Annotated in this window: 45 protein-coding genes and 2 pseudogenes (1 of these 47 only partly in view); 32 read left to right on the forward strand and 15 right to left on the reverse strand. The window is 61.8% G+C overall.

What is annotated here, in order from left to right:
- The 6 genes from ACTWJ5_RS10420 to ACTWJ5_RS10445 all read right to left on the reverse strand — a co-directional run.
- A protein-coding gene (locus tag ACTWJ5_RS10420; protein ID WP_043317323.1) for a DUF932 domain-containing protein crosses the window boundary here: on the reverse strand, nt 1-620 show its 5' portion. The gene continues 349 nt to the left of window position 1, outside the view; only the first 620 of its 969 coding nucleotides appear in the window; the start codon lies at nt 618-620; its stop codon lies beyond the left edge, outside the window.
- A gap of 97 nt (nt 621-717) precedes the next feature.
- Nucleotides 718-990: a hypothetical protein gene (locus ACTWJ5_RS10425; protein WP_003150493.1), complete on the reverse strand. Its 273-nt coding sequence runs from the start codon at nt 988-990 to the stop codon at nt 718-720.
- Nucleotides 991-1249: 259 nt separating this feature from the next.
- On the reverse strand, nt 1250-1621 hold the full coding sequence (locus ACTWJ5_RS10430) for an AAA family ATPase (RefSeq protein WP_043317328.1): 372 nt from the start codon (nt 1619-1621) through the stop codon (nt 1250-1252).
- Between the two features lie 517 nt (nt 1622-2138).
- The gene (locus ACTWJ5_RS10435) at nt 2139-4151 is read right to left on the reverse strand and encodes a DUF3732 domain-containing protein (protein WP_255314681.1); all 2013 of its coding nucleotides are present in this window, start codon (nt 4149-4151) and stop codon (nt 2139-2141) included.
- An 8-nt stretch (nt 4152-4159) separates the two neighbouring features.
- Entirely contained in the window at nt 4160-4624 is a 465-nt protein-coding gene (locus ACTWJ5_RS10440) for a three component ABC system middle component (RefSeq protein WP_052267817.1), read from the reverse strand.
- Nucleotides 4624-5775, reverse strand: a complete 1152-nt coding sequence (locus ACTWJ5_RS10445; protein WP_052267819.1) for a hypothetical protein — start codon at nt 5773-5775, stop codon at nt 4624-4626. The genes ACTWJ5_RS10440 and ACTWJ5_RS10445 overlap by 1 nt, the downstream gene beginning before the upstream one ends.
- Nucleotides 5776-6510: 735 nt before the next feature.
- Here ACTWJ5_RS10445 and ACTWJ5_RS10450 point away from each other — a divergent pair.
- The 7 genes and pseudogenes from ACTWJ5_RS10450 to ACTWJ5_RS10480 all read left to right on the forward strand — a co-directional run.
- Nucleotides 6511-7740 (forward strand): Druantia anti-phage system protein DruA, encoded by a 1230-nt coding sequence (locus ACTWJ5_RS10450; protein ID WP_043317331.1) that lies wholly within the window; start codon nt 6511-6513, stop codon nt 7738-7740.
- A gap of 18 nt (nt 7741-7758) precedes the next feature.
- Nucleotides 7759-7869, forward strand: a pseudogene (locus ACTWJ5_RS10455) (hypothetical protein); the annotation flags it as partial.
- 1380 nt (nt 7870-9249) lie between these two features.
- Entirely contained in the window at nt 9250-9429 is a 180-nt protein-coding gene (locus tag ACTWJ5_RS10460) for a hypothetical protein (RefSeq protein ID WP_135499837.1), read from the forward strand.
- A complete protein-coding gene (locus ACTWJ5_RS10465; protein ID WP_043317336.1) occupies nt 9426-11303 on the forward strand; it encodes a hypothetical protein in 1878 nt (625 codons plus the stop codon). The genes ACTWJ5_RS10460 and ACTWJ5_RS10465 overlap by 4 nt, the downstream gene beginning before the upstream one ends.
- Before the next feature lie 1071 nt (nt 11304-12374).
- The gene (locus ACTWJ5_RS10470) at nt 12375-17909 is read left to right on the forward strand and encodes a DEAD/DEAH box helicase (protein WP_043317340.1); all 5535 of its coding nucleotides are present in this window, start codon (nt 12375-12377) and stop codon (nt 17907-17909) included.
- Nucleotides 17910-18102: 193 nt separating this feature from the next.
- Nucleotides 18103-20040, forward strand: a complete 1938-nt coding sequence (locus ACTWJ5_RS10475; RefSeq protein ID WP_082033876.1) for an AAA family ATPase — start codon at nt 18103-18105, stop codon at nt 20038-20040.
- A 418-nt stretch (nt 20041-20458) separates the two neighbouring features.
- Nucleotides 20459-20684 (forward strand): annotated as a pseudogene (locus ACTWJ5_RS10480) (IS5/IS1182 family transposase); the annotation flags it as partial.
- Nucleotides 20685-20798: 114 nt separating this feature from the next.
- On the opposite strand, the gene ACTWJ5_RS10485 reads toward ACTWJ5_RS10480, so the two are convergent.
- From ACTWJ5_RS10485 to ACTWJ5_RS10495, 3 genes are all read right to left on the reverse strand, one after another.
- Nucleotides 20799-22196, reverse strand: a complete 1398-nt coding sequence (locus ACTWJ5_RS10485; protein WP_043317342.1) for a tyrosine-type recombinase/integrase — start codon at nt 22194-22196, stop codon at nt 20799-20801.
- A gap of 486 nt (nt 22197-22682) precedes the next feature.
- Nucleotides 22683-23777 (reverse strand): polyamine ABC transporter substrate-binding protein, encoded by a 1095-nt coding sequence (locus ACTWJ5_RS10490; protein WP_444438419.1) that lies wholly within the window; start codon nt 23775-23777, stop codon nt 22683-22685.
- Between the two features lie 89 nt (nt 23778-23866).
- On the reverse strand, nt 23867-24682 hold the full coding sequence (locus tag ACTWJ5_RS10495; protein ID WP_444438420.1) for a carbon-nitrogen hydrolase family protein: 816 nt from the start codon (nt 24680-24682) through the stop codon (nt 23867-23869).
- 129 nt (nt 24683-24811) lie between these two features.
- Here ACTWJ5_RS10495 and ACTWJ5_RS10500 point away from each other — a divergent pair, with 129 nt between their 5' ends.
- Nucleotides 24812-25603, forward strand: a complete 792-nt coding sequence (locus tag ACTWJ5_RS10500; RefSeq protein ID WP_074985816.1) for a helix-turn-helix domain-containing protein — start codon at nt 24812-24814, stop codon at nt 25601-25603.
- 6 nt (nt 25604-25609) lie between these two features.
- Here ACTWJ5_RS10500 and ACTWJ5_RS10505 read toward each other — a convergent pair whose 3' ends face one another.
- Nucleotides 25610-26398, reverse strand: coding sequence for an IclR family transcriptional regulator (locus ACTWJ5_RS10505; RefSeq protein WP_074985818.1), 789 nt, complete (start codon nt 26396-26398; stop codon nt 25610-25612).
- Nucleotides 26399-26501: 103 nt separating this feature from the next.
- Complete coding sequence (locus ACTWJ5_RS10510) at nt 26502-28157, reverse strand: electron transfer flavoprotein-ubiquinone oxidoreductase (protein WP_444438423.1); 1656 nt, start codon at nt 28155-28157, stop codon at nt 26502-26504.
- Between the two features lie 386 nt (nt 28158-28543).
- On the opposite strand from ACTWJ5_RS10510, the gene ACTWJ5_RS10515 reads away from it, so the two are divergent.
- The 24 genes from ACTWJ5_RS10515 to ACTWJ5_RS10630 all read left to right on the forward strand — a co-directional run bounded on the left by ACTWJ5_RS10515 (nt 28544) and on the right by ACTWJ5_RS10630 (nt 53939).
- Nucleotides 28544-29404: a MaoC family dehydratase gene (locus ACTWJ5_RS10515; protein WP_074985824.1), complete on the forward strand. Its 861-nt coding sequence runs from the start codon at nt 28544-28546 to the stop codon at nt 29402-29404.
- A gap of 202 nt (nt 29405-29606) precedes the next feature.
- The gene (locus ACTWJ5_RS10520; RefSeq protein ID WP_444438425.1) at nt 29607-30800 is read left to right on the forward strand and encodes an ABC transporter substrate-binding protein; all 1194 of its coding nucleotides are present in this window, start codon (nt 29607-29609) and stop codon (nt 30798-30800) included.
- 29 nt (nt 30801-30829) lie between these two features.
- Nucleotides 30830-31705, forward strand: coding sequence for a branched-chain amino acid ABC transporter permease (locus ACTWJ5_RS10525; RefSeq protein WP_074985829.1), 876 nt, complete (start codon nt 30830-30832; stop codon nt 31703-31705).
- The gene (locus ACTWJ5_RS10530) at nt 31698-32648 is read left to right on the forward strand and encodes a branched-chain amino acid ABC transporter permease (RefSeq protein ID WP_074985831.1); all 951 of its coding nucleotides are present in this window, start codon (nt 31698-31700) and stop codon (nt 32646-32648) included. The genes ACTWJ5_RS10525 and ACTWJ5_RS10530 overlap by 8 nt, the downstream gene beginning before the upstream one ends.
- Nucleotides 32648-33388 (forward strand): ABC transporter ATP-binding protein, encoded by a 741-nt coding sequence (locus tag ACTWJ5_RS10535; RefSeq protein WP_261746541.1) that lies wholly within the window; start codon nt 32648-32650, stop codon nt 33386-33388. The genes ACTWJ5_RS10530 and ACTWJ5_RS10535 overlap by 1 nt, the downstream gene beginning before the upstream one ends.
- On the forward strand, nt 33385-34110 hold the full coding sequence (locus tag ACTWJ5_RS10540) for an ABC transporter ATP-binding protein (RefSeq protein ID WP_074985833.1): 726 nt from the start codon (nt 33385-33387) through the stop codon (nt 34108-34110). Before ACTWJ5_RS10535 ends, ACTWJ5_RS10540 begins: the two co-directional genes overlap by 4 nt.
- A gap of 52 nt (nt 34111-34162) precedes the next feature.
- Nucleotides 34163-36103: an AMP-binding protein gene (locus ACTWJ5_RS10545; protein ID WP_074985835.1), complete on the forward strand. Its 1941-nt coding sequence runs from the start codon at nt 34163-34165 to the stop codon at nt 36101-36103.
- A gap of 19 nt (nt 36104-36122) precedes the next feature.
- Nucleotides 36123-36902: an SDR family oxidoreductase gene (locus tag ACTWJ5_RS10550; protein ID WP_444438428.1), complete on the forward strand. Its 780-nt coding sequence runs from the start codon at nt 36123-36125 to the stop codon at nt 36900-36902.
- A gap of 20 nt (nt 36903-36922) precedes the next feature.
- Nucleotides 36923-37741 carry an enoyl-CoA hydratase/isomerase family protein gene (locus tag ACTWJ5_RS10555; protein WP_074985841.1) on the forward strand — a complete coding sequence of 273 codons (819 nt, stop codon included), beginning with the start codon at nt 36923-36925 and terminating at the stop codon, nt 37739-37741.
- A 9-nt stretch (nt 37742-37750) separates the two neighbouring features.
- Complete coding sequence (locus ACTWJ5_RS10560; RefSeq protein ID WP_261746538.1) at nt 37751-38623, forward strand: IclR family transcriptional regulator; 873 nt, start codon at nt 37751-37753, stop codon at nt 38621-38623.
- A complete protein-coding gene (locus ACTWJ5_RS10565; RefSeq protein WP_444438431.1) occupies nt 38613-39398 on the forward strand; it encodes an IclR family transcriptional regulator in 786 nt (261 codons plus the stop codon). The genes ACTWJ5_RS10560 and ACTWJ5_RS10565 overlap by 11 nt, the downstream gene beginning before the upstream one ends.
- 41 nt (nt 39399-39439) lie before the next feature.
- Nucleotides 39440-40624: a CaiB/BaiF CoA transferase family protein gene (locus ACTWJ5_RS10570; protein WP_444438433.1), complete on the forward strand. Its 1185-nt coding sequence runs from the start codon at nt 39440-39442 to the stop codon at nt 40622-40624.
- Between the two features lie 183 nt (nt 40625-40807).
- On the forward strand, nt 40808-42058 hold the full coding sequence (locus ACTWJ5_RS10575; RefSeq protein ID WP_198340158.1) for an OprD family porin: 1251 nt from the start codon (nt 40808-40810) through the stop codon (nt 42056-42058).
- 274 nt (nt 42059-42332) lie between these two features.
- A complete protein-coding gene (locus tag ACTWJ5_RS10580) occupies nt 42333-43430 on the forward strand; it encodes an ABC transporter substrate-binding protein (protein ID WP_444438435.1) in 1098 nt (365 codons plus the stop codon).
- A 108-nt stretch (nt 43431-43538) separates the two neighbouring features.
- Nucleotides 43539-45194 carry a flavin-containing monooxygenase gene (locus ACTWJ5_RS10585; protein WP_444438437.1) on the forward strand — a complete coding sequence of 552 codons (1656 nt, stop codon included), beginning with the start codon at nt 43539-43541 and terminating at the stop codon, nt 45192-45194.
- A gap of 57 nt (nt 45195-45251) precedes the next feature.
- On the forward strand, nt 45252-45824 hold the full coding sequence (locus ACTWJ5_RS10590) for a nuclear transport factor 2 family protein (RefSeq protein ID WP_301503026.1): 573 nt from the start codon (nt 45252-45254) through the stop codon (nt 45822-45824).
- 60 nt (nt 45825-45884) lie between these two features.
- Nucleotides 45885-46637, forward strand: a complete 753-nt coding sequence (locus ACTWJ5_RS10595) for an SDR family NAD(P)-dependent oxidoreductase (RefSeq protein ID WP_301503027.1) — start codon at nt 45885-45887, stop codon at nt 46635-46637.
- 81 nt (nt 46638-46718) lie between these two features.
- Nucleotides 46719-47621, forward strand: coding sequence for an NAD(P)-dependent oxidoreductase (locus ACTWJ5_RS10600; RefSeq protein WP_444438439.1), 903 nt, complete (start codon nt 46719-46721; stop codon nt 47619-47621).
- Between the two features lie 114 nt (nt 47622-47735).
- Entirely contained in the window at nt 47736-48071 is a 336-nt protein-coding gene (locus tag ACTWJ5_RS10605) for a hypothetical protein (RefSeq protein ID WP_444438441.1), read from the forward strand.
- Between the two features lie 206 nt (nt 48072-48277).
- A complete protein-coding gene (locus ACTWJ5_RS10610) occupies nt 48278-48403 on the forward strand; it encodes a hypothetical protein (RefSeq protein ID WP_256514807.1) in 126 nt (41 codons plus the stop codon).
- An 86-nt stretch (nt 48404-48489) separates the two neighbouring features.
- Nucleotides 48490-50025: a flavin-containing monooxygenase gene (locus ACTWJ5_RS10615; protein WP_444438443.1), complete on the forward strand. Its 1536-nt coding sequence runs from the start codon at nt 48490-48492 to the stop codon at nt 50023-50025.
- Between the two features lie 53 nt (nt 50026-50078).
- Nucleotides 50079-52085 (forward strand): oxidoreductase, encoded by a 2007-nt coding sequence (locus ACTWJ5_RS10620; RefSeq protein ID WP_249919505.1) that lies wholly within the window; start codon nt 50079-50081, stop codon nt 52083-52085.
- Between the two features lie 97 nt (nt 52086-52182).
- A complete protein-coding gene (locus tag ACTWJ5_RS10625; protein ID WP_444438445.1) occupies nt 52183-53091 on the forward strand; it encodes an alpha/beta hydrolase in 909 nt (302 codons plus the stop codon).
- A 95-nt stretch (nt 53092-53186) separates the two neighbouring features.
- On the forward strand, nt 53187-53939 hold the full coding sequence (locus tag ACTWJ5_RS10630) for an SDR family NAD(P)-dependent oxidoreductase (RefSeq protein ID WP_256514811.1): 753 nt from the start codon (nt 53187-53189) through the stop codon (nt 53937-53939).
- 46 nt (nt 53940-53985) lie between these two features.
- Here ACTWJ5_RS10630 and ACTWJ5_RS10635 read toward each other — a convergent pair whose 3' ends face one another.
- The 4 genes from ACTWJ5_RS10635 to ACTWJ5_RS10650 all read right to left on the reverse strand — a co-directional run bounded on the left by ACTWJ5_RS10635 (nt 53986) and on the right by ACTWJ5_RS10650 (nt 57549).
- Complete coding sequence (locus ACTWJ5_RS10635) at nt 53986-54726, reverse strand: carboxymuconolactone decarboxylase family protein (RefSeq protein WP_444438447.1); 741 nt, start codon at nt 54724-54726, stop codon at nt 53986-53988.
- A 61-nt stretch (nt 54727-54787) separates the two neighbouring features.
- Nucleotides 54788-55540 carry an SDR family NAD(P)-dependent oxidoreductase gene (locus ACTWJ5_RS10640; protein WP_444438449.1) on the reverse strand — a complete coding sequence of 251 codons (753 nt, stop codon included), beginning with the start codon at nt 55538-55540 and terminating at the stop codon, nt 54788-54790.
- Nucleotides 55541-55635: 95 nt separating this feature from the next.
- Entirely contained in the window at nt 55636-56568 is a 933-nt protein-coding gene (locus ACTWJ5_RS10645) for an alpha/beta hydrolase (RefSeq protein ID WP_444438451.1), read from the reverse strand.
- Between the two features lie 177 nt (nt 56569-56745).
- Nucleotides 56746-57549: an IclR family transcriptional regulator domain-containing protein gene (locus ACTWJ5_RS10650; protein WP_444438453.1), complete on the reverse strand. Its 804-nt coding sequence runs from the start codon at nt 57547-57549 to the stop codon at nt 56746-56748.
- Between the last annotated feature and the right edge of the window lie 122 nt (nt 57550-57671).

Below are 57671 nucleotides of genomic sequence, written 5' to 3' on the forward strand. Positions count from 1 at the left end.
AACTCGTCCCATTGCGAGACGGCGATACCGAGTTGCTTCTTCACCGCCTGAGCATCGAAGCGGGTGCTGTGCGGCACCTTGATCGCCCGGGTAGCGCCATCGACGGCGATGGTCAGGGTGTTGTTGCACACCACCCGCACCGTGGTCGGTGTTGCCGTGGTGGCCAGGGTGCCGTCGCAGGAGGTGGCCAACAGCAGGTAACCGTTGACCAGGTCGTTGCCCTTTAGCGAGGTGTTCTGCCCGGTGCGTGCCAGCGCCCAGAACTTGCGACCGCCCTTGAGCACGCCGGCGGTTTCCAGCTCGTAACCGGAGACCTGGGTGAGGTCACGGTAGAACTCCAGCACTTCCTTCGGCTGCACCACCTGGTAGCGCTGGGAGACCACCGAAAGCGGTGCCTTGGTGTCGGAGCGGTAGAGCACCTTCTGTTCGGGGAAGGAGTGAATACTGCCCAGATGTCCGACTGCGTCCGCTTTGAAGTGGACGGGGCTTTCCTGGATTTGCCAGTCCATGCCAGCTTCCCGCTGCCAGACTTCCAGCGGTTGTTTCGGGGAGAGACGACTGCCCAGGCCATGCCAGGGAGCTTCGCCGACATAGGCCATACGTTCGATGAGATGAGCCATGATGAGTTTCCTGTGAGCAATAGCCGGCATAAAGCGCTGCGCGAAGCGCAGCACCGGCGGAAGGAATGAAAGGGGAGGGAGCGAAGAACGAAGCCGATCAGGTCGGCAGGTTGAAGCGATGCCCGCAAATCAGGCAGAGGTTGTTGGCGAGCACGTGGCGATCCAACTGGTCGCCGAGTTGGGCGCCGAGCGCACAGCCGCCGACACCGCCTGCCAGGCCGCCAAGAATGGCGCCGGACAACGAGCCGAGGGTAATGCCCAGCGGGCCGGCAATGGCGCCGACTGCTGCGCCGGCCTGACCACCAGCAAGAGCGGCGGAAGCGCCACGCGCTGCGCCACCGACCGTGCCGACCAGGGCGCCGATCTTCATGGCGGGATGCAGAGATGCGATTTTGGGGGAGTTACAGCGAGGACACTGCAATGACATGGCTGGAGAGCCTCCATGATGGGTATGTCAAAGCAGTGATGTAGAGCTGTATTTTTTTTGAATCGAATTGTTGTGTCGCGCGAAGGGATCTACGGGGGCTGTCGATCCCAAACAGCCGTGAGCTTTGTACCGAAGGCACCTCGCGGCCCGATTAGTCCGCGCGATATACGACATCTGTTAGTTAAGTTCGTGCTACTGCTCTCTACTGGGCCTCTGGTAGCCCCATCTTCAAACGGTAGTGCTCTGGATGGCCTACCGCCTGAAAAACAGCCTCCAGCTTGGAAAGGTAATAGGTGATGTTGAACTGGCCCCAGCCGATATGGGCGATGTTCGTCTCGTCCCAGTGGGCCCCTCGGTTCAAAAAACGCTCCAAGGGCCGGAATGTCCCATCTTCCGCTGACAGTTGTTGCAGGATGTCTTCAAACCGTTGGGCATTGCCAGTGAAGGCAAAGAAGTTCTCTAGGATGTATCGCATGGGGTTGGGTACCACCTGGATGCGCACCAATCCTTCCTTGGCGTCCCGCATGACACGCCAGAGGGCATCGTAGTCATTGGCAATATCACGGGCGTCCATCGGCACTACTTCTTCAATGGAAAGGAGATACGTCGAGACGTCTACAAGGCTCAGCAGCTCGGTGAGCTGTGGGAGCGGATCACTCGGGACATGGCAACTACAACAGTTGCAATCATGATAAGGGGCGGTACGAGGGCGAGTGTGGTATCGGCATCGTTTACCGGAGCGACCTGGAGGTCCGACCCCATGTCCACAAGGCGATGCGTTACCTGGTCAAGGATGTTCAGCCACTCCGGTTGAGCCCCGAAGGGGCTCGATGCATCCGGATGGGTATATGTCGATAGTCAAGAGCTGGATAGCACCTAATTAGCGACCTGCTAGTTGAGGAGTGGCCTTTGTACTTCGGGAAAATTTTGAGGGCGGTTGGTAACGGATCATGCTCATCCTCGAAGGATGAGCATGATCACCGCTGATTAGAGGCTTTGGAATATTCGAAGGTGGTAGCACGAGAAAAATCACCTTCGGTTCAATTAGGTCCTGAGTACCAAGAGTCTGATTTTGGTTGCAGCGTGGCCTATTATGAACCTGAGGGCTCTGGAGTCACTCGGTCACCAATGAATCCTGTATCCCGCCAAGTAGCCCTAACAAAGTCATGGAACTCAACGTTGTTGGCTAGCTCTAGGTCGTCTACATGATCAGTGATAATCAGTTGCGGCCGAATACCGGTGGCTTGATAAGTATTCTCGCAAAACTCTACAAACTTATTAAACATGTTGGTCACCGCGCTCATATCGTGATCTACACTATTTTCTCTTCCTGCAGTCGCGGCTAGCTCTTTCGGTTTAAAAGATTTGCCATGATCGATTGTTGAGGGGAAATATACCTGTGTAGGTTGATCGAGGAAAAGAATAGGCGGAATCTTACACCCATTCTCATGCATCAATGCGAATACGGAATGAAGCGCCAAAAATAGTGTTAAATGGGTATACAGCCAGTTTGCACCACTGCCCATGGAGCGTAAATAAACGTTACCCATATCGGGGCTTTCATGCCAGAGATCGAAGCTTTCAAGGTCGAACTTAAGATTAATTGGTTTATAGGCGGCTTCGAAATCGAATTCCGCCCCGATACGAGCCATTTCACTATCAATGAGGTAGCTCAAATCTCTCATTTTCGACTCAACTTGGTATGCGTCAAGCTGCGGTCGAAGTTCTTCGAGCTTTTCCTTTATTGTCTTCCTGGTGCCTTCGAACTCAGTTTGCGGCTTATCCAAGTAGTTCTCAATTAGAAGCTCAAGGCGATGCTTGATGCGAAGAGCTACCTCGTCAACCGTCTTCTTATTCTTGAGCTGATCTATCTGGCTAGTAATTCCCTTGATTCGCTTTTGGATCTCTGAAAGATTTTCCTTTTCTTCATCTAGCTTTTTATTAAGCTTGGTTTCTTCCTCTTTAAAACTTTCTCGCACATATGAAGATACTCTCAGCTCGCTATTCATCCAGCCGATAGCGTGCGATAGCTTATTGGCCTCCAACTCTAGAATTTCACTTGGTGCGTCACAGAATGGACAGTGAGATTCGCTTACCTCGGCGTACTCAGGTACAGGGATGGATCCAATGGTGCTTTGATAGGTTTCAGTAAAGCCAATTGATGATCGGACAGCAAAGATCTTGTCCTGAAGCTCACGCACCACTGCTGTTTGTGCTGCACGTTTATCGTCCAATAATCTTTTTTGCTCAGCATATGTGTCTGCTGCGCTATCAATTCGAACATTCGCGTCCTTGATTTTTTTCAGCGCAGATTGTGCATTTGCTACAATTTGGGCGGCCGTTAAGCTAATTAGGTCCGTCCCGCTCACGATCCTATATTCTATTAAGAGTCCTTCAACTGCATTTTGGAGTCGGATCTTTTCTTCTTGCCGCTTAGGGATCTGAGCTTCTATTTTTTTTAGCTCAAGCTTCAGCTCATTGTAGTTTTGGGCGAGCCAGAAATAATCTTGATCTACTACTCCAAGAAAAATCTTGAAATGATCAATTACTTGTTCTCGCTTTGCCTTTTCATCGAATCTGTAAAATAAAGCGTGTTTATTGGCTACTAGGTTCTGGTGTTGTAGCATGTATGAGGCAAAGCTTCGAATAGAGGGAGTTCCACTCTTCTTTACTCCATAGGTCCTGGGGCCCGTATCCTCGTCCACGTCTACCAATGTTATAGCGAAGAATCTTCCTAATTCCTTCTTAAAATCTCTCAGCGGAAAGTAACAGCTTGGCCGATAGAAGTCCTTTTTCTTCATCCCCTCGAGAATATCTTTTAGGGAAGCCTCATAGAACTCTCTGAGAAATAATCGATCACTAGTACGCTCCCTGCAAAGCACTAGCAAGCAGGCTTCCATTTCAAGGATAGTAAAGAAGATTTTTCCTCGACTGGTTATTATGCCCTTAGGAATTGTGTCATCACTGTTGCCAAGACAGAAATCAAATATTTCAATTATGGCGCTCTTCCCCATCGAGGACTTTCCAGTAATTATGTTTAGTCCGGGAAAGAACTCGACGTGATGAGCTTGGTTGTCATGATCGATAACACCAATGGCTTTCACAATGCATTTCATAACTGCGTCATCCCTAACAACTTGTATATTTGAGGTGCGTCACTATCTTCAAAGAGCCGAGCTAGATTGCGTGCAGACACCAGTTGGGGCCTGATGCCATCCGGGCAATAGATATTTTTCCTGACTGGCTGCACAGTCAACTCGTCATCAATCCGTAGATGTTCGGAGTTTATAAGGCTAAATAATGCCTGGTTAGTAGCTTGACGGAGCAAAATAATTCGCTTGTGAATGCCGGCTACACGCGACTTTTCCGAGCACATAGTTCGGAGGGAGTTGCGATCAGTAATTCGGTAAAGGTAAGCGGATGTAGGTTGATGTAGCACGAATGGCAAAACCAGATAGCTCAGAAGAATATTTCTAGGGGCTTCGTGTACATTTAAATAGAATGAATGTAGGATGGGCGCAAGAATCAATGGGCTACGATGAAGTGTATGGATATGATCTGTGGTTGTAAGATCCATTACCAAAGTCTCCAATGTAACTTATCCTCGCCTTTCTCATCCACTTCCTCTGCCAGTATATGCAAAATCCCGTTGCGAAATTCGACTGATGTGCTGTCGAAGCCTGGAAATGGATCTGCACTATCGCCACATCGTGTATCAAAGAAACTTTGGGACGCTTCGCACCAGTCTTCTTGAGCCAGTTTACTACACCGACGAACCTCGGCGCGACGTAAGCTAGCATGCCGATCCATCTGGTCTTTTTTGTAATTATCTACATCTTCCTTGTCGACGGTAAACCGTTTGAACTCATCAAGGATTGTATGGGTTGCCACTATATGATGCAGAATGGCGGTGGACACCATTGAGCCATACTCAATTTCGTGAAGCTTTTTTACGAAAATTCTTTCAGTGTAAGATGGGTCTTCAGCTATTTTAATGAGGTCACGAGAGTTGATCACTGGAAATTTTCGCGAATTGCGAGAATAGCGCGCTCGCAACGTTGCAATCTTCATGTCAAAATCTTCGTACGAAATCTTCCAACCTTTCTCTATCATTCCAGGTTCTATTAAATAACCAAGTAATGCCTGAAAATAGTCATCTCGCTTGGTTGGATCTAGGCCTATCCCAAATTTCGACTTGGCCGCATTGGCTCGATCTACCAAGCATGGTTCGTTAGATATAATGGAAATTTTTTCCAATATATCCATGAGCTGATTGCGCCTCTCGTCAGCCATCACAAATCGCTGTGCAGAAACTGTTTTCGACGGCTTCTTTTCTCCTGTTTTTTCGAGCCGTAACTCGCAGGATTCATGAACCGATTTTAGAAGAGCTATCCGCTTCGAAAGATTTAGCTCGTTCCAGTGTTTTATCTCGGAATTTACTCCAAACTTCTGAGTTGTCAGAAGTATTAGCTCTGAATAGTAATCAGCCTTAAACCTTGGCGCCAACCAGTTCTTCAGCGTATTCCAGAAGTTTATATGGCCGTCCGTTAGAGCATCGGCGAAGTCTTTCACTTCAACTTGGGATTTACCCTCGGTACTCACATCCCCGAATCGCTCCAGCCATAAACTTTGACCTTCAACAAGAGAGTGGCAGTATTCGAGTGTTACGGTCAATTGATAGGAGATCGCCTCAATTAATCTGGTAGCATCGTTCCGCTGCTTTTCCACGAGTTCCTTCCCTACCTCACCTTTCAGTAGCTACGTATCAACAGTTTTTGCGAACACTCAATATGCTGCTGACTAGAGATTATTTTCTGTATGTATATACAGGTCGTCAGGTCGAGGGTTCGGATGGCCTTGGAGATATCTGTATATTTGTACAGTTGCATCTTCTACATGTCGGATTGTAGCGTGCCATCATATCAACATCAAAAGGCTATGCCTCTGTCGCGCCTGAGGTAATGAGCTGCGGAACTGGTGATGAACTCGTCTTTCGTGATTGGAGGTGGCACTTGTCACATCCTCGATCAATGCCAGTGGTCATCTGGCTTGGTCCAGGGGAGGACGGCGAGACCTATCATTCAGCGCCTCACAGCTCTAGGAGTGAAGAGCGTCGAGTGGGCGTTACTGAGGAAGCTAGTCGAGAAGTTGTGCAGTCCATTCACGCAGCAAGCAGTTGCGGAACTGGCGGTGACGGTGCCTACTATCTGTCTGCAAAGATGCCTCGCTCTGATTCTGGCAGGCCTAGGCGGCGCGAGGCGACGGTTACGCTATATCAGCGTGTAAGACCGAAAATTCGGTCCCCGGAAATGTGCCGCCCAAACTAGGGCCGTAGGGGCTGGTCGGTCCGCAACCTGATCGCTGTCGTCGTCCTTTTGGAAGCTGTCAACCGGCGACTCTAATGGCGCATGCTTCGAGAAACGTTCAAAATGGGCAAATTTTGACTGGGATGCAAAGCAAAAAATGCCAAATGGCGATACAACAAGTATTGATGTCGACTCTCGTGAGGAGGATCTAAAGGAAAAGTTACGGGAGCACCTGCACTCTCTTGGCTTTACTAAAGCTGAAAAGGGAGTATTGCAAGCTCCGGGAAACACTAAGGAGGCGATCCGCTCTCTCCACAGTGCGCAGCGAGAGGAGAAGCTCTCAGCTAATGAGAAATTTGTCTCACTAACTGGCCGAAAACTGATGAAATTCTTTGCGTCCGGGGCGGACATTGACCCGGAAAAAATTTCACCGGTCCTTGAGCGTGTTTCATCGGGAACGCAACAAGGTGAGCTCTTTCGGCTTGCATCTTTGTTGTGGTCTGTTCCCGTTTCAAACGGGTTTGGTAGGCGTCTCCGTTACCTTGTCTGGGATGAAAATAATGGGAAGCTAATAGGGCTAATTGCCATCGGTGACCCTGTGTTTAATCTTGCTGTGCGGGATAGGTTTATTGATTGGAATATTCATGATAGAAGTGCGCGGCTCGTAAATCTAATGGACGCCTACGTGTTAGGGGCCCTCCCCCCGTACAATATTCTCCTGGGTGGTAAGCTTATAGCATGCTTATTGCGTAGTCGTGAACTTTATGATGATTTTTCCACTGTATATGGTGGTATGACAGGTATCATCTCCGGGGAGGTAAAGAAAGCTAGGCTTCTTGCGATAACGACGTCGTCGTCAATGGGGAGGTCATCAGTTTACAATCGTCTTAAGCTTGATGGAATAAAGTACTTAGAGTCTATTGGGTATACCGATGGTTGGGGGCATTTTCATATCCCCGATCAATTGTTTTCGGAGCTTCGTAGTTACTTGCGTGATATTGACCATACTTACGCGGATCAGCATGCCTTCGGGCAAGGACCAAACTGGCGTTTGCGAACTATGAAAGCAGCGTTGTCTGCGCTTGGCTTCAAACAAAATCTAATGCGGCACGGTATCCGGCGCGAGGTCTTTATATGCCAGCTGGCCAATAACGCGACAGAAATTCTGCGGACCGGAAGAGGTCAGCCCGACTTGACATCGCTCCTGTCTGCAAAGGATGTTGCCGAGCAAGCAGTGAGTCGCTGGATGATACCTCGTTCAAGGCGTAGACCTGAGTATCGAGACTGGATGCCTGGGAATCTTATTGACATGTTTGGAAATCAGGCGCGAAATCTACGTGCCCAGATAGAGGAAATAGAAAAGCATAGGAATATTGACTGGCTGTAGGGATACAGGGAGGGGAGAGTGGAGTATGCTTTCAATAAAATAACTGGCAGATTGGAGTCGGCGGCGAAAGTATCGTTTTCCTGGGTTTATATATGCCCAGTCTGTAAGGCGAGGGTTTCTCACCGCTCCGGTGTGAGAAGGAAACCTCATTTCGCCCATTGGCCTGGAATGGGATCGCCTGAGTGTGAGATGTTTGTTCCGGGCCTTCACGGGCAGTATATCCACGGACAAGCCTCTGCCACTATGGAGAAGCAGAGGATGGAGCTCCGCTTGGTGATCCCTCCAATAGGGGCCGATCGTGCTGGCTGGTCGCTCGAACTGGTGCTGCCCCCATGTCGCGAATGTCCGGCTATGCTCTCGCTGGACGTGGGGGGAAGAGTCCAGACGCTGAATATGCGTGGTATGCAGGAGCGCCGCCGTGTGACTGTTGAGCTTTCTACTGCCCCTTACTCTATAGTCGAATTCAGCGGCAAACCCGACCCTTCGTTCGTCCTCAGTGTGGATAGAGAGTGCCGAGGGTTACCCGCCGTAGGAGCTGCGGCCTTCACCGCGTCGGGCCGAAGCGAACCTCGAGGATTCCCACGAACACAGGAGCTAAGAGCTTCGGAAGCCTTTGCTCTGCTGTGGAGGGAGCCTGCTAAGCCAGATTTTCCCGATGAGTTAGTGATCGATAGATTTCCTGGGCGACAAGGATGGAATCTAGCTCTAGCCACATTTCCTGATGAATTATCCCCAAGATGCGCCGATTGGTTGCATTCATTCACAGGGCTGCCAATTGCACCGCCCGTGCCCGCAATCACCGCTGTTTGGCCATTCTTTACTAGGAACGCAAGTGTCAATGTGGTTGAGAGTGTCAGGACAAGCGTACTCTTGCTAGCAGCGAAGATGATGCCGTTGGAACAGTCGGATCAAGGTCCGACAATGCAAGTCCAAAGTGGGTCCTCAAAGTATTCCGTTCTAGGAAAGGAGCGATCGCCAGCGTTTTTTGCCCTTAAGACTGACGGCGCGCAGACTGTAAAAGTTTCAGATGCGAACAATCCAGGGATTGAAGAGTTCGTATCCTTCACCCTTAATCCAGTGCGCTCTCAGTGGCTCCCCTCTGTCGAACTGGCGTTCACGACACCAATGGGAGTTCACCATGTTGTTCCTCTGCATCAACGCAGGTGTACAGATATGGTGGCTGAGGCCCGGACACATGGGAGGGGGCCAGACTATCTATCGATGCCTCCTGGCGCGACGGGAGTTCTCCGCATAGATGGACCAATTGGGCGATTTGTGACAGCGCTTTCCTCTGGGAGTGACTCTTCTCCTCATAGCCGTCATATGCGTCTCCCACCGCCTGACGTACTGACGAAGATAACTTCCGCCTTGGCCGACCCTGCATGTCACGTAGAGATTGAATTCGGTGGTTTTGGGCGATTGCGCGTCGCCGGCACTTGGACATGTTCTTCAGTAGGACTCCGTAGTAAGGAACTCACTCCGGCCCTGCGATCGAGGTTGCTTAGTTTCATGTTCCAGTTGCAAATTGCTTCGCCAACAACAGTGTGTTCTGACGACAACTCGCTAGTTGGAGTCTTCGCTGCTGTGAGGCCCGAAGCGTCGCTCATCCCGCATTATCGTTCGCTGGTAAAGGAGATCCTTGCCTGCGGCTTTGAAATTAAACGTTTGGGAGAAGGTGCCTCATCATGAGTTACCAATACAGCCAGGAGGCAAAACAGCGAATTTCTGCATTGGGACAAACCGTGGTCGCCGAATTCATTGAGGAAATTCCTCATGGATTGCGCAAGACAATCTATAACCGTTTGCCGCGCATTCAAGGATTCAGACCAGGCACACCTCCCGAGTTCAAGGAGAGACAGAAACGTCTAATAGGACATCTGATCCATCCGCAAACAAGCCTCAAAGATGCATTTGACTGGAGTATCTTCACCCAGCTTTGGGAGGCTTGGGGTATGGGCCGGCTGGGAGGTTCCATTCCACAAGGCGACAACTCCGAGCTTACTTCCGACGCCGGTCCTTCCTTCTTGAGGGAGCTCGCTGAGCGTTTTCCGCGTGCCGCTAAAGAGGACGTAGAGCGATTATTCATTTTCAGTTGTTTTCCAGACCATCCTGATGTCGCAATAGCACTTGCTTGTTTCCGCTCGGCTTCAACTCTGGCACGCGATCAGATGATCGACGGCCTGCCGACCCGTATTGAAGACATGGAGCAACGCTTTGCAGTTGCTGAGGTTGCTGCTGCGGATCAGGCCAACCGCATTGGGCAACTTGAAGTCACAGCGGCTTCTCTTGTCAGAGGTATTGAGGACTTCGCCAAGAACGTTAGTCAGAGTTCCAATGCAGTGTCCGACTTGCGGATGTCACTGGATGCGGAATTCGCACGTTCCGAAAAGACTGAAAAAGTTATTGATTCGCTAAGCGTTGCCGCTAAGCAGAACGCTGACGCTATCGCCGCCGTCAGCATCAAAGCCGATGTCCTTGAGGAAGGCGTGCGGGCGCTTGTGGTCCGTGGAGAGAGGTGGGATGAGGTCGCAACTGACATAGCAGCGCTGAGGGTGGCTGTCGAAAGTCTTTCAGCAGGCGAAGCTGATCAGGCAGAGACGGCTGAGACCGTTGGCATACTTTTGGGAAGAGTCGCTGCCCTTGAAAGCATCTTGGTGGGAAGTGGTGCGGAGTCAGGAACAAAGCAACGGGTTAGATTGCTTGAGAACAAGCCGGAGGGAGCGTTTGTCGCCATTCTTTCTATCCAAAACGCCTGTGACCTAGTCGCTTCGAATCTTCAGGCGACCGGCGTTGCGAGAGGGGCAACAATCGCCGCTGCTCGCCAGATAGTTGCAGCTCTTGCCGCAGGCCAAATGGTGCAGTTCTCTGGGTCGCTCGCTGACTTGGTGGCTGACTCTGTGGCCGCAGCTATCGGCGGGCCGATTTTCCATGAATGGCGAGTGCCGGTCGGACTTATATCTGATGAGGCTGCGTCCGACTGTGTCGAGATTGTTGCAGGCTCGTCAGGTTGCCTGCTTCTGAAGGGGGCGAACCTCTCAGCTTTTGAGGTCTACGGTGCTGCTGTTCGAGATATTGTCGTACGACGGCAGTTCACCGGGTCTAGCTACGGAGGCTTTGCTCTAATCGCCTCTTGGGCGCAGGGCCCGGCCGCGTTCCCTGATGGAGGCACGCTTGCTGAACTGGGGCCCGTATTCGATACGGATGCTCTTCCGATGCGCGGAATTTCCGCCAAGCTACCCCAGTTGAAGTACGGCCGACTCGCGAAAGAAGCCTGGCCACAGGTCGATGGCCTTGAAACTAGCGAGACGACTCCAGTTACGAGCCAGTTGGGTGAGCTTCTGAAGGAAGCAGGCTTTGAAGGCGGCAGTTTATGGCGGCGCGTGTCTAGCCGTGCATACGCGGCTCTCAGGGCGATACCAGGCGGAAAAGCGGAGGATGATCTCAATTCGCTGCTTGTCTCATGGGCCGCTCCATGGGCTAGAGCCAACGGAGGTCCTGTTAAGGAGATCATTCAAATCGCTGAACGCGAGTTGGCCAACGGGCGAGCAGACATGACAGTTTGAGGGCGTGGCGATGGAGTGGCAGGCGGTTTCCTTAGAGGGCGCGCGTAGGGGCGTCGCGGCGGGGATAGGCTGTAGGCGAGGAGGGGAATGCCTTCGGATATCCGCAGTGTCGGAATGCTTGCGAGCGGTATCGCATCTTTGCTCCGCCCCTAAAGGTAGTCAGGGAGAGTGGGAGCCTGCTGCCTCGGTTCGTCTCTCCGGTATGGTACGACGTAAGTTGGTTTCGTTGTGGCCAGATCTTGCTGCCGATGGAGTGGATACTCAACCTGGAGTAATAGGAATACTTAATAGTCTTGCCGATCTGGGAGACATGGTCAGACTCGAGGGCGGCAGGTGGCTTGCGGCGCCAGCTCACACTGTTCGAGCAGGAGACGGGTTAGCTGTGCTGCTAGGTGGGGGGCCAAAGGAAATACTCCCACAAGCGGTGAGGGCATCGGCAAAGACTGAGGGTAGGGTTCGGCTGGTGGAGACCGCTGCTTGCGAAGGCTGGGCAGATATGTGGGAGGCAGAAGAATGGATCGGAGCCCCCGCCGAAGGGCTTGAAGCATGGTCAGCGCGGCTGCTGGCTGAGGCTACGACTCGACTGACGGACGCTCCTGACGACATGGGTGAGGTCTCCGTTTACTTGACGCGTGAATGGGTCAGACTTACGGATCTGCCGGCCGGCGAGGGACCGATTTTACTCTGCAGAGTGCGCAGTTCGGGAGCGGCCGGGCCGATGTTTTCCTATTTCATTGGTGAATTTGTAAGGAGTCGCCTGCGGAGGCTTAGTGGCATAGATTCCCAGGATGCCAGACGCTTTCGCTTTCATCTGGATGCACGGGCAGGGCGCTCTATCCGCATCGTCGCTTCAGTGTCTCAGGGCTCGGTGAAACTCAGACTAGGGCGCCGCTTGCCAGAGCGTGAGGCAAGGGTGCTCCTGCTTGGCTGGCAGGTCCCCGCGCCTGATGGGGGACATCCTGGTGTAACGCATCACATGTTTCCCGTAGAGACTTTACCGATCTTGCGTAAGGCATTTGAGGGGCTTCGGATCGTACTGGACGAGCGTTTGGGCGCAGGGAGAGAAAACTGATGACCGTTATGTCGAAAACTGTCGAAGCAACAGGCGTCCATGAGGCAGCGAGGAGTCTGGCAGAGAGTCTCAGGCAATACATTGAGGCTCAATATCACATCCGTGATGAGGGGCTTATTAAAGAGCGCCATGCGCTTCTTCGAAGGGATGCAACCGTCGCCCAAGTCCCTTATGTGGAAGCCACTCCAGTCTATAAGGTGGGTGATCCCTACGACAGCCTGCCGATCCCTAATGCTGCCGTCGACGCACTGACCCAACTGGCGGGGATGGGCGTCGGCCTTTACCCCCATCCCTACGAGCACCAGTCGGAAGCACTCGTGTCTTTCCTCGGCAATGAAGCAGCCGACCTAGTAGTGGCTACTGGTACCGGTTCTGGTAAGACCGAAAGCTTCCTTATGCCTGTTATTGGTAAGTTGGCAATCGAAGGGGAAGAAAGGCCAGCGTCTGCTGAGCTTCCAGGCTGCAGGGCGATGTTGTTGTATCCGATGAATGCCTTGGTCAATGACCAGCTTGCACGTATCCGGCGAATGCTCGGCAACCCCGAGGCTGCAAAGGTCCTCTCAAAGGGACGAGCGAGGCCCATACGTTTCGGCAGCTATACGGGACGCACCCCCTATCCAGGACGCCGATCCTCCGTGCGGGATGAACGATTTATCAAACCTCTTTTCGAAGAGTTTTATCGCAAGGTCGCAGAGAAATCGGCAGTCCGGATGGAGCTGGAGCGCATCGGCCGCTGGCCCAGTAAAGATCTGGATGCCTTCTATGGGCGAGAGCTGGCTCAGACCAAAACCTACGTGTCGGGTAAGAAGGCTGGCAAGCAATATATTGCCAATAACTGGGGCCATCGGCTTGTTACGCAGCCCGGTGACCGTGAGCTCATGACCCGGAACGAGATGCAGCAGCGCTGCCCGGAACTGCTCATCACCAACTACTCCATGCTTGAATATATGCTCATGCGCCCCATCGAGCGGGGCATTTTCGAGCAGACTAGGGATTGGCTCAAAGCTGATCCCCGGAACGAATTCATCCTCGTTCTCGACGAGGCGCATATGTACAGGGGGGCTGGTGGCGCCGAGGTCGCTCTTCTCATCCGGCGCCTCTGCGCCCGCCTGGAGATACCCCGTGAACGCATGCGTTGCATTCTAACCAGCGCGAGCCTTGGTTCAGGCCCGACTGCAGTCGAGGACGGTGAGCGCTTCGCCCGGGATCTAACTGGCTTGCCAGACGGTTCCTCTCGACGCATCAGAGTGATCCAAGGAACCCCTGAGCCGCGTTCTCTCCCTCGTCCCGCCACGCGCGAAGAGGCCGAGGCGTTGGCGGAATTCGATCTTGGGGCCTTTCAGAATGCCGCCAACGACCTCGGCGCCGCACAGATGGCCGCGATGGAACTCGCCGCACGTCTGAACTGGCAGGTGCCAACCGCAGGGGATCATGCATCATTCCGTGACTGGCTCTTCGAGAATATGACCGACTTCGGTCCCCTTGAGACACTGATCGCGACGGTGTCGGGCAAGGCGGTTAGGCTCGACACTCTCAGCGAGGCGCTCTTCGGCGAATCTCCACCTGACACCGCAGCGCGGGCGGCTGACGCCTTGCTTGCTTTGGGTAGTTATGCCCGGCGGCGCTCAGATGGTCGCGTATTGATACCGACCCGCTTGCATCTTTTCCATAGAGGGCTGCCTGGGCTTCACGCTTGTGTGGACCCTGAATGTTCGCAAAGACTCGGCGGCCACGCCGGCCCCACTATCCTAGGGCGCCTTCATACGAAGCCGTTGGACCGGTGCTATTGCACGTCGAAGGGAAGGGTCTACGAATTGCTCACCCACCGCGATTGCGGTGCCGCTTTCGTCCGCGGCTACGTGAGTTCCGATATGGATTTTGTATGGCATCAGCCGAGTGGCCCATTGTCCGAAGGCGGTACTATCGAACTCATTCCGATTGAGATATTGGTCGAGGAGAACGTTCATCCACGCAGCCGCCACAAAGACATGTGGCTTCACGTTCCAACCGGAAAACTCTTCCCAATCTGCCCCTCTGATACCTCGGGCTACCGCAAGGTAAAAGTACCCGACAAGGTCGCCGCAGGCCAGGTCGAGATCGCCTTCGACGAATGCCCTGTATGCATGCGCAGGACCCGAAGCTCTAAGAGCGAGCCCTCCAAGGTGATGGACCATGTGACGAAGGGCGAGGCTCCATTCACTGCGTTGGTCCGCACGCAGATGGCTCGCCAGCCGGCAAGTCGCACTATCGATGCAAAGCATCCCAATGGCGGTCGAAAGGTACTCATCTTCTCCGACGGCCGCCAGAAGGCTGCCCGGTTGGCCCGCGACATCCCCCGCGACATCGAACTCGACGTGTTCCGACAGGCAGTTGCGCTCGCATGCGCGCGACTGGAGGCAATTTCCCAGGAGCCGCGACCTAACCGTAATTTCTATCTCGCTTTCTTATCCATCCTCTCTGAGCATGACCTTCTCATTTTCGATGGGCAGGATGCGAAGAAGATCGCTGCCGCTCGTGCCGAATTCGAGCGCGACTGTGAGGGAGACCTGAGGCAAGCTCTCGACGATGATTTCGAACCATCGGAAACGCCACCCGCACGGTATCGGATAGCGCTGCTGAAGCTTTTTTGCAGCAACTACTACTCGCTGTCGGGAACAACCGTCGGCTTCGTCGAGCCCGCACGAGCAAAACTCAGGAAGCTCAAAGACGATATCAAGGCGGCAGGGATCGCTCTTGGGGACGAGGACGTCCGGGCACTCGCAGTTGCCTGGATAGATGCACTGCTCAGGGAGTTCGCATTCGACCCGTCGCTGGACTCGGTACTCCGCTGTAAGGCGGCCGGTTACTTCAAGCCGGATTGGGGAAGCAAAGGGCAGTTCGACCGGGCCTTCGCGGAGGCCCTTGCCCGTCGCCCCGGTTGGGGGAAGCTCGCCGTCGAGGCTATCGAGGCAGCGTTCCGCAGCCAGTTGGCGTCCGAGAAAGACAAAGTCTGGTTCCTTACTCCGAACACACTCCGCCTACGAGTCGACCTTTCCCACGTTTGGGCTCAGTGTCCAGATTGCACAGCCCTCATGCCTCTCGCTTTAGGTGGGACGATCTGCCTCGCTTGCGGAGGCGAAGGAGTCAGACTAGTTGATCCCCTGGTGAGCAATTACGTGGCCGCCCGTAAGGGCTTCTGGCGCCTGCCGGTGCAAGAAGCTCTCGCTTCTGGCGCTCGGCTCTCCAACTTGAGCGTCGAAGAGCACACAGCCCAACTCTCAAATCGGGACCGCAGCAGCGTCCACGCTACCACCGAGCTTTATGAGCTTAGATTTCAAGACGTCCTTATCGAGGATTCCGACAGGCCGATTGACGTGCTCAGTTGTACCACCACCATGGAAGTTGGCGTCGACATCGGTTCTCTGGTCGCGGTAGCACTGAGGAACGTTCCCCCCCAACGTGAGAATTACCAGCAACGTGCCGGTCGTGCTGGCCGTCGCGGTGCTTCGGTCTCGACTGTCGTGACGTATTCCCAGACCGGGCCTCACGACAGCCACTATTTCCTGAACCCCGAGCACATCGTGGCTGGGTCGCCGCGTACACCCGAGGTTAAGGTGGATAACCCCAAGATCGCTCGACGTCACGTGCACGCTTATTTGGTCCAGACCTTCTTTCACGAACTTATGGGGCAAAGGGGCTATGGTCCTGATGAAAAAACGTCAATGCTTGAAAAGTCGCTCGGGCCGACACGACAGTTTTTCCATGGGGCACGGGACACTGGTCTAAACCTAGAAGGATTTGGCGATTGGGTGTCACATCGCGTCCTAGCCGCCGAGGGTGATCTGAGGGCATCTATCGCAGCATGGCTTCCACCGTCCCTAGATACCGGCGGTCGACCGATCGAGGAGTGGCTCGCGGAGGTGGCAGAGGAGCTCCTGACGACTTTGCGTCGGCTCAGCGCAGATGTTCCATCACCTGCTGTTTCGGAGGACGACGGAGAGAATAAGGAAGTTGAGGACAACGAAAACGCGGGACCGAATCTAGAGCAGGAAGAACTCCTGGAGTTTCTTTTCTTCCATGGCCTCCTACCGAGCTACGCGTTTCCCACAAGCCTCTGCAGTTTCTTGGTGGAAAAGCGCGAGAAGAATCTCAAAGGCATTTGGGAAGTTCGCACGGTTCAGCGGCCACAGCAGTCGATTTCTCAGGCATTAAGCGAGTATGCCCCCGGGCGGCTGATCGTTATCGATAAGAAGACTTACCGTTCCGGAGGCGTGTTCGCTGACCTTCCAACTGGGGAGGTGAGTCGGGCCAGACCGCTTTTCGCAACTGCGAAAAAGCTCGTCCATTGCGAAGCATGCTCCTTTGTACGTGATCCCCATACGGCCCAGGGAAATGATAGTACTTGTCCTGTTTGTGGCGGAGCGTTGAAAGAGGAGACGATGATTCAGCCAGAAGTCTTTGGTCCCGAATGCGCCAAAGAACTTCCCGAGGACGACCGCGAGCAAGATATCACGTTCGCAACGATGGCGCAGTTCCCGCAGCCCGTTGATCCGGAGGTATTCACCTTTAGGCCGTGTGGGCCAAATGCTAGTTTCACTCACGCGACCGACCGCAGGCTAGTAACCGTCAACCGAGGCAAAGAGGGTGGTCAGGCCAACGGGTTCTCGGTATGCGTCGAATGCGGAGCTGCCTCCGTCTTCGACCAGTTCTCGCCGGCTGGTGGGCCTCACGAACGCCCCTACCGCTACCTCGGCCCGCAGGGGACTCCACAGCTATGCTCTGGTGAGTTCCGACGTGTGCTTCTTGGTCATGACTTCACAACTGATTTATTGCTGGTAAGGCTGAAAGTCGCCGCTCCGCTAGTGACCGACACCAGTGACATAGTGACACTACGAATGCTGGAGGATGCGCTTCACACGATCGCAGAAGCCCTCCGGCTCGCTGCGAGCCGCCATAGGCAATTGGACCTTGATCCTGCTGAGTTTGGTTCCGGTTTCCGTGTTGTCCCCGTTCTTCAAAACGAGGCTCGGATGTTGGACATATTCCTATACGATACACTCTCGGGGGGCGCAGGTTATGCTGAAGTGGCGGCGAGAAATCTTCCAGAGATCTTGGTGGATACTCTTATTCTGTTGGAGAGTTGCACCTGCGACACTTCATGCACTGAATGCCTAGACCACTTCCACAACCAGCACATCCAAGATCGACTCGACAGGAAGCTCGGCGCGGCGCTTTTACGCTACGGAATATTCGGTGAGGAGCCGCGTTGCTCCCCTCCAAATGTACAGGAGGTCACTCTGTCCCAGTTGTGCGCCAGTCTTGAGTTGGACGGCTTCCGGTGCTTGCCAGGTGGTATGCCTGAAGCCCCCATGCTTGTAGAGCATGGAGGGCATCGAATGGCCTTGGGGTCCTTCCCTGGACTAATCGGTCGGCCGGAATTCGTTCATGCGGTCAATAACGCACAGAATGTCCATGGCTACTTAGCATTGAACGAGTACCTGCTCAGATCCAACCTGCCGGATGCCCATCAGCGGGTTCGGAGCTTTTTCCGTTAGTCACCGGAGTCCGTGTCTTTGGGATATGTTCTAGGGACACGTCATCTGAACGGCGAGCCAGGCCATTTACCTCGATTTAGTTAGTGAGCGACTCAATTGAATCAAGGGGTTTCAGGTAGGGTCGGGGAGTTATGCGAAACAAAATGGTATATCGCCAGTTGCGCCGTCCATTTATAGTCATGTGGCATAGAAGATGATCAGAATACATGGGGAAAACGACAATTCGCCGGAGTATCAGGCTGCTGAGAGGCTAGCAGGTCTCGCAGCTGCGTATATTTCCGGGCTTGATGAAGATAGTCAGGTTGTTCTTGAGATTTTTCCTTCGGCTAAATGCTTTGGGCAAAAGGTCCAGGATATTGATTTGCTCGTTTTCTTTGCCAATTATCGCAAAGAAGAAATCCGGTCAGAAAAAACCAATACACTAATCCATTCATTCTGTGCTTCGTTTGAAGTAAAGGGGCATTCGCCGAGCTTGGTTCGCTTTGAGGGGAATAGGTGTTTTGTTAAATATAATGATAGTGATCATGATGTCACTACGCAAAGTGATGGGCAGAAATACTCTATAAAAAAGTACATTGAGAAAAATAGCCTGAGCAAAAGCTCTCCTTGGATTACAAACTTTATTTGGCTCGAGCGAGTTCAATGCTCGCTTATTCCGAAGTCGCAGAACAACATCCTTGGATCAGATGTGACTTGGGGGCTCTTGTTGGAAAAGGTAGCCTTATTATCGAGTCGGCCAGGTTGTAACGAGGTGTGTTGCTTTTCCGTGCGCGCATACATGGCTAACACTTTGGCAGTTTTTTCAAACGTGCTGGTCCCATCTAAAATCGACAGAAAGCGGCTTGAGGCGATCACAAGGTCTGTTCTGGATCGAACGCAGCAACAGTACGCCGAGAAGCTGGGAAGGCAACTTCTAATATTTAGAGGGCGCGGGGGGACGGGAAAGACAGTACGCCTTATTCGCATGGCATATCAAGCATATGACGAGTTTGGTTTGCGTGTTGTACTGCTTACCTATAATAAGGCTTTAGTCGCAGATCTGCGTAGACTTCTGACCTTGCTCGGAGCTAAGGATTCGGTCGGGGTGGGAAGTATCTCGATCAAGACTATTCATAGCTTCATGCGCGAATGGCTGCTGGCTTTGGGTTTTATCTCGAAGCAGGAGCCCGATTTCCTTGAAGCATATGAAGAGTATAAAAAAACTGCGCTTGAGTACTTGTTGGCCGGTGCTGTGACACAAGAAGAAGTCGAGAGGTCGAGATCTACCCGCAGTAGGTCATTGACATGGGACCTGTTGCTCATCGATGAATCGCAAGATTGGCCTGCTACTGAGCGAGATCTAATCTATCAGCTATACGGGCCAAAGAAGGTAATCATTGCCGACGGGGTTGACCAGTTCGTACGAGGTGTGGAAAAAATCGATTGGCGAGCAAATATAGGAGTGTGCGAAAGTCAGATTGTTCCGCTAAGAAAAAGTCTGCGACTCAAGTCCAGCCTTTGCCAGACAGTAGGCCACTTCGCAAAGGAAATTGACTACGCGAATTGGAACCTCGAACCTCTGCCTGAATCACACGGCGGGAAAGTCATCGTAGTTGTTGGTGATCCATTCTCCAAGAAATTTCATTCTAAACTAGTGGCAACTGCTAGAGATGATGGGAATAAGCCGATTGACATCCTGTTTTGTGTTCCACCTGGATGGGTGGAAACATCCGCCGATGGGCAAAGGCGCTCGAAGGTTGGAAAACAGTTTGCTGAATGGGGTCTTGAGTGTTGGGACGCCGTCGATCCGGAGCAGCGAGATGAATATCCAACCAGCGTTGAGCAGTTTAGGATTGTTCAGTACGAGTCATGCCGAGGCCTTGAGGGATGGGTCGTGGTTAATTTCGCCTTAGATGAGTTTTTTTCTTACAAACAGGAGAACGCTAAAGTCAGCGAGGAGGAGAAAAACGATATATTCTACGACGAGGCAGAGGCGGCCCTGGAGTATGCGAGAAAGTGGGTAATGATTCCTCTTACAAGAGCAATAGATACACTCGTAATCCATGTCTCGGATCCTGGGTCATACATTGGAAGGGTCGCTATTGATTTGCATCGGAAGTATCCTGATAGCATTGATTATTATGAGTTTTAAGGCTTCGGTACTATCGTCTAATAGTTGGTTTTGGTGGGGCTTTATACAGTGCGAACTTTCACTGTAGAAAAACAGGTTTCGTCTTGTGCGCTTCTAGGCTCAGGTAGTGAAGTTCACTTCTGCTCGAAAGCGAGCCATGTTTAATATTTTTAAGATTAAACATGGTTGTGGGCTCTCAGGTAGAGGTTTATGTGTTGATGCTTATTTTTATAGATGACGTGAGCGTTAGATCCGGAGAAGTTCTTTGCGGTTTCGTAGCCTGGATACCATGTCGCGATATCGTGGGCAGCGATCGCAATACTTTAGAGGGCGCCCAATACCGCCTGTGACACCCCCCGCAACTGAGGCTCCTGCAGCTGCAATGCGGCCAAAGGTATATATACGAAACTTTACTCCTTGGGACTCAATTAGTCGCTCCAGAGTTGCGACGATTGAGAAAGGCCTGAAGCTGAACCGTTACTGGGGCTCGAACTGCCAAGGGTGTACATTGAAGGAATAATGCACATAGAGTGCTCAGCGGCGATTGAGTCGCATGGGAACATGAGTCGGTGCTTGACGCGATGCAGCCCCGCCTAGATCAAGCTCTGGAAATGATACGCATCCGCTGCCCGACGACGGTGGAGCATCCGTTCTGCGCGCTGAAGACTTGAATGGGCGCCGCAGCAACACCCTCACCAATACTGCAGCGTTGCGCCAACGCTGGCTGGGCGTATTGCCCGGCGACTGAGAGTGATGAGCGATCGCTCAATTAGTCTCCGCTATGGCATCGCATCTCCAGTGCTCTGGATGGCTTCGAGACGTTCGCCGAGCCGTTTCCAGGCATCTGCTTTTTCTTTGGCATAATCGTGATGCAGATAATGCCTGCGTACCTTTGAACCACCCAGCAAGTGATTTTGACAACGATCGATGATTTCCAGTGCGACACCAAGCTCTTGCATCATGGTGGCACCGGTACGGCGCAAGTCATGAGGAGTCCATTCCCCTTTGGTGCCTTTGCTTAGTACCAGTGAGTCGTCATGGTGGCGGCCAGTAAGTGGCTTGCTGCGATTCTTGAAGCGGCACTGCCGGTCACCAATTAGCTTGCTGACTGTCTTGGTGTCAACGTGGCTATTCTCATCCTTGCTGGGGAAGCAGAACGGGGTATGGCCGGTTTCTTCTTTCAGGCGCTCGAACTGCTTCAGCGCGAATGACGACAGAAATACATGGTGATCCTGGCGCTTGCCCTTGTGGCCCTTCGTAGCCTCGGCAGGGATGAACCAGGTGCCTTTCTCCAGATCCACATGACGCCATTCGGATTTGAGCAGTTCGCCGATGCGGCAGAGGGTGCTCAGGCAGATCCAGACGGCGCATTGCACGCGCGGATTGACTGGGCGGATGCCAGAGTATTTCTGGCCGGCGGGGAGGGCGTCGTAGTCGCGTTCCAGGCGGGCGAAGATATCACGCAGCTCGCGGATTTCGTCAGGAGAGAGCAGGCGATCGCGCTGTTCCTCGTAGTCGTGGTCGAGCAGCTTATTGACATCAATTAGGTCGGCTGGATTGCCGTCGGCCATCAGGGTGCGCCATGGCTTGCGTTTCTCGGCCCAGCGCAGCATCTGGCCGATGTCCTTGCTGCGAATCACTACGGTGCGATTCAGGCCGCGGGCTTTGACTGAGCGTAAGACGTTGAGCAGGTCTTTCTCGGTCAGGGTGCGCAGCGGCTTCTTGCCAATGAGTGGAAGCACGTCTTTGGTGAAACTACGGCGCAACTCGGCGTTGCCGTCCTGGCGGGACACACCGTCGCGCATCCATTCTTCGAAGAGATCGGCGACCGTCTTGTTCTCTGCAGCCTGGCGCTCGGCTTCAGCAATGGTGGCAGCGATGGCGGCCTGGGCTTCGATCTTGGCGGCCTTGCGGGCAGCGGTGGGGTCGATTCCTTTGGCGGCTATCGCTTTCACTTCGTCGCGTTCGGCGCGAATCTGCGCTAGCGATTTCTTCGGCCAACTGCCCAGGCTTTGGTCGCGCTTCATTCCATCCTGCTTGAATTCGTAGCGGAACTGCACCGTCACGCCGCGCACGCCGGCACGGACTTTGGCGACCAGTCCCCCGTCTTCGCGGAGGATCCGGCCGTCATCGGCTGTGGTGAGCGCCTCCAGTTGCTTGGCTGTCAGTTTGGCCATGTCCTACCCCTTGCCTAGTTCGGCTTCATGGAATTTTACCCCACTTTTACCCCACCTAATCGTTTGGCTGTCGGTGGATGCTCGTGGATCGCGATGGACGCTAATTTAGCCTGTATGCCCCGTATTTACTAGGGTGTAGGCGATCCGTCAGTGTCCATCGGCGTCCATGGAAATCCACCAAATAAGCGCATGGGGTGCAAGGGGTAGATTATTTAGGGCGCTCTGTCTCGATCAAGTATTGCTAAGCACATACGCTGCTTGAGCTGTTTTTATTTCTGGCTCCAAATTGCGCACGAAACCATCGAGAGAACTCGCTCATATCCAAGTCTGAAACAGCATCCGGCCAGACCTACTGGCTTGAAGGCCCTTGTCAGATAGCGGCCTTCGCTGAGGTCAGGCGACGTCACTATGGAATGGCAGCCACTGCTCAACAAAACCAGCCGACCCCCACCCAGCAGAAGTCGGCCCCCCAACAGCCCAAACCCCTCACGTCCCAGTCTTCACCCTCGTCCAGACCCGCGTACGCACCCGCTCAAGCCTCAAGGGCAATGTCTCTAGCGGATACAACGTATCCATGACCTCCTTCGTGGGATACAGCGCCGGGTTTTCGCGCAGTTGGGCGTCTATCAGTTTGGTGGCGTCCTTGTTGCCGTTGGGGTAGCCGACGTAGTTGGAGTTCTTCGCGGTAATTTCCGGGCGCAGGATGTAGTCGATGAAGGCGTAGCCTTGTTGTGGGTGTGGTGCGTCCTTGAGCAGCGCCAGGTTTTCCATCCATACCGGGGCGCCTTCGCGGGGGATGCTGTAGGTGATCTTCATGCCGTTGTGGGCCCGTTCGGCGGTCTGTTTGGCGCTGTATACCGAGCCGCCCCAGCCGACCACGGCGCAGATGTCGCCGTTGGCCAGGTCGGAGGGGAATTTCGATGAGTCGAAGTAGCGGATGTAGGGGCGGATGCTCTGCAGCAGGGCTTCGGCGCGTTCATAGTCGGCCGGGTTCTTGCTGTTGGGCGGCAGGCCCAGGTAGTGCAGGGCGATGGGGATGATTTCCACCGGCGCGTCGAGCATGGCGACGCCGCATTCGCTGAGCTTGCTGATGTTTTCCTTCTTGAAGATCAGGTCCCACGAGTCCACCGGCGCGTCCGCTCCTAGCCGTTGGGCGACCTTGTCGGCGTTGTAGCCGATGCCGGTGGTGCCCCACATGTAGGGCACCGCGTAGCGGTTGCCCGGGTCGTTCACCTGCAGCTTGTGCAGCACTTCGGCGTCCAGGTGCGGCCAGTTGCCCAGCTGCGAGCGGTCCAGTTCCTGCAGCACGCCGGCCTTGGCGAAGTTGGGGATGAGGTCGTCCGGGATGATGACCACGTCGTAGCCGCTGCGGCCGGCCATCAGCTTGCTTTCCATCACCTCGGCATCGTCGAAGACGTCCTGGACCAGCTTGATGCCGGTGGCGGCCTGCAGTTCCTTGGCCGTGTCCGGCGCGAGGAAGTCGGACCAGTTGTACAGGTGCACGGTCGGCGGCTCGGCGTGGGCGGTGCCCAGCGCGAGCAACGAGGCCAGGCCGAACGGGAAGAGGCGCGGGAATTTCATCTGGGGCTCCTGGCTGGCCTGTTCCCCGGGAGGTGGCCAGCGGTCTGTTGTTATTGGCAGGTAGCGAAGGGCGCTTGCAAAGCGTGGGCTCAGGGAATCAGCAGCTCACGGCGGCCGTCGGCGTGCTCGATGCGTTCGCCGGGCAGCTGGAAGCGCTTTTCCGCCTGGTAGTCATAGAGTTCGCGGGCGGCGGCGATCTGGCTGAAGTCCAGTTCGACGAAGTGCCGGCATTCGCGGTTACCGGCTTCGAACTGGATGCGGCCGAAGGGGTCGACCACCGCGCTGCAGCCGGCGAAGGTGATGTCGTCCTCGCCTTCGCCCACGCGGTTCACCACGACGGCGAACACCTGGTTCTCCTGGGCGCGGGCGGTGATGGAGGTGCGGTGGACGTGGCCGTAGGGCTCCATGTTGCCGTCGCTGACCAGGATCAGTTCGGCGCCGAGTTCCGCCAGGGCGCGGGCGCTCTCGGGGAACTCGCTGTCGTAGCAGATCAGCAGGCCGATGCGCACGCCGCGCCACTCAAGGGTGGCGTAGCGGTCTCCGGGCAGCACCAGGCCCGGCTCGGAGACCCACAGGTGGGTCTTGCGGTAGCTCAGCGCCAGGCCTTCGGGGGCCACGAATACGCTGGTGTTGTAGAAGCGGCCGCCGTCGTTCTCGATCAGCCCGACGACCACCGCCACGCCGCGTTCGCGGGCAGCACGCTGCACTGCCTGCAGGCTCGGGCCATCCAGCGGTTCGGCATTGGCGGCGATGTTCTGCGCGTTGAGGAAGCCGGTGATCTGCGCCTCGGGGAAGACGACGATGTCGGTGTCCGGCGCGCAGCCGGCGATGGCCTGCAGGATGCGGTGGAGGTTGTAGGAGGTGTCGCCGTCGCGGGCGGCTTGTTGCACGAGCTCGAGTTTCATTGTTCGGACCTTGTCGATGAGCTGGGGCCGCACCGGGAAAGTCAGTGACTTTTCGGCAGGGCCAGTGCAAGTATGCGAAGCGCAAGCGAATTTCCTATTCCGCCGTTTAGTTAACCCTGGGGGTACTGCATGGCTCTGACGCTCCTGGACGTGGCCTGGCACCGGGCCTTCGGGCAACTGGCCGAGCGCCTCGACCGGCCCGATTTCTGGCGCGCCCTGGCCGACGTACTGGGCGACCACATGGCGCTGGGCAGTTGGGTGGCGCTGATGTTCAGCGACGACCGCCCGCGCATATTCGCCGAGAGCCCCTACCAGGGCGGCGGCCCCGACCCGCTGTTCCACGATTACGTTGAGGGCCTGTACCTGCTCGATCCCTTCTACATCGCCAACCGCGAGCGGCCGGCAAGCGGCCTGTTCCGCCTCGCCGAGGTGGCCCCTGAGTGCTTCCGCGAGACCGAGTACTACCGGCTGTACTTCACGCACAACGTGGTGGAGGACGAGGTGCAGTACAACGTCTGCCTGGATGGCGAGCGCAGCCTGTGCCTGTCCCTGGGCAGCCGCTCGCGCTTCGAGCCGCAGCAGATCGCACTGCTCGAACTGATCCGCCCCTGGGTGTGCGCGCTGATGCGCCAGCGCCTGTTCTTCGAGGGCGGAGTCAACGAGCCGTCCCCCCGGCCCGGCGTGCGCTGGCAGGGCAACCTCGAGCAGATCATGGCGCGCCTGGGCACGCCCCTGACCGGCCGGGAGCTGGACGTCATCCGCCTGGTGCTCAGCGGCTGTTCCAACAAGGAGGTGGCGGCCAAGCTCGACATCTCCGCCGAGACGGTGAAGGTCCACCGCCGGCACGTCTATGCCAAGCTCAAGGTCAAGTCGCAGCCGGAACTCTTCAAGGTCTTCCAGAACGCCCAGGCCGGCAGCTGACGCCGCTCAGGGGAACAACGCCCGTTCGATGAAACGGGTGGTATCCCGCAGGCTCGCGCCGATGCGCTCGAGGCCATCCTGCTCGTGCTGGGCGCTGATGCCGATGGCGGAGATCACGAAGCGCGGCTGTCCTTCGCGGTCGACGATGGCGCTGGAGACGGTGCTGACGCCGCGGTAGAGCTGGTTCTGGTCGATGCCCCAGCCCCTTTCCGCGGCCTGCGCCACTTCCGCGCGGAACTGTTCGAAGCCGGGCGGGCTTTCCCAGCGGATTTTCGTCAGCCGGCGGCGCAGTTCGGCATCGGGCAGGTTGCGCGCGGCGGCGATGCAGCGCCCCGCGGCGCCGGCCAGTTCCGGGAGGCGCGCGCCCAGGGCTACGTTGATGTGCGCGGTGGGCGGGATCGAGTGGGCGATGACGCGGATGTGGGCATCGCCGGTCAGTTGCCAGAGGGTGATGAGGATGTTGTGGTTCAGGCTCAGCCCGTCCAGCTCCGGCTGGATCAGGTCGGCGTAGCTGCGGCCGATGAAGCCCACGGCCAGCTCCGACAGGCCCAGGCCCAGTTGGTAGGTCTTGTCCTGGCCGTTGAAGCAGACCAGTTGCTCGTGGCTCAGCGTGCGCAGGATGTTGAACGAGGTGCTGGGGCTGATGCCGGTGGCGCGGGCGATGCTGGTCACGCCTTCGGGCGCCTCGGCGGCGGCCAGGTGGCGGAGGATGTGGATGGCGTTGACCACCGCGCCGACGTCCTTGGCGCCGGCGCGGCGGGGGTGGCTTTCGCCTGTGGGCTTTTCGCGGGTCATGCTGGGCACCGGGGCAGGGGAGTGGTTCGGGCCGGGCCGGCCACGGGGAGCGACCGTGGCTGGCTGGCGTCACATGTTGGGCGGACTTACATGTCGGGATGATTTACATGTTGGGATAGTTCGGCCCGCCGGTGCCTTCCGGGGCGATCCAGGTGATGTTCTGCGCCGGATCCTTGATGTCGCAGGTCTTGCAGTGCACGCAGTTCTGCGCGTTGATCTGGAAGCGCTTGCTGCCGTCGTCGTTGCTCACCACTTCGTACACGCCGGCCGGGCAGTAGCGCTGCGCGGGCTCGTCGTAGAGCGGCAGGTTCTTGGCGATCGGCACGCTCGGATCGGTCAGCTTGAGGTGGATCGGCTGGTCTTCCTCGTGGTTGGTGTTGGAGAGGAACACCGAGGAGAGCTTGTCGAAGCTGAGCTTGCCGTCGGGTTTCGGGTAGTCGATCTTCGGCGCTTCGCTGGCCTTCTTCAGGGTTGCGTAGTCCGGGGTGGTGTCGTGCAGGGTGAGCGGGATCTTGCCGCCGAAGAAGTTCTGGTCGATGAAGTTGAACGCACCGCCACCGATGGCGCCGAACTTGTGGATGGCCGCGCCGAAGTTGCGGCTGCGGAACAGCTCGTCGTACAGCCAGTTGGCCTTGAAGGCGTCCACGTAGTTGCTCAGCTCGTCGCCACCTTCACGACCGGCGGCCAGGGCTTCGGCGATGGCCTCGGCGGCCAGCATGCCGGACTTCATGGCGGTGTGGCTGCCCTTGATCTTGGCGAAGTTCAGGGTGCCCAGGTCGCAGCCGATCAGCGCGCCGCCGGGGAAGACCATCTTCGGCAGCGAGTTCAGGCCGCCCTTGCAGATGGCGCGGGCGCCGTAGGCCACGCGCTTGCCGCCTTCGAGGTACTGCTTGATTACCGGGTGGTGCTTGTAGCGCTGGAACTCGTCGAAGGGCGACAGGTGCGGGTTGCTGTAGGACAGGTCGATGATCAGGCCGACCACCACCTGGTTGTTCTCCAGGTGATAGAGGAAGGAGCCGCCCGGGTTGTCGTCGTTCAGCGGCCAGCCGGCGGTGTGCACCACCAGGCCCTGGTCGTGCTTGGCCGGGTCGATGTCCCAGATTTCCTTGATGCCGATGCCGTAGTGCTGGGCGTCGGCGTCGCTGTCGAGCTTGTACTTCCTGATCAGCTGTTTGCCGATGTGGCCACGGCAGCCTTCGGCGAACAGGGTGTACTTGGCGCGCAGCTCCATACCCGGGGTGTAGTACCCTTCTTTCGGATTGCCTTCACGGTCGACGCCCAGGTCGCCGGTGACGATGCCACGGACCACGCCGTTCTCGTCGATCAGCGCTTCCTGGGCGGCGAAGCCCGGGTAGATCTCGACGCCCAGGCCCTCGGCCTGCTGGGCCAGCCAGCGGCACAGGTTGCCCAGGGAGATGATGTAGTTGCCCTCGTTGTGCATGGTCTTGGGCACGAAGAAGTTCGGCACCCTGGTGGCGGCCTGGTCGTTCTTCAGGACATAGATGTCGTCACGCTTGACCGGAGTGTTCAGCGGGGCTTCGAGTTCCTTCCAGTTGGGGAACAGCTCGTTCAGCGCGCGGGGCTCGAACACGGCGCCGGAGAGAATGTGGGCGCCTACTTCGGAACCCTTCTCGACCACGCAGACGCTGATCTCCTGACCCGCGTCGGCGGCCTTCTGCTTCAGTCGGCATGCGGCGGACAGACCGGCAGGGCCGGCGCCGACGATGACGACGTCGAATTCCATGTATTCGCGTTCCACTTCCTGCTCTCTCCTGTTTCAGTGGCGTTGGCTGGCGCCGGCATCGATGCAGCTCCGCAATGGGGCGCATGATTCAATGAATGAAATGAAATTTCAATTTATGAAATTCGGGTTTTCATGGATATCTCCCCGAATCGCCGCTGACAAGTGCCGCTTCAAGGCTTTTAAAGCGTTTCCCGCCGCGTGGAATGAACCGCTCTGGAATCGATGAACAAACGATTCACCGGATAATCCGGGCCGGCCGCGGATTCTGATATCCGGAACAACCCGCACTTCGCGGTTGTGCGTTCCATTGAATGGGATAAGTATGAATTGAAACCTGATTTCATTTATTGAAATGAAATGGATCGACGCCCGAGCCGGCGATAGAACAAGAGGAAAGCGGTATGCCCATCGATGCCGAGAAGTTGCTCAGTTATTCGATACCCAGCGTCCGTCAGTCGCTGACGCGCCGGGAAACCGCTTTCTACGCATTGTCCGTCGGGCTCGGGCAGGACCCGCGGGACGAGCGGCAACTGCGCTACGTGGACTACTCCCGCGATCTGCTGGCGCTGCCGTCGATGGCGCTGGTCCTGGCCCACCCGGGCTTCTGGCTGGCCGATCCGCGCTCGGGCGTCGACCCCACCCAGGTGGTCCACGGCGAGCAGGAGCTGACGCTGCATGCGCCGCTGCCGGTCGAGGGGGCGCTGCTCAGCGAAACCTCGATCGTGGGCCTGGTCGACAAGGGCGAGGGCCAGGGCGCGCTGCTGTATACCCGCAAGCGCCTGACCGATGTCGGCAACGGCCGGCTGGTGGCTTCCACGCTCAATACCACCTTCATTCGCGGCGGCGGCGGATTCGGCGGTTCGGCCACGCCCATCGGCACCAGCAGGCCGCGGCCCGAAGGCACGCCGGACTTCGTCGTGGACCTGCCGACCCGCCCGGAGCAGGCCCTCTATTACCGGATGAACGGCGACGACAACCCGTTGCATGCCGACCCGGCGGTGGCCGCCCGGGCCGGCTTCCCGGGCCCCATCCTGCATGGCCTGTGCACCTTCGGCGTGGTCTGCCATGCGTTGCTCAAGAGCCTTGCCGACTACCAGGCGCAGCAGCTGAAGACCATGGCGCTGCGCTTCTCCGCGCCGGTGTATCCCGGGGAGACCATCCGCTGCGAAATCTGGCGCGACGGCAGCTTCCAGGCGCGGGTCGTCGAGCGCGATGTGCTCGTGGTCGGCAATGGCCGGGTGGAGTTGGCGGGAGCGTCCTGAAATTCCGCGTCGCGGAATTGTTCCGGTTTCTGGAATTTCAAGCTGGCAGACGCTCTGGCAAGGGGCTTCAGGTTTTTCGGCGCGCGGCAGCGCGAGGAGCAATAGCAGTCGTTATTCCGAAGTACGGAACGTGCGGGGCGGTCGCGTTGACGCTCCAGTAGTGCGGGAATTAAATGAAATCATAAGAACAAGAGGTTTGATCATGTCCGCAATTAAACGGTTTTATCTGCTGTTCGGTCTTTCCTTCGGCGCCCTCGCTCCGCTGTGTGGCAGTGCGGCGGAAGTCATGAAACTCGGTTTGTCGGTGCCGCTGTCCGGTGCCGGCGCGAACTGGGGTATCGGCGCCAAGTGGCTCTGTGAACAGGCCGCGGGCGACGTCGCGGCGCAGGGTGGCGTCAAGGTTGCGGGCCAGACCTATAACTTCGAATGCGTGGCCTACGACAATAAATACAACGCCGCCGACGGTGCGAAAGTTGCCCAGACGCTGCTCAGCAAAGACAGTGTCAAGTTCGTCGCGGGCAGCCTGGGCACCGCGCCGGTACGGGCGCTGCAATCCCTCTCCGAACGCCGTGGCGCGCTGATCTTCACCACGGCCTGGGGCACCAGCATCAAGGGGCCCAAGTTCCCGCTGACCTTCACCCAGATGAATACGCCCAACGAGATCGTCTATCCGCTGGTCAAGTTCGTCAAAGAGCGCAACCCGTCGATCAAGACGGTGGTGCTGATGAACCCCAACGACGCCACCGGCCAGGAAACCGAGGCCATCGCGCGCAAGGCCTGGGAAGCGGCCGGGGTGAAGGTGCTGGCCAGCGACTGGTACGAGCGCGGGACCACCGAGTTCCAGCCGGTGGCCTCGAAGATGGCGTCGCTCAAGCCCGACGCCGTCGACCTCTGCTCCAGCACGCCGGCCGATAGCGGCCAGCTGTTCAAGGAACTCAGCGGCCTGGGCTGGAACGGCGTCAAGGTGATCGAGGTGGGCACCGGCGCGGGCGGCCTGCTGGCGACCGGCGGGGAGGCGGCCAGCGGTACCTACATGGGCGCCGCGGTCGCCCTGGATTCGCCCGGCACCACCGACCTGCAGCGCCGCCTGAACGACGGCGTGAAAGCCCAGACCGGCGAATCGATCAACGCCATCCAGATCGGCTTCTACGACTCGGTCAAGGCCCTGGCCGCGGCGATGGAGAAAGCCCAGAGCGTCGAGCCGAAGGCCGTCGCCGAGGCGCTTCCGGAGATCACCTTCGACTCCTTCTACGGCAAGTCCGCGTTCGGCGGAAAGGCAACCTACGGCACGCCCCAGCAAATCCTGGTCCCGGTGATCGTCACCCAGCTGCAACAGGACAAGCTGGTCGAAGTGGGCCGCGTGCAACCCGAAGAGCTGAGCCAGCGCATCCAGTGATCGCTGCCGTCGAGGTGGTTGGAGGAGTCATGGAAACTATATTCCAGTTGTTTTTGACGACGGTGCAGATCGGCTCGGTCTATGTGCTGTTCGCCCTGGGCCTGACCATTATCTTCGGCGTGCTGAAGATCGTGAACTTCGCCCATGGCCAGTTCTTCACGATGTCCGCGCTGGTCGTCGCGGTGGTCATTCCCTGGCTCACCGCCCAGGGGCTTTCCCTGTTCGCCGCCTACGGGCTGGGCCTGCTGGCCGGCATCGCCCTGGCCACCGGCTTCGGCGTGCTGGCCTACCAGGTCGGCTTCCGCTGGTTCCAGCGGGACCTGGTCGGCTCCTTCATTCTTTCGGCAGGCCTGGTGCTGCTGTTCGAAGGGGCCTACCTGGAGATCTTCGGCGGCGCCGTGCGCTCCGTCCCGCCGCTGGTGGAAGGCACCGTCAGCATTCTGGGCGCCGGCATCAGCGCCCAGCGCCTGCTGATCTGCATCATCGCCGTGCTGCTTACCGCGGGCCTGACCTGGGCGCTGGCGAAGACGCGCTTCGGCAATGCCCTGCGCGCCGTGTCCATCGACCACGAGGCGGCCATGCTGCAGGGCATCCCCTACAAGTCGATCGCCTTCAGCGGCTTCGTCTTCGCCACCCTGATCGGCGCCGTGGCCGGCGCGCTGATCGCCCCGGTGTCGTCGGTGTCGCCGACCTTCGGCGACAGCTTCCTGATCAAGGGTTTCATCGCGGTGGTGATCGGCGGCCTGGGCAGCGTGCCCGGCGCCATCATCGGCAGCCTGCTGATCGCCGCGATAGAAGCCTTCGGCGGTTTCTACTTCGACCCCTCCAGCGCCAGCCTCGCGATTTTCGTCCTGGTGATGCTGATGCTGCTTGTTCGTCCGAACGGAGTGCTGGGCCGTGGCTAAGCAAAAATTCCTTGTCTGCTGTGTTTTCTGTGTCGCCATCGCCGTGGCCAGCCATTTCGCCGGCGACGGCTACAGCGCCAAGCTGATGGTCTGGATCGCCATCGCCGCGCTGGTCGCCTCCAGCCTGCGTTTCGTCATGCTGATCGGCGAGCTGAACTTCGCCACCGCGGCCTTCTATGGCATCGGCGCCTATACCGCCGGGGTCATGACCACCATGCTGGAGTGGCCGTTCGTCGTCGCCCTGCTGGCCGGCGGGGTGGTGGCCGCGCTGATCAGCCTGGTGTTCGGCTTCATCACCCTGCGCACCAAGGGCCCTTACTTCCTGCTGATCGGCTTCGCCTTCGCCGAAGTCATGCGGATCATCTACACCAAGTCGGAATGGCTGGGCGGGAACTCCGGGCTGGTCGGCATCTTCATGCCCGAGGGCCTGGACGCCTACACCACGCCGTTGGTGATCCTGCTGAGCGGGGGCCTGGTCGCCGCGCTCTACCTGATCGAAACCTCCAACGTCGGCAAGATCTTCACCGCCATCAAGGACAACGAAGGCGTGGCCCGCTCGGTGGGCATCCGCGTGCACCTGAGCAAGGTGGCCTGCTTCGTCATCGCCTCCTTCGCGGTGGGTGTCGCCGGCTCGCTGCATGCCTTCACCAACAACGTGATCAGCCCCGGCGACTTCGGCTTCCTGCTCTCGACCTTCGCCCTGGCCTACCTGAAGGTCGGCGGCGAGCAGCACCCGCTCGGCCCGATCCTCGGCGCGGCGCTGCTCATATCGCTCAATGCCCTGGCGCTGGACAGCGGCCTCAACGAGCACATCTTCTACGGCGCCTCCATCGTCATCGCGATGCTGCTGCTGCCCAAGGGCGTGGCCGGCCTCGTCGGCCGCGCGCTGTCGTGCCGCCCGCGGGCGTCCCGCGCCAGCGTCGTCGCCCGGAGGGCCCAATGATGAACGCCGCCACCCAGTCCATTCTCGCCACCCGCGACATCAGCCGCTCGTTCGGCGGCGTCAAGGCCGTGGCCGACCTCAGCTTCGACATCCGCCGCAACGAGGTGCTGGGGCTCATCGGCCCCAACGGCGCCGGCAAGAGCACCACCTTCAACCTGATCAGCGGCTTCTACAAGCCCTCGAGCGGGCGGTTGGAGGTGGACGGCAACGACGTCACCGGCGTCTCGCCCGAGTCGATCAGCCGGATGGGCATCACCCGCACCTTCCAGCACGGCAGCATCCTGCCGAGCATGAGTGTGCTGGACAACATCCTCATCGGCGCCATCGGCGCGCTGCCGCTGCTGGCCAGCCGCGCCCAGCGCGCCCGGGCGCTCGACACCGCCGAAATCCTCGGGCTGACGGGGTGCCTGGCGTCCGCCGCCGGCACCTTGCCGCACGGCATCCAGCGCCTGGTGAGCATCGCCATCGCCTTCGCCACCCGCCCGCGGCTGCTGTGCCTGGACGAGCCGCTGACCGGCCTGAACCAGACGGAAGTGGAGTCCACCCTCGAAGTCTTCCGCCGCATCCGCCGCGAGTTCGGCAGCTCCATCCTGCTGGTGGAGCACAACATGAAGGCAGTGATGCAGATCTGCGATCGCATCGTCGTGCTGCACCATGGCCAGATGCTCGCCACCGGCACGCCCGGGGAGATCAGGCAGAACCCCCGTGTGATCTCCGCCTACCTGGGAGGTGTGCAATGAACAGCGCCGTCGAGTATTCGCTGCAGGTCGAGCACCTGGTCGCCAGCTACGGCAAGGTGCCCGCGCTGCGCGGGGTGAGCATGGGCGTGGCGCGCGGCCAGGTGGTGACGCTGATCGGCGCCAACGGCGCGGGCAAGTCGACGCTGATGAAGTGCATCAGCGGCCTGCTCAAGAGCGACGCGGGCGAGGTCCGGCTCAATGGCGAAGCGGTCGCCAACCGCCAGCCCGACGAATTGCTGCGCCGCGGCCTGAGCCTGGTGCCCGAGGGCCGCCGCCTGTTCGGCAGCATGACGGTGCTGGAGAACCTGATGCTCGGCGCCTATTGCCGCAAGGACCGCTCGCAGGTCGAGGCGGACCTGGAGCAGTGCCTGGAATTCATTCCCGACCTGCGCCCGCGCCTGCCCAGCCAGGCCGGCTCGCTCAGCGGCGGGCAGCAGCAGATGGTCGCGGTCGCCCGGGCGCTGATGAGCAAGCCCAGGCTGCTGTTGCTGGACGAGCCGACCATCGGTCTTGCGCCCGCCGTCGTCGAGCAGATCGCCCAGGTGATCGGCCGGATCCGCGATACCGGCGTCGACGTGCTGCTGGTCGAGCAGAACGCGGAAACCGCCCTGCGCATCGCCGACTATGCCTATGTGATGGAGGGCGGCGAAATCGTTTCCCAGGGTGTGGCGGCGGAACTGGCGCAGAACGAAGACGTGCAAAGGGCATACATGGGTATGTGAGGGGCCCTGGCCGCCCCTCTGGCTTCTGATCTGGTTGGACATGGGAAGTAAGATGAAAAGCAACTCGCTCACTGAATGGCAACCCAGCGCCGATGACCTCGCCACCGCCAACGTGGTGGAACTCATGCGCCTGCTGGGAACGGATGACTATGACGAGTTCTACGCTCGTTCCATCCAGGACCCCGACCGCTACTGGCGCATGGTGATGCAGTATTGCGGCATTGCCTGGGAGCAGCCGTTCGACGCCTACCTCGACGACTCCCGGGGGCCGGAATTCCCCAACTGGTTCCCCGGCGGCCGGCTCAACTGGGTGCAGAGCATCCTCGGCAAGGCGGACGATGCGAGCCTGGCGGCGCAGGCCGCGGTGATCGCCGAGAGCGAGACCGGCCCGGCGCGGCGCGCCACCTACGCGGAGCTGTCGGCGATGGTCAGGGCCTTCGCCGCCGGGCTCGAGGCCAGCGGCCTGAAGCGTGGCGACCGCATCGGCCTGCTGATGTCCAACGGCCTGGAAGCGACCGTTTCGCTGCTGGCCATCGCCTATGTCGGCGCGGTCGCCGTGCCGCTGTTCAGCGGCTTCGGCGTGGATGCCATCCGCTCGCGGCTGTCCGCCTGCTCGGCCAAGGCGCTGATCGCCAGCGCGGGCTTCCATCGCCGCGGCAAGTGGGTCGACATACTCGGCCTGATAAAGACCGCCCGGGAAGAACTTCCGAGCATCGAGACGCTGATCGTCCACACGCCCGAAGGGGCGCCGGGGCAGGGCGGCGACGGCCTTTCCTGGGCCGCGGTGGCGCAGGCCGGGGTCGGCCGCGAGCGCCCGGCGGCCAGCATGGCGGCGAACGATCCGTTCATGATCGTCTACACCTCCGGCACCACCGGCAAGCCCAAGGGCACCGTGCACGTGCACGGCGGCTTCGCCCTGAAGATCGCCCACGATTCGGCGGTGCATTTCAACGTGAAGCCGGGCGACGTGTTCTGCTGGCCTGCCGACATGGGCTGGATCGCCGGCGCGCTGGTGCTGTGCAGCGCGTTGATGCGCGGCGCCACCCTGGTCTGCTACGACGGCGCGCCGGACTTCCCGGACTGGTCGCGGATGGGCGGGCTGATCGAGCGCCACCGGGTGACCCACTTCGGTTCGGCGCCGACGCTGATCCGTGGCCTGGCCGCCCACGAGGCGCTTTCCTGCCAGGCCGATTTCTCTTCGCTGAAGCTGCTGATCACTGCCGGCGAGGGGATCGACCCGGAGCACTTCTGCTGGTTCCAGCAGCATTTCGGCGCCGGCCGCTGCCCGGTCATCAACTACACCGGCGGCACCGAGGTGTCCGGCGCGCTGCTGTCCAGCGTGATCATCCGGCCGATCAGCCCCGCGGGGTTCAACACCGCGTCCCCCGGCGTCGCGGTCTGCGTGGTGGACAACGACGGCCGCGACGTGAGCGGCGAACCCGGCGAGCTGGCCATCCGCCGTCCGTTCGTGGGCATGACCCAGTCCTTCTGGCAGGACGACGAGCGTTACCTGGAGTCCTACTGGCGGACCATCCCCGGCCTCTGGGTCCACGGCGACCTGGCGCTGCGCGAGAACGGCAGCTACTTCATGCTGGGCCGCTCGGACGACACCATCAAGCTGGCGGGCAAGCGCGTGGGGCCGGCGGAGATCGAAGAGGTGCTGCTGGAAATCCCGCAGATCAGCGAAGCGGCCGCGGTGGGCGTCAAGGACCCGACCAAGGGCCAGAAGCTGGTGGTGTTCCTGGTGGCCCCCGGCGTCGAGGACGGCGACGCCGACCTGCTCAAGCGCATCGCGGCGCACGTCGAGGCGCGCATGGGCAAGCCTTTCGTGCCGGCCCGCGCCCTCTTCGTGACGCAGCTGCCCAAGACCCGCAGCTCCAAGGTCATGCGCCGGGTCATCCGCAACCTCTGCAACGACCTGCCGCTGGGCGACATGTCGTCGCTGGACAACCCCGCTGCGCTGGATGTGATCCGGCAGGCGCTGCAGCGCTGAATTCCCATAGGCACACGACATGAATCTCGAACTCAAAGGCAAGACAGTGATGATCACCGGGGCCTCGCAGGGCATCGGTGAAGGCCTGGCGGTGGCGTTCGCCCGCGAGGGCAGCGACCTGAAGCTGGTCGCCCGCGATGAAGGCCGCCTGGCCGCGTTGGCCGGCTCCGTGCGGGAACGCTTCGGCGTAAACGTCGAGGTACTGCCGCTGGACATGTCGCTGCCCGGCGCCATCGCCGAGGTGGCGCGTTTCGGCCAGGACATCGACGTGCTGGTGAACAACGCCGGCAGCATCCCGGCGGGGAACCTCTGGGACGTGGACGAGGAACGCTGGCGGCAGGGCTGGGAGCTGAAAGTGTTCGGCTACATCAACCTGACCCGCCTGGTCTACGCCGCGATGCGCGAGCGCCGCGGCGGGGTGATCCTCAACAACATCGGCAGCGGCGGCGAAATGTTCGACTTCGACTACATCGCCGGCACCACCGGCAACGCGGCGCTGATGGCCTTCACCCGGGCCCTGGGCGGGCGCAGCCTGGACGACGGGATCCGCGTCGTCGGGGTGAACCCGGGGCCGGTGGACACGCCGCGCATCCGTCGCCTGCTGGAAGCCGGGACCAGCGAAGGCGCGGACGAGGCGGAGGCCTTCAAGCGCTACCCGCTCGGCCGCCCCGCGACGGTGGACGAAGTGGCCGACCTGTTCGTCTTCCTCGCCTCTGCCCGCTCGTCCTACACCAGCGGCGCGGTGGTGACCCTCGACGGCGGCTTGGTTTCCAACCGCTCCATCAGCGGCGGACGCTGAGCACAACGGAGATTACAGCGATGTCCGAAACAGTTTCCTATGCAGCCGACTACCAGCGCCTGACCTTCGACCGCCCGGCGCCGCGGGTGCTGCGCATCACCATCAACCGTCCCGAGCGGCTCAATGCCCTGGACGCCATCGGCCACGCCGAGATCGCCAGGGTCTGGCGCGACGTGGAGGCCGACGACTCGGTCAATGCCGTGATCATCCGCGGCGACGGCAAGGCGTTTTCCGCCGGCGGCGACTTCGAGGTCGTCGAGCAGATGATCGACGACTTCGAGTACCGCTGCCGCATGTGGAAGGAGTCCAAGGACCTCGTCTACAACATCATCAACTGCAACAAGCCGATCGTCTCGGCGATCCACGGCCCCGCCGTGGGCGCGGGCCTGGTCGCCGCGCTGCTGGCCGACATCTCGATCGCCGCCAGGAGCGCCAAGCTGGTGGATGGCCACACCCGGCTGGGGGTCGCCGCGGGCGACCACGCGGCCATCATCTGGCCCCTGCTGTGCGGCATGGCCAAGGCCAAGTACCACCTGCTGCTGTGCGAGCCGCTCAGTGGCGAGCAGGCCGAGCGCCTGGGCCTGGTGTCGCTGTGCGTGGAGGACGACGAGCTGCAGGACAAGGCCCTCGACGTGGCCACGCGCCTGGCCAGCGGCGCGCAGTCGGCGATCCGCTGGACGAAGTACTCGCTGAACAACTGGCTGCGCCAGGCCGGCCCCATCTTCGACGCCTCGCTCGCCCTGGAAATGCTGGGCTTCGGCGGCGCCGAAGTGAAGGAGGGCGTGGCCTCCCATCGGCAGAAGCGCGCGCCGAAGTTCCCGGACGATACCCAGGTGTAGGAGAGGAGCATGACCCGGGCCGAAAGTACCTCAGCCGAGCTGCAGCGGAGCCAGACCCTGGAGTTTCCGGAGCTTCCCGCCGCCCGCTCGGGGCTGGTCATGCCCTTGCTGCGCGCGCTGGAGGTGCTGTCCGCCTTCAGCGCCCACGACCAATGGCTGGGCAACAAGGACATCGCCGACCGGACGGGGCTTCCGGCCTCCACGGTCAATCGCTTCCTGCGCAGCCTGGTCGCCCTGGGCTACGTCGGCTACTGCAAGGAGCGCCGGCAATACCGCCTGGCCGCCCCGGTCCTTTCGCTGGGCTACTCCGCCACCTTCCACTCGGACGTGCAGCGCCTGGTGCGCCAGGACCTGATCCGCTTCGCCTGCACGCACAACGTGACCGTGCTGCTGGCCATGCGCGATCGCCTGGACCTGGTGGCGCTGGAGAGCTGCACGGGCACCGGCAGCTTCCGCCGCTCGGGCCTGAACGTCGGCACGCGCATCGCCATCTCGTCCTCGCAGATGGGCCACACGCTCCTGGCCTCGCTGCCGGCCCTGGAGCGCGCCTACCTGCTGGAGAACATCGCCAGGCGCATGCCCGCGCAGTGGGAGGGGCTGGAGCCGCACCTGACCGAGTCGATCAACCAGTTCCGGACCATGGGCTTCTGCTATTCGCTGAGCAAGCTCGACCGCGACCTGGGCGTGGTCTCGGTGCCGATGAACGTCGCCGGCAAGGGCCTGTTCGTGCTGGCCTGCATCGGCTCGCTGGCGCACATGAGCAAGGCCCGCGTCTCGCGCGAGCTGGGGCCGCAGCTGGCGTCGCTGGCGAGCCAGTTCAAGCACTCGCTGGACGCCTCCGCCGCCAGCCACTACAGGGAGGAGCCCGAGCATGGCCATTGACGAGCACGGCGATGCGCTCTTGACCGTCGAGCGCGGCCTGCAGGTCCTCCGGGCGTTCCGCGGCGAGCGCACGCCCCTGTCCAACGCCGAGATCGTGGCGCGCACCGGCCTGCCGAAATCGACGGTGTCGCGCCTGACCACGACGCTCATGTTCGTCGGCTTCCTGCGCCACGCGGTGGGCGGGCGCCAGTTCGAGCTGGGGGCCGGTTCGCTGGGGATCGGCCACGCCTACCTGGAGTCGAGCCCCCTGGTGCGCCTGGCGCAACCCTTCATGCAGGAACTGGCCGACGAGCTGAACGTGTCGGTGGCGCTGGCCGTTCGCGACGACCTGGAAATGCTCTATGTGACCTACTGCTCGAGCCGGTCCATCGCCACGCTGCGCCTGGGCGTGGGCTCGATGCTGCCGATGGAGTCCACCGCCATCGGCCGCGCCTACCTGTGGGGGCTCGGCAAGGCGGAGCGCGCGCAGCTCTTCGGCGAGATGAAACGGCGTTTCGGCGAGCGCTACCCGCAGGTCCTGGCGGGCATCCAGGGCAGCTTCGAGGAACTGCAGAACAGCGGTACCTGCCTGGTCAAGGGCGGCTACCAGCGCGACACCTACGGCATCGGCGTGCCGGTGCGGATCGGCCGCGCCGCGACCGTGATGGGGCTGAACTGCGGCGCCGCCGTGGTGGGCGCGGACTTCGACAAGGTCCGCAGTGTCATCGGCGAGCGGCTCAAGGACGCCGCCCCGGAACTGGAACGCATCCTCCGCGACCTCGAAGGGCCGTTCTAGTGAACAAGAATCCTCCGTTTGAACAAGTGAAAAGGCGAACCATGGCGAAGGTGCTAGAGAATATTCGGGTCCTGGATTTCGGGCGGTTCATCGCCGGGCCGTTCTGCGGCGCGCTGCTGGCGGACCTGGGGGCCGACGTCATCCGTATCGACCGGCTGGGCGGCAGCGAGGACCGCTTCGTCATGCCGGTCACCGGGCAGGGCGATGGCGCGGTGTTTCTGCAATCCAACCGCAACAAGCGCTCCATCACCCTGGAGCTGGCCAGCGAGGAGGGGCGCAGGATCGTCCGGCGCCTGGTGGAGTCGGCGGACATCGTCATCGCCAACATGCCCGGCGCGACGCTGGTCAACCTCGGGCTGGACTACGAGACGCTCAAGGCGATCAAGCCCGACATCATCCTGGTGGCGCCCTCGGCGTTCGGCGACAGCGAACTGCTGCGCGACAAGATCGGCTTCGATGGCGTCGGCCAGGCCATGAGCGGCGGCGTCTACCTGTCCGGCTTCCCCGGCCAGCCGATCAAGTCGATGGTGCCCGTGGTGGACTACGCCACGGCCATCTCCTGCGCGCTGGGCGCCGTCGCCGCCCTCTACGAGCGCAACAAGAGCGGCCAGGGACAGAAGGTTGAGGCCTCGCTGCTGCAGACCGCGCTGAATTTCTCCAGCGGCTACCTCATCGAGGAACAGCTGCTGAAGCTGGAGCGCCAGGCCACCGCCAACCGCAGCCAGAGCTACGGCCCCTCGGACATCTTCGAGACCCGCGACGGCTGGATCATCGTGCAGGTCATCGGCCCGGCCATGTTCAAGCGCTGGACACGGATCGTCGGCTGCCCGGAACTGCTGGACGACCCGCGCTTCGCCGACGACGAACTCAGGGGGCGCAACGGCGAGGAGCTTTCCCGGCGCATGGCCCAGTGGTGCTCCCAACGCACGCGGGAGCAGGCGTTGCAGGATCTCGGCCAGGCCAAGATTCCGGCCGGGCCGGTCTATTCCCCGGCGCAGGTGAATGCCGACCAGGCGATTGCCGACAGCGGCGCCTACGTCTGGCTGGAACATCCGCACCTGGATTCGGGGGCGCCCTACATAGCCCCGCCGGTGAATCTTTCCCGAACGCCCCTGCAAATCCAGAAACATGCTCCATTGGTTGGAGAACATACCCTGGAAGTTCTGCAGGAATATGGTTTCGACCCTGCCCAGATAAAGGAGTGGCAACTTAAAAAGGTGATCTGACGACGACCTGCCCAGAGTATCCACTTCCAGTAATTTAGATCTATCACCATTTAAAACGCGCTGACGATAAGTTCTGGCGTCGGCTTTTCTCGACCCCAAAAACAATAAAATGAGGGTGGTGGTATGTGTAGTTCGAAACGCACGTTGTATATAACTGTCCCGCTTCTTGGCGTACTCGCCTCGATGCACGCCAGGGCGGATTTCATCGGTGACAGCAAACTCAACCTCGGGCTGAGGAACTTCTATTTCAACGGTGACTATCGCGACGGCAGCAACGCGCCGTCCAAGACCGAGGAATGGGCCCAGGGCTTCAAGCTGGACTACCAGTCGGGCTTCACCGAGGGCACCATCGGCCTGGGGGTGGACGCCCTGGGCCTGCTGGGGGTGACGCTCGACAGCGGCAAGGGGCGCCATCCGGGCAGTACCCTGATCCCCTCCGACGGCGAGGGCGCCGTGGACAACTGGAGCCGCTTCGGCATGACCCTGAAGATGCGCGCCTCCAGGACCGAGGCGCGGGTCGGCACCTTGCTGCCCAAGCTGCCAGTGGTCGACGCCAACGACGCCCGCCTGCTGCCGCAGACCTTCCAGGGCGGGATGGTGACCTCCAGCGAGATCGACGGCCTGACCCTGGTCGGCGGCAAGCTCGAGAGCACCACCGGCCGCGGCTCCAGCGACCGGACCGGGCTGTCGGTGCGGGGCGGCAAGGAGGAGAGCAACGAGTTCTACTTCGCCGGCGCGGACTACCAGCTGAGGAAGAACCTGCTGGTGCAGTACTACCAGGCCTCGCTGGAGGACTACTACCGCCAGCATTTCGTCGGCGCGGTGCACACCCTGAGCCTGGGCAACGACCAGTTCCTGAAGACCGACCTGCGCTACTTCAAGACCAACTCCCAGGGCGCCAACGCCTCGGGCAAGGCCGGCTACCAGGTCAGCGGCTACACCAGCGGCGGCGACGGCGAGATCGACAACGACACCTGGAGCGCGACCTTCATCTACTCGGTCCACGGCCACTCGTTCCTGCTGGGCTACCAGAAGGTTTCCGACGACAGCCCCTTCGTGCAGCTGAACTCCGGCAGCGTGCCCGACGCCGGCGCCGGCGGTGTCAACGTCTACCTGTACACCAACCGCCTCATCACCAACTTCACCGCCGCGGGCGAGGCCACCAGCTACGCGCAATACGGCTATGACTTCGCCGGTGTCGGCATCCCCGGCCTGACCGCCTCGGCGATGTACCTGCGGGGCCGCGACATCGAGGCCGTCGGCGGCGGCGATCAGACTGAGTGGGAGCGCGACTTCAACGTCAACTACGTCATCCAGAGCGGGCCGTTGAAGGGCCTCGGCGTCACCTGGTGGAACGCCTCCATGCGCAGCGACATCCAGCGCAACGAGGACCAGAACCGCCTGATCTTCAACTACACCATCCCGTTGTTCTGAGCCCAGGGGTAGGCCGGGTTCAGGCCTTGGCGTCATCGATGCCTGAACTTGCCCGGGCCCGGTTCAACCGAAAGATTCCAAAGAACGGAACGTCCGGCCTGGTTGCGTTGACGCTGCGGCAGGCCGAACTTCTAATGAATTCAAATAAAAACATCATGCGGTAACCGCCATGAAGAAGATCAATAAGAAAGTTGTTTCGCTTGCCTGCTCTTTATTCATAGGTATTTCATCGGTTTCCTCTCAGGCCAGTGCCGATGAAGTTATAAAACTCGGCATGTCGCTGATTCTTTCGGGCTCTGCCGGTAATTGGGGCATAGGTTCGAAATGGCTGTGCGACGAAGCGGCCAAGGAAGTCGCGGCCGCCGGTGGCGTGAAGGTTTCCGGGCACGTCTACAACTTCCAGTGCGTGGCCTACGACAACAAGTACAACGCCGCCGATGGCGCGAAGGTCGCCCAGACCTTGCTGAGCAAGGACAACGTCAAGTACGTGGTGGCCGCCCATGGCACCGCCACCGCCCGCGCCCTGCAGTCGCTTTCCGAGCGGCGCGGCGTGCTGATGTTCACCTCCGCCTGGGGCGAGAGCCTGAAGGGGCCGAAGTACCCGCTGACCTTCACGCTGAACAACGGCCCCCGCGAAATCGTCGCGCCGCTGGTCCGCTACGTCAAAAGCGCCAACCCGCAGATCAGGACGGTGGTCCTGCTCAACCCCAACGACGCCAGCGGCAAGGAAGTCGAGGCGGTCACCCGGCAAGCCTGGGAAGCCGCCGGGGTGAAGGTGATCGCCAGCGACTGGTTCGAGCGCGGCATCTCGGAGTTCCAGCCGGTCGCCGCCAAGCTGGCCGCGCTCAAGCCGGACGTCGTCGACCTCTGCGCCAGCCCCGCCGCGGACAGCGGCCGGGTGTTCAAGGAGCTGGCCGCGCTCGGCTGGAACGGCGTCAAGGTCAACCAGATCGGCACCAGCGCCGCCGGCCTGCTGGTCACCGGCCAGGGCGCGGTGGAGAACCTGTACATGGGCTTCGCCACGCCCCAGGGCGGCGCCATCGACAAGCACCGGGCCTACCTGAACGAGGGCGTCAGGGCGCTGACCGGCGAGGACGTCAACCCGATCCAGATCGCCTCCTACGACGGCGTGAAGGCGCTGGCCGCCGCCATGCAGAAGGCCCAGAGCATCGAGCCCGGCGCCGTCGCCGCGGCCCTGCCCAAGGTCACCTTCGACTCCTTCTACGGCCCTGCCGCCTTCGGTGGCGCCACCACCTACGGAACGCCGCAGCAGATCCTGATTCCGGCCATCGTTGCCCAGCTCAAGGGCAACCAGCTGGTGGAAATCGAGCGGATCCAGCCGCAGGAGCTGTCGGCCAGGCTGGCCGACTGACGAGGAACGGGCGCTTCGCTCCCGCCGGCGCCCCGTGCCCGGCGGGGGCGGATGCCCAGCGCCAGCGCTGGCTGGCTATCGATTCACCGAGATGGGAAGAGCACTGCCATGACTGAGAAAACGGTTCGCATCGTCGATGCGGTGGTAATCGGGGCCGGCATGTCCGGCCTCTACATGACCAAGAAGCTGGTCGACATGGGCCTGGACGTCCAGGGCTTCGAGGCCGGCGACAACGTCGGCGGGACCTGGTACTGGAACCGCTACCCCGGCGCCAGGGTCGACCTGGAGAGCTTCGACTACTCCTTCTCGTTCTCCGAGGAGTTGCAGCAGGAGTGGAACTGGAGCGAGCGCTACGCGGCCCAGCCGGAGATTCTCAGCTACCTGAACCATGTCGCCGATCGCTTCGAACTGCGCCGCCATTTCCAGTTCCAGACCCGCGTGACGGCCGCGACCTACGAGGAAAAGCAGGCGCTCTGGGGCGTGCATACCGACCGCGGCGAAACCCTCAAGGCGCGCTACCTCATCAGCGGCGTCGGCGTGCTGTCCGAGCCGAAGGCCCCCGAGCTGGAAGGGCTGTCCAGCTTCAAGGGCGCCACCTACCACACCGGGCGCTGGCCCCACGAGGGCGTGGACTTCACCGGCAAGCGCGTGGCGGTGTTCGGCACCGGCTCCTCGGGCATCCAGGTCATTCCCATCGTGGCCCGCCAGGCCGCGCACCTGAGCGTGTTCCAGCGCACCCCGGTGTATTGCGTGCCCACCGACAACTACAAGCTGACCGACGAACTCCGCGACCAGGTCAAGCAGAGCTACGCCGCGCGCCGCCAGAAGTCCCGCTACACCCGCTACGGCATCCCGGTGGACTTCCCCAGCACCAAGGCCTTCGACGTCAGCGCCGAGGAGCGCGAGAAGAAGTACGAGCAGGCCTGGGGCGAGATGGGCCACCTGCTGGCCTTCCGCATGACCTACGCCGACATCCTCGCCGACGAGGCGGCCAACAAGACGGTGGCGGACTTCTTCGCGCGCAAGATCCGCGGGATCGTCAAGGACCCGGCCATCGCCGAGAAGCTGATCCCCACCAGCTACCCCTTCGGCACCAAGCGCCCGTGCCTGGGCATCGCCTACTACGAGACCTTCAACCGCGACAACGTGTCCCTGGTGGACCTGCGGGAGACGCCGGTGGAGCGCGTGACCGAGACCGGCATCCTCACCCGCGACGGCGTGCACCACGAATTCGACGCCATGGTCTTCGCCACCGGCTACGACGCCCTCACCGGCGCGATCCTGCGCGTGGACCTGACCGGCCGCAACGGCCGCAAGCTGCAGGACAAGTGGCGGGACGGCCCGCGGGCGCTGCTGGGCATCAGCACCAGCGAGTTCCCCAACTTCTTCATGATCACCGGCCCCCTGAGCCCCGGCCCGCTGAACAACATGGCGGTGTCCATCGAGCAGCACGTGGAATGGGTGACCGACTGCATCGCCTACATGCGCCGCAACGGCCTGGCCTCCATCGAGGCCGACCAGGCCGCGGAAGAGCACTGGTTCGAGCACGTGCAGGAGGTGGTGAGCAACACCCTCTACCTCAAGGCCAACTCCTGGTACCTGGGCGCCAACGTGCCCGGCAAGCCCCGGGTGTTCATCCCCTACCTGGGGGGCGCCGGCGGCTATCGGGAGAAGTGCGACGAGGTGGCGAACGACGGCTATCGCGGCTTCATCTTCCAGCGCCTCGAAACCCCCGCGGCCAAGGCCGGAACCGAGCTGGCGTGATGCGCCCTGCCGGCCGCGGCCAAGGCGGCCGGCATCTGTGACGACAAGGGAACAGCAATGACTGATGCGATCCAGCAACTGATCGACAAATCCATCATCCATGACGTGGTGATGCGCTACGCGCGCTCGGTCGACCGCCGCGACTGGGAGAGCGCCCGCGCGGCCTTCTTCGAGGACGCCACCGACCACCACGGCGACTTCTTCGGCAGCCGCGAGCAGTTCATCGACTGGGTGAGCGGCAACCATTCCGGCGTGCCCAAGTCCACGCACCTGCTGGGCAACTGCCTGATCGAGTTCGGCGACCAGAACCTGGCGGTGGTGGAGACCTATTTCTTCGCGGTGCTGGAGCTCAGCGCCAGCTCCGAAGGACACCGCAAGATGTTCTTCGGCGACGACGCCGACGCCTCGGCCAGCGGCCGCGTCCGCATGGACGTGCTGGGCCGCTACGTCGACCGTTTCGAGAAGCGCGACGGCCAGTGGCGCATCGCCAAGCGGGTGACCGTGTTCGACTCCACCCATGCCCGGCCCAACGTCGGCACGGTGGACGACCATCCCAAGTGGGCGCTGGGCAAGCGCGACGCCGGTGATCCGCTGTTCGCGATCCGCCGCGCCGCCGGCCTGGGCGATTGACCATGGGTTCGTTCGCCCCGCGCGGTGGCGGGGCGGGCATCAGCTTGAAGGAGAAAGACAATGGGTAGGTTGGCTGGCAAGGTGGCCTTCGTCACCGGCGCGGCGGGTGGCATCGGCTCGGAGATCTGCAGGCGTTTCGTGCAGGAGGGCGCCTGCGTACTGGCGGCGGACATCTCGCGGGACGCGCTGGAGGGCGTCATCGCCTCCTGCGCGGATCGCGGGCGCATCGTGGCCGGCGTGGTGGATGTCACCCGCAGCGAAAGCGTGGTGGCCGGCATCGAGCTGGCGGTGAAGTCCTTCGGCAAGCTGGACATCCTGTGCAATGTCGCCGGCGGCTCCACGCCCCACGACAGCCGCGTCACCGAGGCCCCCGAGGAAGAGTTCTGGCGGGCGATCAGCCTGGACCTGTTCGGCACCTTCGTCTGCTGCAAGCACGGCATTCCCAGGCTGATCGAAGCCGGCGGCGGCTCGGTCATCAACTTCTCGTCGATGGTCGCGCTGATGTCGCTGCCCGAGCGCGATTGCTATACGGCGGCCAAGGGCGGCGTGTCGGCGATCACCCGTTCGATGGCGCACGAATACGCCGCCGACAAGGTGCGGGTGAACGCCATCGCCCCGGGCCTGACCCTCTCGGAGCGCACCCGCGGGCTGATCGACCAGCGCGAGGAACTGAAGAAACTCGCCGACCAGTGCCTGCTGGGCGTCTGCGAGCCCATCGACATGGCGGAGATGGCGGTGTTCCTCGGCGCCGACGAGTCCCGGCGCGTCACCGGGCAGATACTGCCGGTCGACAGCGGCGTGACGATCTACTGAATCAGCGGGGCAGGGCAGCGGCCCGCGCCCCTTTTCCACGCATCGCTCGCCCTCGGCGAGCCTGCAGGAGCGAGAAAACTTATGTCGAAACGAATCGATCTGGGGTGGATAGGCCTGGGCCAGATGGGCGCGCCCATGGCCGAGCGCCTGCTGGGTGAGGACGTCACCCTGCATGTCTTCGACCGCAACGCGCAGGTCCTGGACGCGTTCTCGCGCAAGGGCGCGGTCGTCCATGGCTCCCCGCGCGAGGTGGCCGACGCCGCGGAAATCGTCTTCGCCTGCCTGCCCAGCCCGGCCATCAGCAAGAGCGTCGCGCTGGACGAGGGCGGGGTGATCTTCGGCGAGCGGGTGCGGCTGTACGTCGAAACCTCGACCATCGGCCGCGACTGCATCCAGGCCATCGCCGCGGGCCTTGCGGCGAAGAACATCGCCCTGGTGGACGGGCCCATCAGCGGCGGCGCCCCCGCGGCCCGCGAGGGCCGGCTGACGATGATGGTGTCCGGCCCGCCGCCCGCGGTGGACGAAGTGCTGCCCTGGCTGGGGCGGATCGGCCGGCAGGTGACCAACCTGGGCAGCCAGGCCGGCCAGGCGCAGATCATGAAGCTGGTGAACAACCTGGTGATGGCGGCGAACATGGTCGTCGCCGCCGAGGGCCTGGCCCTGGGCAGCAAGGCCGGCCTGGACGCGGCGACCATGCTCGAGGTGCTGGCCGCCAGCACCGGCAGCAGCCGCGCGCTGACCGAGATACTGGCGCAGGCGCTGAAGCCCGGCTCCTACAGCTTCGGCGCCCATCTCTCCATCGTCGCCAAGGACGTCGCGCTCGGCGTGCACGAGGCGTCGGCCCTGGAGGTACCGGTTCCGGGGCTGGAGGCGGTCCGCGCGATCTGGGCGGCCGCCGTCGCCGACGGGCACAGCGACGAAGACTTCACCAGCATCATCCGCTTCGTGGAAAAACAGGCGGGCACCGAAGTGCGCAGCGCCTGAGGGCCGGTGGAAGGAATTGTTCGCCTTACTTCGACGGGGCTTTTTCCGGCGGAGTTTTTTCGAAGTGACTTTTCAAACGGGACTTCGCACAGCGAACTACCAAGGAGCGCAATGATGAAAATGATGGCCGGTGTCATTTCCCTGATGACGCTATATGGATGTTCTACGCCGCCGGGTGAAAGCAGGTCGGGAAGTTTCTCCGAATATACCCGGAAGTCCCCGCAGGAATATGTCACCTGCCTGGAGCCCAAGTGGCAGGCGGTGAATATATCCACATCCAAGACCAGGACGCGGAGCGGGTTTTCCCTGGAGGCTTCCGCGCCGCAGAGCGGCCCGGTGGCATTGGCGATCATCGACGCCCAGGAAAGCGGTTCCAGGGTGGAGGTCTTCCTGCCGACGGCGCAGGGCCGGGCCGAAACCTGGGGCGACCGCGCCAGAAGCTGCCTGTAGGCGCCGCACAGCGCGGCTGAAGGCCCCGAAACGATTGGAGTCTTGCTCGCTTTGAGCATCGAAGCAGTGTCCCGACTTTGGCGGGCGCTGCTTTTTTCTTGGGCGGCGGATTCCACTGTACGGAACCCTTGCCAGGGTTGCGTTGACGCTGTCGGGCGGCGGTTTTCTAATCGAATCACATAAGAAATACAAAACGGGTGATCTCGATGAATATTTATCTGCAACGCATTTATCGCCTCATTACTTGCCTGTTCATTCCCGCCGATGATGTTTTGAGGAAGCGTGCGCAGGCTGAGTCCGCGCACTTTGGCGTCGCCTTCCTCGTCCTCTAGCGCTCCTGTCGTCAATTCAATATCCGTGCGATCCGTTCGCAGGGCGGCGGAGTCGTTTTGCCGAATATTCAGTAGGGTTGTGAAACATGGTCAATTACACAAGTGAGTCGGCAGATATCGGCGAGCAAGCAGATATCGGCGAGCAATATGTCGATCATGAAGTCGCCATCATCGGCACGGGGTTCGCGGGTATCGCCATGGCGCATTACCTGGACGAGTTGGGCCTGACGGATTTCGTCCTGTTCGAGAAGGCCGACAAGGTCGGCGGCACCTGGCGCGAGAACCACTATCCCGGCGCCCGTTGCGACGTGCCCGCGGCCCTGTACTCGCTGTCGTTCGCCCCGGAGTGGAGCTGGACCTCGAACTATCCGCCGCAGCGGGAAATCCTCGCCTACATGATGCGAACCGCCGAACGCCAGGGCGTGACGCTGCGCACGCGCTTCAACACCGAAGTGCTCAAGGCCGAGTTCGACCCGGCGCGGGGCATCTGGACGCTGTACGGCGCCGACGGGGTGCTGGCTACCTGCCGCACCCTGGTTTCGGCGGTGGGCCAGCTGAACCACCCGGCCACGCCCAGGGTCGAGGGGCTGGACAGCTTCCAGGGCGCGGCTTTCCATTCCGCGCAGTGGCGCCATGACGTCGAGCTCAAGGGGCGCACCGTGGCGGTGGTCGGCACGGGGGCGAGCGCGATCCAGATCGTCCCGGCCATCGCCCCCGAGGTGGAGAAGCTGATTCTGCTGCAGCGTTCGCCGGCCTGGGTGTTCCCCAAGCCCGAGCGCGAAATCCCCCTGCAGGAGCGCCTGCACTACCGCCTCCACCCCGAGCTGCTGCAGCAGGAGCGCGAAGCCCTCTACGAGCAGTTCGAGGCCGGCTTCGACAAGTACATGGCGGACACGCCGATGAACGTCCAGGCGCGCGAGGAAGGGCGCCAGTTGATCGAGTCGCAGATCGCCGACCCCGAGCTGCGGCGCAAGGTCACGCCGGACTACCTGCCCGGCTGCAAGCGCATCCTGGCGTCGAACGACTGGTACAGCACCCTGGCGCGGGACAACGTCGAAGTGGTCACCGCCGGGCTCGAGGCCTTCCAGGGCGACGAGATCGTCGACACCGACGGCAACCGCCACAAGGCCGAGGTGGTGGTGTTCGCCACCGGCTTCCGCTCCACGGACTTCCTCTTCCCCATGGCGGTCAAGGGCCTGGACGGCGCCGACCTGCACGCCACCTGGCAAGGCGAGCCGCAGGCCTACCTCGGCATGAGCGTGCCGGGCTTCCCCAACCTGTTCCTGATGTACGGGCCCAATACCAATACGCACAACTCGATCATCGGCATGCTCGAGGCCCAGGCGAAGTACATCGCGCGCAAGGCCAAGGGCCTGCAGGCCGCCCCGGGCCGCTTCATCAGCGTGAAGCCGCAGGCCCAGGAGCGCTTCTACGCCGACATGACGCCCAGGTTTGAGCGCTTCTCCTGGAGCGGCGGCTGCCACAACTGGTATCGCACCGCCAGCGGCAAGGTGGTCAACAACTGGCCCGAGCGCACGCGCGCCTACTTCGACCTGCTGGCCCGCGAGGACGACGCCAACTACGACGCCTTCGTCGCGGCGCAGGCCCCGGCCGGCCGCTGACGGACCCAGGCCGCGAGAACGCAAGGCGAAACCGCAATACCGTGGAGTACCTGATGACCTCGAAGTACCGTTTGGCCCTTTCCCCCCTGCAGGTCGGGCCGGTCACACTGCCCAACCGCCTCGTGCGGACGGCGCACGCCACGCTCTTCTCGCGCGGCCAGGTGAACGACGACCACATCCACTACCACCTGGAGCGGGCGCGGGGCGGGATCGGCCTGACCATCCTGGAAGGCGTGTCGGTGCACCGTTCCTCGACCTTCTCCCTGGGCCTGGAGGACGACGCCGGCATCGCCCCGCTGAGCCGCCTGGTGGAGGCCATCCGCCCGACGGGCATGAAGCTGTTCCAGCAGCTCTGGCACGGCGGCAACGTCGAGCCGGCCCCCAACGGCGGGCCGCCCTGGTCGGTGACGGCGCTGCCCGGGCGCTACTCGCGGATGCCGCCGGTGGCCATGTCGCCGCGGCAGATCGCCGAGCTGGTCCACGCCTACGCCGCGGCCGCGGTGCGCCTGGCCAAGGCGGGGATAGACGGCGCGGAGGTGCTGGCCGGCAACGGCTACCTCATCTCGCAGTTCCTCTCGCCGTCGCTGAATACCCGCGGCGACGCCTACGGCGGCAGTTTCGAGAATCGCCTGCGCTTCCTGGAGGAACTGCTCGGCGAGGTGCGCGCCCAGGTGCCGGCCAGCTTCGCGCTCGGCGTGCGCATGGGCGCCAGTTCCGATCCGGCGATCCTCTCGGCGCAGGACGTGAACGCCGCGATCCTCCAGCTCCAGGCGAAGGGGCTGATCGACTTCGTGAACATCTCCCAGGGCGACTACTACTTCCACGTCGAGCGCTATGCCGCGATGGACCAGCCCGCGGGCTACCAACTGCCGGCGATGCGCGAGGTGGGCAAGGACGTCAGCGTGCCGCGCATCGTCGTCGGCCGCTTCGGCACCCTCGACGACGTGGAGCAGACGCTGCGGGCGGGCGATGCCGAGATGGTGAACCTCGTGCGCGCCACCATCGCCGACCCCCATCTGGTGCGCAAGGAAGTCGAGGGGCGCTCGCTGGAGGTGCGCCCCTGCATCGCCTGCAACCAGGGCTGCATCGGCGGCCTGTTCTCCGGCCGCATGAGCTGCACGGCGAACCCGACGGTAGGCCACGAAGGCCGCCTCGGCGAACACCTGATCGTCCGCTCCGGCCAGCCGCGCAAGGTCGTCGTGGTGGGCGGCGGCCCGGCGGGGATGGAGGCTGCCCGCGTCTCGGCGCTGGCGGGCCACGAGGTCACCCTGGTCGAGGCGTCGTCCGACCTCGGCGGGCAGATCAACCTCGCCAAGCACCTGCCGAAGAACCATGGCATCGGCGACCTGACCAACTGGCTCGAACGCGAGGTCTTCCGCCTCGGCGTGCAGGTGAAGCTGTCCACCTACGTGGATGCCGCCGAGGTGCTGGCGATGCAGCCGGACGTGGTGATCCTCGCCACCGGCTCCATGTCGGCCGCCGCCGACGCCTTCGTGCAGACCGCCGCGCCCCAACTGCAGCTGGACATCGAGCCCGGCGCGCGGGTGGTCTCCTCCGAGGACCTGGTGCTCGGCGCCGCCGGCGAGCTGGGCGGCAGCGCCGTGGTGGTGGACGACATCGGCCACTACGAGGCCATCGGCTGCTGCGAGATGCTGCTGGAGCGCGGGCTGGACGTCACCTACGTGACGCGCCACGCCTCCTTCGCGCCGGAGATCGACAAGACCGGCAGGACCCAGGCCGCGCTGCGGCGCTTCTATGCCCTGGGCAACTTCCGCCTCCTCACCAGCTCGGTGGTGGTGGCGATCCAGCGGGACGCGGTGCAGGTGCGCCCCATCGACGGCTTCAGGCCGGAGAGCGTGAAGGCCGACACCACCGTGGTGGTGGCCTATCGCGAGGCGCTGCGGGAGCTGTGGGACGAACTGGTGGACGCCGGGCCGCAGCTGTACGTGGTGGGGGATGCCCTTTCCCCCCGCGACCTGGTCTGCGCCATGCGCGAAGGCCATTTCGCCGCGCGCTCGATCGACGAGCCGCGGATCGAAAGCCTGTGGAACAACATGTGAACCCGTGAGCCACCCGGCCCGGAACGCTTCGCGAAGGCCACCGGCGGCCCCGGCGGCTTCGCGGTCAACTGCCCAGCTACAGGGAGAAAGCCCAGCCATGCCACTCGATCCGGAAATCGCCGTAATCCTGAAGTCCCTGGAGGGCATGCCGCCCATGGAGCGCATGAGCCTGGCGGAGCTGCGCGCGAGCGTCGCGCCCGTTGCGCCGGAGCGTCGCGCGCCGGTCGCCGCGGTCCGCGACCTGGTGGCGGGCCTGGGCATTCCCCTGCGGCAATACACGCCCCTGGAGCTGGCGTCGGACAGGCTCATCGTCTACTTCCATGGCGGCGGCTTCGTCATCGGCGACCTGGAAACCCACGACCACCTGTGCCGCGACCTGGCCAACGCCAGCGGTTGCAGCGTGGTGGCGGTGGACTACCGGCGGGCGCCGGAATGCCGCTTCCCGATACCGCTGGACGACTGCATCGCCGCCGTCCGCTGGATCGCCGCCAACGACCGGGAACTGGGGGTGAGCACCGAGCGCCTGATCCTGGCCGGCGACAGCGCGGGCGCCAACCTGGCGACGGTGACCGCCCTGCGCTTGCGCGAGGAGGGCGGCCCGCTCCTGGTCGGGCAGCTGCTGGCCTACCCGGTCACCGACTACCACACGCCGGCCACCCCGTCCTACCTGGAGAACGCCGAGGGCTACTCGCTGACGCGCAACGCGATGATCCGTTTCTGGCAGGACTATGTCGCCACCCCGGAGCAGGGCTGCCAGCCCTACGCCGCGCCCCTGCGCGCGCCGTCGCTGGCCGGCCTGCCGGCGGCGCTGGTGATGACCGCGCAATTCGACCCCCTGCGCGACGAAGGCGACGCCTATGCCGGGCGCCTGGCCGAGAGCGGCGTGGCGGTGACGCACCTGCGCTACGACGGCCTGATCCACGGCTTCCTGCGCATGGCCATGGTCAGCCGGCGTGCGCGCGAAGCGTTCGCCGACATCCGCCGCTGGGTGGACAGCCTGCCCTGAGCCGGGCGGATGCCTGGGCCGGGCCGGCGCCAATACAGCGGTTTCCCTCCCTTGTTCCACCCAACCCTTGTTTCACCCAACCAAGGAGTCAAGGTATGAGTCGTCCTGTCGTGCTGGTAACCGGTGGCGCCGGAGTGATCGGCCGTGCGATCACCCAGGCGATGATCGCCGATGGCTGGCGAGTGGTCTGCCTGGATCGCGCCGGCGCCATCGACCAACTGGAACATGAGGAGTTCGTCACCCCCGTGGCCTGTGACATCACCGACCACCAGCAGCTGGCCTCGATCGTCGCCCAGTGCGGCGAACTCGCCGCGCTGGTCAACTGCGCGGGCATCGTGGAGTTCGGGCCGCTGATGGACACCGACCTCGAATCCTGGCGGCGCACCTTCGAGGTCAACGTCACCGCGCCCTTCGCGCTCATCCGCCTGGCGGCCCCGGCCCTGGCGCGCAGTGGCCGCGGCGCCATCGTCAACATCACTTCCATCACCGCCAGGCGGGCGAGCGTGGGGCGCGCCGCCTACGGGCCGTCCAAGGCCGCCCTGGAAGGGCTGACGCGCCAGGCGGCGGTCGAACTCGCGCCCCTGGGCATTCGCTGCAACGCCGTGGCGCCCGGGCCGGTGGAAAGCCCGCTGTCCATCGCCAACCTGTCGGCGAAGGACTATGCGGACTACGTCGCGAGCATTCCCAGCGGGCGCTTCTCCAGCGCGGCCGAAGTGGCGGATGCGGTGGCCTACCTGTGCTCCGGGCGCGCCGGCTCGGTCACCGGCCAATGCCTGGCCGTGGACGGCGGCTGGCTCGCCGCGGGGGCGGGGATGTGGCGCCTGCGGGAAACCGCGGGGCAGCGCTGACGGGAAGGGCGCATGCCGGGCAGTTGCCCGGCATGCGCTGCGGGGGCTAGTCCTGGGCGGACGGCGCGACCTGCTCCAGCACGCGCAGCCCGGTGGTCCAGCTCTGCACGCCCAGGCAACTGACGATCTGCATCACCTCCACCAGCTCGTCCACCGTCGCCCCATGGCGCAGGGCGTTGGCCATGTGGATCCGCGCCCCCTCCCCATGCAGATGGGTGGTGGAAACGTCGATGGCGACGTAGATGAATTCGCGGACCTTGGGTTCGAGGGTGCCGGTCAGCCAGGGCGCCGAGGAAAAGTCGGCATAGGCGTCGAAGAACTCGGGGTGGGCCTGCAGCATGTCCTCCAGCAGCTCGCTCCAGTACTGCCGGCCGGCGGTGAACTTGTCCCGGACCTGTTCCGCCCTGGCGCGCTGTTCGGCCGACGCCTCGCGGGCCTGGCCGCCGCCAAGCTCGCGCATCAGGATCGGGGCGCCCAGCATGAAGCCGTGCATGCCCAGCACCGAGGCCATCTGCAGGACTTCCCGGACCTGCTCGCGGGTGGCGCCCTGGTCGAGCGCGCATTTTATCTGCACACCCAGTTCCCGTTCGTTCAGGTGCGTCACCGCGGCGTTGGCAGCGATCAGCACCAGGTGCCGCACGCGCGCCTCCAGCAGCGGCGGGCGCGGGGAGGGGAAGCAGAGCCGGAGGCAGGCCTCGAAGAACCCCGGATCGGTATCCAGGGCGCGCTGCAGGTCGTCGTTCCAGTAGCCTTGCAGTTTCACGAAGGCGTCTTTGAGTGGGTTCAATGCGGTCGTCCTCGCTTGGGTTCGAGGCGCCCGCCGCGGCGGCAGGCGCCGGTGGCCGGGGCTAGTCCTGCTGCAGGCTCTGGCAGGTCATGCCGGTGCTGCTCATGCCGCCGTCCACGGCAAAGGTCTGGCCGGTGATGTAGCTGGCGGCGGGGGAGGCCAGGAATACGGCGACCTCGGCGATCTCCTCGGGGCTGGCCACCCGGGCCAGCGGAACGCTGGCGGTGATGCTGCGGCGGAAGCGCTCGTCGTAGGTGGCGGCGGTCATCGCCGTCGCCACCGAGCCGGGGGCGATGGCGTTCACCAGGATGCCGTGCTCGGCCAGCTCCAGGGCCATCACCCGCGTCGCGGCGATCACCGCGCCCTTGGAGGCCGCGTACGCCGTGCGCCCGGGGAAGCCCAGCAGGCCGGCCGCGGAGGCGACGTTGATGATCCGCCCGCCGCGGCCGAGCATGCTCCGCGCCGCCTCCCGGGCGACCAGGCAGGTGCCCAGCAGGTTCACCCGCAGCAGGCGCTCGAAGTCCTCGGGCTCGGTGTCGAGGAAGGGCTTGTTGAGCAGGATGCCCGCGCTGTTCACCAGGACGTCGACCCTGCCCAGCTGCGCGACCAGGCTGCGGACGTTCCCGGCGTCGCCGACGTCCAGCGCGAAGGGCCTGGCGTTGTCGCCCAGCTCGGCGGCCAGCGCCCTGGCCTGTTCGAAATGGATGTCGGCGATGGCGACCTGCGCGCCCTGGCCGATGAATAGCCTGGCGACGGCCGCGCCTATTCCGCTGGCGCCGCCGGTGATCAGGACGGTCTGCTTCTCTGCTTGCATGGGGGTTCTCCCGGGGTGGATGGAAACGGCATCGACCCCGGCGCGGCCCGTTGCCCGCCGGGAGCCGACACCTTCGCTCGCAAGGTCGGGCCTGCTCAGCGCCTGCCGAGCAGGGCCCTGATTTCGTTGGCGGTGTAGCGGATGGCCTCGGCGCTGCCGGGCAGCAGGTCGACCATCATCATGAAGGCGTGGATCTGCCCCTCGAAGCGGCGATGGGCCACCGGCACGCCCGCTTCGCGCAGCCGCGCGGCGAACGCTTCGCCTTCGTCGCGCAGCACGTCGTGCTCGGCGGTGAGGATGATGCTCGGCGGCAGGCCGGCGACGCTGGGCGAGCGCAGCGGCGCCACTTGGGGGTCGCTGCGCCGGCTGGCATCGGGCACGTAGTGGTCCCAGTAGTAGCGCATGACTTCGGCGGGCAGCAGGACCTGCATGTCCGGGTCGAGGTAGGACGCGGTCTGGAAGTCCGCGTCGGTCACCGGGTAGATCAGCACCAGGCCCCGTATGCGCTCGCCGCCGCGCTGGCGTTCGCGCAGGGCCACGCAGGCCGCCAGGTTGCCGCCGGCGCTGTCGCCGGCCAGCAGCAGCGGCAGGTCGCTGCCGAAGAGCGCCCGGCGCTGTGCGGCGACCCACTCGAACCCGGCCCAGGCATCCTCCAGCGGGATGGGGAAGGGGTGTTCCGGGGCCTTGCGGTAGCACACCATGACGATGGCGCAGCCGCTCTGCGCCGCGAGGTTGCGGCACATGGGCTCGAATTCGTCGTTGCTGCCGACGACCCAGCCGCCGCCATGGAAATAGACGATGACGCCCAGAAGCTCGCCTTCCGGGCGAAGCAGGCGCAGCTCGATCTCGCCGCCCGCGACCGCCAGCCTGCGGTTCTCCCGCAGCGCCAGCCCGGCCCCCGGGCCGAGCAGGCCCTTCAGGCCCGCCAGGGCATCGCGGGCTTCCTCGGGCGACATCAGGTGCCTGGGTTTGCGGGCATTGAGCCGCGCGGCAGTGACGAAATCTTGCGTACTGGGATCGAGTGCCATGGGCCGCATCCTCTTCTTGTCATGCATGATCGGACCCGCCCCGACGCGAGTCGCAGGCGGTCACGGCCATCTTTCCATAGCAGGCTGGGGATGCGGCTTTGACGAGGGCTGCGGCCCGTGCAATGGAATGCCCGTCCGGCCTCCATCGCACGGCGCCCGATGCGTCGGGCGTTGCCGTCAGCTGTAGCGCGACTGGGCGAGGTCGCGGGCGATCTGCGCCGCGGTGCGCTGCAGGGGCGCCAGCAGGGTCTTGCGCGCCTCGGTGAGGTTGACGGCGCTCTTGAGCAGCATGACGTTCATGGTGGCGAACAGCTCGCCCTCGTGCATCACCGGCACGCCGATGGCCCAGACGTTGCTGGCGAAGACGTCGCGGCTGTACTCGCTGCTCATGACGGCGAAGCCGTCCTTGCGGATCTTCTTCAGCAGCTTTTCGAGCCGCACGGGGTCCTGGGCGAGCTGGTTCCATTCGCCGGGGCTGGCGGCCAGGTTCTCGATGATCGAGCGGCGTTCCTCCTCGCCGCAGAACGCCAGGTAGGCCAGGCCGATGGAGGTGGCCAGCATGGGCGAGCGGAAGCCGGGCTGGCGGTTGAACGACAGCGGGCCGCTGCCGCGAGACGTCTGCACCACCACCATGGCGTCGAAGTCGAACAGGGCCAGGTCCGAAGGCCAGCCGATGGCGTTGCGGAAGCGCGCCAGGGTCGGCTCGGCGACGCTGGCGAGCCAGCGCGACCTGTCGTAGCCCTGGCTCAGCAGGAGCGTGCGCGCGGTCACCGAATACAGCGCCCGCTCCTGGTCCCTGGCGACGTAGCCCTCATGGTGGAGGGTTTCCAGCATGCGCACGATGGTCGCCTTGTCCAGCCCGGTCTGCCGGTGGAGCGAAGCGACGGTCGACTGCTTCTCCTCGTTGATGACGCGCAGCACCCTGAGCGCGCGGACAACGGCCTCGACCGGTTTGAAAGATGGCTTGCGCAGGTTCTTCACGGGGCGTCCTTGAGTCTGGGGCATGGGGGTTGGGGGCTTGTCGCCGGAGCGGGGCGGCAGCCTTCGCCGGGCCCGCCGAATACCGAACTACGGAACAACGCGCAGATAGCGTGGCTGACGGG

The sequence above is a fragment of the Pseudomonas sp. A6 genome, assembly GCF_052367875.1.
Classification (GTDB): Bacteria; Pseudomonadota; Gammaproteobacteria; order Pseudomonadales; family Pseudomonadaceae; genus Pseudomonas; species Pseudomonas citronellolis.

What these genes read in the sequence shown, in the direction of transcription:
- ACTWJ5_RS10515 (WP_074985824.1), top strand. Translation starts at nt 28,544, where the DNA reads ATGCCCATCGATGCCGAGAAGTTGCTCAGTTATTCGATACCCAGCGTC.
- ACTWJ5_RS10585 (WP_444438437.1), top strand. Translation starts at nt 43,539, where the DNA reads ATGACTGAGAAAACGGTTCGCATCGTCGATGCGGTGGTAATCGGGGCC.
- ACTWJ5_RS10625 (WP_444438445.1), top strand. Translation starts at nt 52,183, where the DNA reads ATGCCACTCGATCCGGAAATCGCCGTAATCCTGAAGTCCCTGGAGGGC.
- ACTWJ5_RS10560 (WP_261746538.1), top strand. Translation starts at nt 37,751, where the DNA reads ATGACCCGGGCCGAAAGTACCTCAGCCGAGCTGCAGCGGAGCCAGACC.
- ACTWJ5_RS10610 (WP_256514807.1), top strand. Translation starts at nt 48,278, where the DNA reads ATGAATATTTATCTGCAACGCATTTATCGCCTCATTACTTGCCTGTTC.
- ACTWJ5_RS10465 (WP_043317336.1), top strand. Translation starts at nt 9,426, where the DNA reads ATGAGTTACCAATACAGCCAGGAGGCAAAACAGCGAATTTCTGCATTG.
- ACTWJ5_RS10500 (WP_074985816.1), top strand. Translation starts at nt 24,812, where the DNA reads ATGGCTCTGACGCTCCTGGACGTGGCCTGGCACCGGGCCTTCGGGCAA.
- ACTWJ5_RS10595 (WP_301503027.1), top strand. Translation starts at nt 45,885, where the DNA reads ATGGGTAGGTTGGCTGGCAAGGTGGCCTTCGTCACCGGCGCGGCGGGT.
- ACTWJ5_RS10575 (WP_198340158.1), top strand. Translation starts at nt 40,808, where the DNA reads ATGCACGCCAGGGCGGATTTCATCGGTGACAGCAAACTCAACCTCGGG.
- ACTWJ5_RS10440 (WP_052267817.1), bottom strand. Translation starts at nt 4,624, where the DNA reads ATGGATCTTACAACCACAGATCATATCCATACACTTCATCGTAGCCCA.
- ACTWJ5_RS10460 (WP_135499837.1), top strand. Translation starts at nt 9,250, where the DNA reads ATGTTCCAGTTGCAAATTGCTTCGCCAACAACAGTGTGTTCTGACGAC.
- ACTWJ5_RS10545 (WP_074985835.1), top strand. Translation starts at nt 34,163, where the DNA reads ATGAAAAGCAACTCGCTCACTGAATGGCAACCCAGCGCCGATGACCTC.
- ACTWJ5_RS10430 (WP_043317328.1), bottom strand. Translation starts at nt 1,621, where the DNA reads ATGGACGCCCGTGATATTGCCAATGACTACGATGCCCTCTGGCGTGTC.
- ACTWJ5_RS10535 (WP_261746541.1), top strand. Translation starts at nt 32,648, where the DNA reads ATGAACGCCGCCACCCAGTCCATTCTCGCCACCCGCGACATCAGCCGC.
- ACTWJ5_RS10505 (WP_074985818.1), bottom strand. Translation starts at nt 26,398, where the DNA reads ATGACCCGCGAAAAGCCCACAGGCGAAAGCCACCCCCGCCGCGCCGGC.
- ACTWJ5_RS10620 (WP_249919505.1), top strand. Translation starts at nt 50,079, where the DNA reads ATGACCTCGAAGTACCGTTTGGCCCTTTCCCCCCTGCAGGTCGGGCCG.
- ACTWJ5_RS10540 (WP_074985833.1), top strand. Translation starts at nt 33,385, where the DNA reads ATGAACAGCGCCGTCGAGTATTCGCTGCAGGTCGAGCACCTGGTCGCC.
- ACTWJ5_RS10605 (WP_444438441.1), top strand. Translation starts at nt 47,736, where the DNA reads ATGAAAATGATGGCCGGTGTCATTTCCCTGATGACGCTATATGGATGT.
- ACTWJ5_RS10640 (WP_444438449.1), bottom strand. Translation starts at nt 55,540, where the DNA reads ATGCAAGCAGAGAAGCAGACCGTCCTGATCACCGGCGGCGCCAGCGGA.
- ACTWJ5_RS10525 (WP_074985829.1), top strand. Translation starts at nt 30,830, where the DNA reads ATGGAAACTATATTCCAGTTGTTTTTGACGACGGTGCAGATCGGCTCG.
- ACTWJ5_RS10580 (WP_444438435.1), top strand. Translation starts at nt 42,333, where the DNA reads ATGTCGCTGATTCTTTCGGGCTCTGCCGGTAATTGGGGCATAGGTTCG.
- ACTWJ5_RS10495 (WP_444438420.1), bottom strand. Translation starts at nt 24,682, where the DNA reads ATGAAACTCGAGCTCGTGCAACAAGCCGCCCGCGACGGCGACACCTCC.
- ACTWJ5_RS10520 (WP_444438425.1), top strand. Translation starts at nt 29,607, where the DNA reads ATGTCCGCAATTAAACGGTTTTATCTGCTGTTCGGTCTTTCCTTCGGC.
- ACTWJ5_RS10590 (WP_301503026.1), top strand. Translation starts at nt 45,252, where the DNA reads ATGACTGATGCGATCCAGCAACTGATCGACAAATCCATCATCCATGAC.
- ACTWJ5_RS10565 (WP_444438431.1), top strand. Translation starts at nt 38,613, where the DNA reads ATGGCCATTGACGAGCACGGCGATGCGCTCTTGACCGTCGAGCGCGGC.
- ACTWJ5_RS10570 (WP_444438433.1), top strand. Translation starts at nt 39,440, where the DNA reads ATGGCGAAGGTGCTAGAGAATATTCGGGTCCTGGATTTCGGGCGGTTC.
- ACTWJ5_RS10490 (WP_444438419.1), bottom strand. Translation starts at nt 23,777, where the DNA reads ATGAAATTCCCGCGCCTCTTCCCGTTCGGCCTGGCCTCGTTGCTCGCG.
- ACTWJ5_RS10555 (WP_074985841.1), top strand. Translation starts at nt 36,923, where the DNA reads ATGTCCGAAACAGTTTCCTATGCAGCCGACTACCAGCGCCTGACCTTC.
- ACTWJ5_RS10645 (WP_444438451.1), bottom strand. Translation starts at nt 56,568, where the DNA reads ATGGCACTCGATCCCAGTACGCAAGATTTCGTCACTGCCGCGCGGCTC.
- ACTWJ5_RS10475 (WP_082033876.1), top strand. Translation starts at nt 18,103, where the DNA reads ATGATCAGAATACATGGGGAAAACGACAATTCGCCGGAGTATCAGGCT.
- ACTWJ5_RS10485 (WP_043317342.1), bottom strand. Translation starts at nt 22,196, where the DNA reads ATGGCCAAACTGACAGCCAAGCAACTGGAGGCGCTCACCACAGCCGAT.
- ACTWJ5_RS10630 (WP_256514811.1), top strand. Translation starts at nt 53,187, where the DNA reads ATGAGTCGTCCTGTCGTGCTGGTAACCGGTGGCGCCGGAGTGATCGGC.
- ACTWJ5_RS10600 (WP_444438439.1), top strand. Translation starts at nt 46,719, where the DNA reads ATGTCGAAACGAATCGATCTGGGGTGGATAGGCCTGGGCCAGATGGGC.
- ACTWJ5_RS10425 (WP_003150493.1), bottom strand. Translation starts at nt 990, where the DNA reads ATGAAGATCGGCGCCCTGGTCGGCACGGTCGGTGGCGCAGCGCGTGGC.
- ACTWJ5_RS10450 (WP_043317331.1), top strand. Translation starts at nt 6,511, where the DNA reads ATGCCAAATGGCGATACAACAAGTATTGATGTCGACTCTCGTGAGGAG.
- ACTWJ5_RS10550 (WP_444438428.1), top strand. Translation starts at nt 36,123, where the DNA reads ATGAATCTCGAACTCAAAGGCAAGACAGTGATGATCACCGGGGCCTCG.
- ACTWJ5_RS10615 (WP_444438443.1), top strand. Translation starts at nt 48,490, where the DNA reads ATGGTCAATTACACAAGTGAGTCGGCAGATATCGGCGAGCAAGCAGAT.
- ACTWJ5_RS10470 (WP_043317340.1), top strand. Translation starts at nt 12,375, where the DNA reads ATGACCGTTATGTCGAAAACTGTCGAAGCAACAGGCGTCCATGAGGCA.